Origin of the sequence: Marinobacter sp. C2H3 (assembly GCF_037080155.1) — a bacterium.
GTDB lineage: Bacteria > Pseudomonadota > Gammaproteobacteria > Pseudomonadales > Oleiphilaceae > Marinobacter.
Genome location: NZ_JBBBNZ010000001.1, coordinates 286,874 through 342,988 on the forward strand (window position 1 = coordinate 286,874; position 56,115 = coordinate 342,988).

Here is a 56,115-nt window from a genome sequence, read left to right on the forward strand (position 1 = left end):
GATGAAGAAGGCGTCGAGGGCGTCCGGGGTCTTCTGCAGGGCCCGGAGGGTGTCCAGGCACTGGACGTTGCCGCTCCCTTCCCAGATGGCGTTGACCGGGGATTCCCGGAACAGGCGCGGCAGAATGCAGTCTTCCATCACGCCGCTGCCGCCAATGCACTCCATGGCCTCGTAGGCGTGGTTGGGGGTGCGCTTGCAGATCCAGTATTTGCCCACCGGCGTGGCCAGCCGGGTCAGCAGGCGTTCGTGTTCGTCGTCCTGGTGGTCCAGGGCGCGGGCGATGCGCAAGGTGTAGGCCAGGGCGGCTTCGCTTTCCAGGGCCAGGTCCGCCAGGACGTTTTGCATCAGCGGCTGGTCGGCGAGACGAGCGCCGAAGGCGCTGCGGTGCCGGCTGTGGTGGCTGGCCTGGGCGACGGCTTGGCGCATGCCGGCGGCGCTGCCAATCATGCAGTCGAAGCGGGTCATGGCGACCATGTCGATGATGGTGGGCACGCCGCGGCCCTCTTCGCCCACCATCCAGGCCAGCGCGCCCCGCAGTTCGACCTCGCTGGAGGCGTTGGCGACGTTGCCCATCTTGTTTTTCAGGCGCTGGATCTGCCAGGGGTTCTTGGTGCCGTCCGGGCGCCAGCGGGGCATCAGGAAGCATGAGAGGCCGCCCGGGGCGTGCGCCAGAACCAGAAACGCGTCGCACATGGGGGCGGAGACAAACCATTTGTGACCCACCAGTTCGTAGGCCTGGCCGGGGCCGCCGGCGGCCATCGGGTAGGCGCGGGTGGTGTTGGCGCGGACGTCGCTGCCGCCCTGTTTCTCGGTCATGGCCATGCCGATGGTGACCGCGGCTTTTTGCCCGTCAGGCACGTTGCGGGGGTCATAGGCGTTGGCCAGGATGCGGGTTTCCCACGTCTTCGCCAGGTCTGGCTGCTGGCGAATGCTGGGTACGGCGGCAAACGTCATGGTGACCGGGCAGCAGTGGGCGGCTTCCACTTGGGAGTGCAGGTAGTACTTGGCCGCCCGGGTGACGTGGGCGCCGGCGCCGGGGTGGGTCCAGGGGCTGCTGTGCAAGCCGTTTTCCAGGGCGATGCGCATCAGCTCGTGGTAGGCCGGGTGGAAATCGATCTCATCGATGCGGTGGCCGAAGCGGTCGTGGCTATGGAACACCGGCCGGTTGGCGTTGGCCCGGAAGCCCAGGTCGATGGTGGCAGCAGCGCCCGCGAGAGCACCGAAACGGCTCAGCTCGCCGGTGGCGCTGCCGGCCCCTTCCCGGAGGGCGGCTTCCTGCAGCACGGTATCCTGCTCGTAGAGGTTGTAATCGGCCAGCGCTGGCGGCTGGTTGAGGACCTCGTGGGTGTCCGCCAGATATCGGTCGCTGGCGGGCGGGACGGGTGCGTGGGCGTTCATGGCTACCTCCTGGTGCCGGTCAGCCCCTGCATGCAAAAGATCAGGATGGCGTCGACCAGCCGGTGTTTGTCGTCCCCGGAGAGGGTGTTCTGACCCGCCAGCGTCGGTGACAGCGGGCCGACCAGGCTCTCCGAGATGGCGCCGACCAGGCAGGTGCTGCTCTGGCGGGCGTCCTGATCCGGGAGCGTGCCTTCGGCGATGCCGTCCCGGATGGCGTGTTCAAAGTGCTCGGCGTAGGCCCGGCGATACACCAGCCGTTCTTCCTCCAGCCTCGGATCCACCGGCTCGGCGATCAGCGCCCAGGCCATCATGGGGCTGCGCAGGGCCCGTTCGGCAAACTGGCGCAGCGCCGCTTCCAGCCGGCTAATGGCGTTACCGGGCTCCGCCAGCGCCTCGGCGACCTTGTCCACCTCCCGCTGGGTGGCGCTCCGGAAGATTTCCGCAAACAGCTCTTCCCGGGATTCGAAATGCCGGTAGATGGTGCCGGTGGCGACCCCCGCGAGCCCCGCGATGCGGGTAATACGGGCGCTGCGAAAGCCCCCGGAGGCCACGCATTCCTGGGTGCACTCCAGGATGTTCTGGCGCGCTCGGGCTTTGCGCTGGCGCATTTTTTCGGTTTCACGGTAGGCCATGCCCGCTCCTCTCAAGTAGTGAATCATTGTTCATTGTTTGTGTCAACGCACACGGGTGTTTTTGGTGCCTCAAAATTTCCAGGTGCATCAATGTGTTATTTTCAATTACAAAAAATTACAAAAAAGTCGTTGCCAGGAAATAGCGCGGCCTCTGAAACCGGATTATAAAGACGCCAAGACACGGCCGCTGGCGGTCCGTTCGTCGAGACAGAGCGCGCGTAGGCCAAGGGCTGGCGCACGCTCGGCGATCTGTTTTCGTTGATGGAGAAACCCGAATGAGTGAATTCGACGAAAGCAACCTGGAGCAGTCCGGTAGCTGGAGCGGCGACACCGAGGATACCCATTCCGTCGCGGGTCGGGCCCGGATTCGCGCGCAACTGGAAGCGGACATTCAGGCCTTTCTGGCCCAGGGCGGCAAGATTGAGCAAGTGGATACCACCTTTCGTTCCGATGTACCCCGCAAGGTAGACGTCGGTTTCAACAACCGGTCTCTCTGATCGGTCACCGGGGCGGTCGCAAGCGGCCGCCCTGTTTTTGTTTTCGCCAGTCTAGCGTGCTGTCATCCCAGCGTCATCGTCTGCTGACAGACTGAACCCATGCCTATACCGGTCGCTGTCGCTGCACCGGTCCGGACGGCCGTGTATGATGAAAGGCCAGGGGCGCCCGCCCGCGAGCGCCTGTCCGTCTGCCGAGGTTTCCGGAGGTGATCTGTGTTTCATGATGTGTCCCGCGCCTTTCCCCGCACCCGTCTTCGCCGCAACCGTGCCAGTGACTTCTCCCGGCGCCTTGTGCGCGAGCATAAGCTGACGCCGGACAACCTGATTTACCCGGTGTTTGTGCTGGAAGGCCAGGGCCAGCGCGAGGCCGTGGCCTCCATGCCCGGCGTCGAGCGTCTGAGCATTGATCTGCTGGTGGAGCAGGCGGCGGAATGGGTGGACCTTGGCATTCCGGCGGTGGCGCTTTTTCCGGTGGTGGCGCCGGAGAAAAAGAACCTGTCCGGCTCCGGCGCCTGGGACTCCGATGGCCTGGTGCAACGGGCGGTGCGCGCCCTGAAGAAGGCGCAGCCAGAATTGGGGGTGATCACCGACGTGGCGCTGGACCCGTTCACCAGCCACGGCCAGGACGGCATCCTGGACAACAGCGGCTATGTGCTCAACGACGTCACTGTGGAAGCCCTGGTCAACCAGGCTCTGTCCCACGCCGACGCCGGCGCCGATGTGGTGGCGCCCTCGGATATGATGGACGGCCGCATTGGCGCCATCCGGGACGCGTTGGAGAGTGCCGGTTACGTCAATACCCGCATTCTCGCCTACTCCGCCAAGTACGCGTCCGCCTACTACGGCCCGTTCCGGGACGCGGTTGGTTCCGCCGGCAACCTGGGCAAGGGTAACAAGGCCACCTACCAGATGGACCCGGCCAACAGCGACGAGGCCCTGCACGAGACCGCCATGGACCTTCAGGAAGGCGCGGACATGGTGATGGTCAAGCCCGGCATGCCCTACCTGGACATCGTCCGGCGGGTGAAGACCGAGCTGGGCGTGCCCACGTTCGTGTACCAGGTCAGCGGCGAGTACGCCATGCACATGGCGGCGGCGGAGAACGGCTGGCTTGACGGCGACGCGGTGATGATGGAAAGCCTGATGGCCATGCGCCGGGCCGGCGCCGATGGCATTCTTACGTATTTCGCGGTGCGGGCAGCGCGGCTGCTGCGCCAGCGATAAACCGTCGCTCAAGGGGGCAATGTGGAAGGAGACAGCGCCGTGGACAAGAGCGTGGCCAGCCAGGCGGCCGGGGCCGTCGCAGACCGTGACGACGCCGGCAGCGTACCGGCGCCCGTGGCGGTGCCGCCGGCCGGGGAAGAGGTCAACCTGGACGCCAGCGACAACTACTTCAACCGGGAGCTCAGCCAGCTGCAGTTCAACTACCGGGTGCTGAAGCAGGCGCTGGACCCCACCCATCCGCTGCTGAACCGGCTGATGTTCTGCTGCATTTTCAGCAGCAACATGGACGAGTTCTTCGAAATCCGCGCCGCTGGCCTGCGCCAGCAGATGAAGTACGGCCGGGAAACCGTGGGTGCCGATGGCATGATGCCGGAGCAGGTGCTGGCGGAAATCAGCCGGGTGGCCCACGAGTACATCCGCGAGCAATACGACATCCTCAACAACGTACTGATTCCGGAGATGGAGCAGCAGAACATCCACTTCGTGCGCCGGGCGGACTGGACGCCAGCCCAGGCCGATTGGGTGCGCAACTACTTTGACGAGGAAATCCTGCCGGTGGTCAGTCCGATCGGGCTGGATCCCTCGCACCCGTTCCCGCGCCTGGTGAACAAGAGCCTGAACTTCATTGTGGAACTGGACGGTAAGGATGCCTTCGGCCGGGAAACCGGCATGGCCATCGTCCCTGCGCCCCGCTCACTGCCCCGGCTGGTGCGATTACCGGACGAGATCTGCAGCGGTGGTGAAAACCTGGTATTCCTGTCTTCGATGATCCACGCCCACGCCGACGAGCTGTTCCCGGGTATGGAAGTGAAGGGCTGCTACCAGTTCCGGCTGACCCGGAACGCTGACCTGGAGCTGGAGGACGATTTGGAAGACCTGGCCTCGGCCCTGCGTGGTGAGCTGTTGAGCCGCCGGTTCGGCGACGGCGTGCGGCTAGAGGTGGCGGACAACTGTCCGCAGGAGCTGATCCAGTTCCTGCTCACCGAGTTTGGCCTGACCGACCGGGACCTGTACCAGGTGCACGGGCCGGTGAACCTGACCCGGCTGATGGCGGTGGGCGGCCTGGTGGATCGGCCGGACCTGACCTACACCGGTTTCTCGCCGGCCATTCCCCGGCAGATCCGCAGCAAGGAATCGATGTTCGACGCCATTCGCAAGCGGCCGATCCTGCTGATGCACCCTTACGAGAACTTCAGTCCGGTGGTGGACCTGCTGCGTCAGGCCGCCAAGGACCCTCACGTGCTGGCCATCCGCCAGACCCTGTACCGCACCGGCGTCGATTCCGAAATTGTTGAGGCGCTGGCGGACGCTGCCCGTCGGGGCAAGGAAGTGACTGCGGTGATCGAGCTGCGGGCCCGGTTCAGCGAGGCCGAGAACCTGGAGCTGGCCAGCCGGCTGCAGGAGGCCGGGGTGATCGTGGTGTACGGTGTGGTGGGCTACAAGACCCACGCCAAGATGATTCTGGTGGTGCGCCGGGAAGAAGGTCGCTTGCGCCGCTACGTGCACCTGGGCACCGGCAACTACCACGCCGGCAACGCCCGCCTGTACACCGATTACAGCCTGTTGACCTGCGACGAGTCCATTGGCGACGACGTCAATAAGCTGTTCCAGCAGCTGACCGGCATGGGCAAGGCGCTGAAGATCAAGAAGCTGTTCCACGCGCCATTCACCCTGCACGCCCGTCTGATCAGCCTGATCGAGCGGGAGGCGGCCCTGGGGGAGCGCGGTCACATCGTGATGAAGTTCAACGCGCTCACCGAGCGACAGGTTATCAAGGCCCTTTATCGGGCCTCACAGGCCGGCGTGCGCGTCGATCTGATCGTCCGGGGCATCTGCTGTCTGCGGCCGCAGGTGCCGGGGCTGTCCGACAACATCCGGGTGCGGTCAATCATCGGGCGCTTTCTGGAGCACACCCGGCTGTACTATTTCGGCAACGACGGCCGGCCGGACATTTTCTGCTCCAGCGCCGACGGTATGGAGCGCAACCTGCTGCACCGGATTGAAGTGGCGTTTCCGATCGATGACCCGGTGCTGGTGGCCCGGCTGCGGGAGGACCTGGACACCTACCTGGCGGATAACTGCCAGTCCTGGGAGCTGCAGGCGGACGGCAGTTATGTGCAGAATCAGCCGGCGGAGGGCGAGGAGCGTGTGGCGGCCCAGCTGGTGTTGCTGGAGCGCCTGGCGGGCAACGGCTGAGGCGGGGCGGTCAGGCCTCGCCGGTCAGCCGGCGGTATTTGTCCATCAACTGGTCCCGGGTTTCCGGGCGTTCCGGGTCCAGCGGAATGCAGTCCACCGGGCACACCTGCTGGCACTGGGGCTCGTCGAAGTGGCCCACGCACTCAGTGCATTTGTCCGGATCAATCTCGAAAATCTCCTCACCGGCGTAAATGGCGCCGTTCGGGCATTCCGGTTCGCACACGTCACAGTTGATGCATTCGTCGGTAATCATCAGCGCCATGGGTGTTCCCTCAGGCCGGGTTGAACTTGGCGGTCAGGGCGGCCACTACCGCCGGATCCACAAACTCGGACACGTCGCCGCCGAGGGAGGCAATCTCCCGGATCAGGGTCGACGAGATGTACGACAGGTGGTTGGCGGGGGTCAGGAAAATGCTCTCCACCTCCGGCGCCAGCCGGCGGTTCATGTCGGCGAGCTGGAATTCGTACTCGAAATCGGACACCGCCCGAAGCCCCCGCAGAATCACATTGCCCCCCTGTTCCCGCACGAACTCCGCCAGCAGATTGCTGAATCCGGTGACGGACACGTTGGGCATGTGGGCGGTGGCCTGGCGCACCAGGTCGCAGCGCTCGTCGAGGTTGAGCAGCGGCTGCTTCTTGGGGTTGTAGGCGACCGCCACCACCACTTCGTCAAACAGCCGGCCGGCGCGCTCAATGAGGTCGGTGTGGCCGTTGGTGATGGGGTCGAAGGTGCCGGGATAAATGACTTTGGTGGGCATGGCTGGCTCCTGTTCCGAGACCGCCATGATAGCACACTTGGCCCGGCCCTGAAGGCGTGACGGGCGGCCCGGCACCTGGGCCGAGCCGCTCGTCTGAAGGGGGCAGGAACCCCGTCGCCGTCAGCGGATGAACAGCTTGTACACCATCTTGTGCATGGCGGTGCCGTGGGGCGCGTAAACAAACTTGCCGCTGTTGAACTTCTGCTTGCTGAAGATCGCCCGCTGGTGGGAGAACGTCAGGAAGCCTTCCTGGCCGTGGTAGTGGCCCATGCCGGAATCACCGACGCCGCCGAACGGCAGGTCGTCCTGGGCCACGTGCATCAGGGTGTCGTTGATGCACATGCCGCCGGAGTGGGTCTGGGCGACCACGTGCTCCTGCTGGCGACGGTCGTAGCCGAAGAAGTACAGGGCCAGCGGGCGCGGGCGGTCGTTGATGTAGCCGATGGCCTGGTCGAGGCTGTCGTAGGTCACCACCGGCAGCAGCGGGCCGAAAATCTCGTCCTGCATCACTTTCATGTCGTCGGTCGGGTTCAATACCAGGGTCAGCGGCAGCTTGCCGCTGCCATCGGCCAGGTTCTCCCGGGCGGGGTTGACCTCGATCAGCTCGGCGCCTTTGGCCCGGGCGTCGTCCAGATAGCCCTGGAGGCGTTGGTACTGGCGCTCGTTGATGATCGCGGTGAAGTCGTCGTTGTCCCGCAGGGTGGGGTACATATCGGCAAACTGGCTGCGGAATTCATCCACAAACGCCTGCACCCGGTCGCTCGGGCACAGCACGTAATCCGGTGCCACGCAGGTCTGTCCGGCGTTGAACGCCTTGCCGAAGGCCAGGCGTTGGGCCGCGTCGGCCATGGGCACGTCCGGGGAAATGATGGCCGGGGACTTGCCGCCGAGTTCCAGGGTCACCGGCGTCAGGTTCTCGGCGGCGGCGCGCATCACCAGCTTGCCAACCGACGTGGAGCCGGTGAACAGCAGGTGGTCAAAGGGCCGGGCCGAGAAGTCCGCCGCCACATCCGCTTCACCGTTGATGACCGCTACGAGGTCTTCGGGAAAGATGTCCTCAATGAGTTCTTTGAACAGGGCGGAGGTGTGCGGGGTGAACTCGGACATCTTGATCATCACCCGGTTGCCGGCGGCGAGTGCCGCGACCAGGGGGCCCACGGCCAGGTACAGGGGATAGTTCCAGGGCACGATGATGCCGACGACGCCCTTGGGCTGGTAATGCACGCGGTTGCTGGCGGGCTGGAACAGCACGGACACATGCCGGCGGGAAGGCTTCATCCAGCCCGAAAGGTGTTTGACGGCGTAGTTGACGCCCTGCACCGAGGGCATGATCTCGGCGATCAGGGACTCATCCCGGGACCGGCAGCCGAAATCACGGTCAATGGCGTCCAGCAGGCGTTCCTGGTGGGTCAGCAGGGCGCGCTTGAGGCGCTTGAGGTTTTCCTGCCGCTCGGCCAGGGACGGCATCGGGTTGTTCCGAAACGCCTGCTTCTGGGCCTCGAACACGCGATGGGTGTGCTGGATGTGCTTCTTGCTCTCGGTGAGCTGGACAACGGTGGCGGACATGGCGTTTCCCTCCGGCAACCGGCGCGGGCCGGCAGCGTCATGAATGGCCGGCGCTGGCGCTGGCCATAAAGTGAACAGTTTGCATTGGACGGTATTATTAGAGTATATACTCTAGGGAGTCAAGCAGGGCCCGATGGCCAATCGGGCCAGCCACGCCCCGGATTCACTCAAGTGCCAACCACATCATGAAGACGCGCGACAAGATACTCCTTGCCAGCCTGGAGCTGTTCAACGAACGGGGTGAACGGAACGTCACCACCAACCACATTGCGGCGCACCTGGCGATCTCGCCGGGCAATCTGTATTACCACTTCCGCAACAAGTCCGACATCATCTACGAGATCTTTCTCGAGTATGAAAAGCTCGTGGACTTCTACCTGGATATTCCGGGCAGCCGGGCGCTGACCCTGGAGGACCTGACTTTCTACCTGGAATCGGTGTTCGACGGCCTCTGGAGCTACCGATTCTTCCACCGGGATCTGGAATACCTGCTCGACAGCGACCCGAGGTTGCGCCGGGACTACCGGGAGTTCACCAACCGCTGCCTCGGCGCCATCCGCCAGATTTTTGAGAAGATGGCCGAGGCCGGGATTATCGAGCATCAGCCGGTGGAATTGCGGGAAGCCATGTCCCTGAACGTGTGGCTGGTGATTACCAACTGGATGGCGTTCCTGAAAACCGCCCATGCTCTGGATGACGACAACAGCCTGACCCTCACCGAGCTGAAGCAGGGCATCTACCAGGTGCTGACGCTGGAGGTTCCCTATCTGACCCCGGCCTACCGTGAGCGGGTAATGGCGTTGCGGGAAAAGTACCGTCCGGTGATGATGCAAGCTGAGGCTTGATTAAAATTTGATCGATCCGGGAACTTCGGCGGACGACGTCAGTCTCAGAACTAGACGCGGGAATCCGGACATTCCTGGCGTCTCCTGAGTGAGTTCTCAGGTTTTAGCACGTCGCAAACCCTGACGTTTCACCGGCCTGTTCCATCAGGCCGGTTTTTTTGTCGGGTCGCCCGGACTTCAGGGTGTATCGATCCAATCGCTGAGGGCCTGGCGGCACTCTTCAACGCCTTGCTTGCTGGTGGCGGAAAACAGCATCAGGTGCTCCAGGCACTGGTACGCCTTCAGGGCGCGGCCAATCCCCAGCAGGGCCGTTTTGGCCTGCCCGAACTTCAGCTTGTCGGCTTTCGTGGCCAGGATCATCAGTGGCAGCTGGTTGTGCTCGCACCAGTCCACCATCATCTGGTCGAAGTCCGTCAGCGGATGCCGGATGTCCATCACCAGCACCAGCCCGCGCAGGCAGCGCCGGTCGTTCAGGTAATGGCCCAGGTGCTGCTGCCAATCGTCTTTCATGTCCCGCGATACCCGTGCGTAACCGTAGCCCGGCAGGTCCACCAGCCGGCAGCCGTCCCGGTTCAGGGAAAAGAAGTTGATCAGCCGGGTGCGCCCGGGCGTTTTTGATGTGCGGGCCAGTTTGCCGTTGGCGGTAATGGCGTTCAGGGCGCTGGACTTGCCGGCGTTGGAGCGGCCGGCAAAGGCGATTTCAACCCCGGCGTCGTCCGGGCATTCGTTCAGCCGGGAGGCGCTGATCAGAAAGCGGGCGCTATTGAACGACACCGGCTTTTCCGGGGTGTCCAGGCTGTCGGGGGTGTCTGTGTTCTCGGTGCTCACGTGCGGGAGATTCCTTGTGGCCTTTCGGGCATGGCTGGTGCGCGTGGTTGGGCAGCGGGCGGCTCGTTGCCGCATTGGGGGATCGCTGAGCGTCATCTATAATGCTACAACAAATCACGGGCAAACGCCCCGCAAGCACGGCAGGAGGCGCAGACGGTATGAAACAGCCCATGGCAGGGTACCTGTTGATGCTGCTGGCCGGGACCTCGTTGGCGGCGACCCCGGGCGGTGGCGATCCGGTGGCGGGGGAATCAAGCGCCGCGGTATGCGCCGGCTGTCACGGCCAGGGCGGTGCCGCCCCGACGATGGGCCTTTACCCGAAGCTGTCCGGCCTCGGGGAGGCCTATCTGTTCCGGCAACTGCAGGCGATCCAGTCTGGCCAGCGTGAGGTGCCCCAGATGACCGGGCTGCTCAATGGGCTGTCCGAGGCGGATCTGCGGGATCTGGCGGCGTACTTCAATGAACAGCCGATGACCGTCGGCCAGGCCAGTCCGGATACCGTGGAACGGGCTCAGGCCCTGTACCGTGGCGGCGATCTGAAACGCGGCATCCCGGCGTGCAGCGCCTGCCACTCGCCCAACGGTCAGGGTAACGGGCCGGCCGGCTTCCCCCGCCTGGGCGGGCAGAGCGCTGAGTACCTGGCGGCTCAGCTCAAGGCCTATCGCAGCGGCGAACGGGCCGGCAGCGCGCAAGCGTCCATCATGACGGACATCGCCGGCAAACTCACCGATGACGACATTGCCGCCTTGGCCAATTACCTGTCCGGCCTGCACTGATCGGTCCGCCGTGGGCAGCCCGGCGATGTGTCGCCTTACGATCCCGTAATGCGTCGATTTGGCGGGCGCATGGAACTTTGCCGCCGGCGTAGGTCATAATCGGCGCATATCCGATAACACCAGAATTCAACAAGGGGATACCCGGCATGATGAATGCAGTACGCACGGCGATTGTAATGGTCTTTGCCCTGATGCTCTCCGGCGTTGCCAGCGCCCAGGAAGCACCGTTTCAGGAAGGTAAGGACTACCTCAAGCTGAGCACGCCGGTGCAGACCCAAAGCGATAGCGGCGTCGAAGTGGCGGAAGTGTTCTGGTACGGCTGCCCCCACTGCCTGCGGTTCAAGCCCCAGGTGGAGGCCTGGGCCAAACAGGCGCCGGACTACGTGAATTTCGTGCTGCTGCCGGCGGCCCTGGGTAAATCCTGGGAACCGCATGCCCGAGCCTTTTACGCGCTGGAAGCCATGGATGCCCGTACGCAGGCCGTGCACGACGCGCTCTATGAGGCCCTGGCCGGCGAACACAAGCCCCTGAACGACGGCGAGTCCCTGGCCAAGTTCCTGGGCACCCAGGGCGTGGATGCCGAGGAATTCCTGAAGAACTACAACAGCTTCGGTGTGAACACCATGCTGCAGAAGGCCCAGGCCAAGGTGCGGGGCGCGCGGATCACCGGCACGCCGACCATGCTGGTGGCCGGCAAATACACGATTACCGCCTCCCAGGCCGGCAGTTTCGAGAAGATGCTCCAGGTGGTGGACTATCTGGTGAAAAAGGAGCACGAGGCCCAGGCGCAGTAAGCCGCTGGGCGGTGCCTGTGGGACTTCGGGAGCCGGCCTGAGCGGGCTGAGTAAGGAACCGCGCCCATGTACAAGCGTCTGCGCAAGCAGTTCAGTGACTGGAACAACCCGGAGCCGGCTGCCCGAGGGCGCTGCTCCGGGTTGGATCACGTGCCCGCGTTCGAGCCCCACCGGCACCTTCGCCTGCTGACCTTCAATATCCAGGTTGGCATCAACACGTCCTCCTATCGGCACTACCTGACCCGGAGCTGGCAGCACCTGTTGCCGCACCGCAACCGCATCGACAACCTTGATCGCATCGCCCGGCTGATCAGCGGCTACGACGTGATCGCCCTGCAGGAATGTGACGGCGGCAGCCTGCGCAGCGCCTACATCAATCAGGTGCAGTACCTGGCGGAGGCGGCGGGCATTCCTTATTGGTACCAGCAGCTCAACCGCAACCTGGGGCAGATCGCCCAGCACTCCAACGGCCTGCTCAGCCGGTTTCGTCCTCTGGACGTGACCGAGCACCGCCTGCCGGGGCTGATTCCCGGCCGGGGCGCGATCATGGCCCGCTACGGCGCCGAAGAAGACCCGCTGGTGCTGGTGCTGATGCACCTGTCCCTGAGCCGCGCGGCCCAGCAGCGCCAACTGGGGTATATCCGGGAGCTGATCGACGGCTACCGGCATGTGGTGCTGATGGGGGATATGAACAACCACGCCGAGGAACTGCTGACCAATACCCCCCTGAGGGAGACCGATCTGGTGCCCCTGCCGGACACCGCCCACAGTTTCCCGAGTTGGCGGCCAGAGAAAGCCCTGGACCACATTCTGGTCAGCCCCAGCCTGGAGATCCGCCGGTCGGAGGTGGTGAGCTACCCGGTGTCCGATCACCTGCCCATCGCCATGGACGTGGCCCTGCCCAAGGGGTATCTGGAGACCTTCTGAGTGCGCTGAACGTCGTGATCCGGTGGATTTCGGGCACAAAAAAACCTGGCCGTAGCCAGGTTTTTTTGTGGATGCCCGATCAATTACTTGATCTTGGCTTCTTTGTACGCAACGTGCTTGCGGACGACCGGATCGTACTTTTTGATCTCGATCTTTTCCGGGGTGTTACGCTTGTTCTTCTTGGTCGTGTAGAAGTGACCGGTACCGGCAGAAGAGACCAGTTTGATTTTCTCGCGCATGATGCGGCTCCTTAAACTTTCTCGCCGCGGGCACGAAGATCGGCCAGCACAGCGTCAATGCCTTTTTTGTCGATGATGCGCATGCCCTTGGTGGATACGCGCAGCTTCACGAAACGCTTCTCGGACTCAACCCAGAAACGGTGGTTCTGCAGATTCGGCAGAAAGCGACGACGGGTGTGGTTCATCGCGTGGGATACGTTGTTACCGGTGACCGGACGCTTACCGGTAACCTGACAAACTCTGGACATACTTGCCTCCGACCTGAGCAATGGTCTCTGTACTTAACGAATTCGTTTACCTGCGTCTCTGGTTGCCGGGGAACCGCCAGGTTCCTCGTCTGCGCCACATACACGGAACACCGCGCCATGCACACGGGACGCTGCTTGCCAGACGCCGCCAGAAAGGGACGCTTTTATACCAGAACACGCCCCCCAACGCAAAAAATTGTTGGGAAATTGGCCAGCCCGCTACATCAGTCCCCGTTCCGCCAGGGATATTACCTCACCGTGGCCCACCACCATATGGTCAAGAACACGGATATCCACCAGCCCCAGGGCCTCTTTGAGCCGCTTGGTGAGCGAAATGTCGGCCTGGCTGGGTTCCGCCACGCCCGATGGGTGGTTGTGGGCAAAGATCACCGCGGCGGCGTTGTCCTCCAGCGCCTGGCGCACCACCTCCCGGGGGTAGACGGCGGCGCCGTCGATGGTGCCCCGGAACAGCTCCCGGTACTGGATGACCCGGTGGCGGTTATCCAGGAACAGGCCGGCGAACACCTCGTGGGGGTAGGTGCCCAGCCGGCTGGTGAGAAACCGGCGGGTGTCTGCCGGCGAGCGCAGCGGATCGCCCTGGCGCAGCGGCTCGTCCATGACCCGTCGGGCCATTTCCAGCGCTGCCTGCACCTGAGCGTATTTGGCGGTGCCCAGGCCGTGGACGCTGCAAAACTGGCGTCGGGACGCGCTGAGCAGGCCCCGAAGCCCGCCAAACTCCGCCACCAGGCGGCGGGCCAGGGCCATCACTGGCTCGCCGGCGGTACCGGTGCGCAGGAAAATGGCCAGCAGTTCGGCGTCGCTCAAGGATTCCGGGCCATGATTCAGCAGGCGTTCACGGGGTCGCTCGTCCCTTGGCCAGGGGGAGGCGGTGCGGGCGGTGGAAGAAGTCATCGGGCGCTCCTTGCGCGGGTACCGGCGGCGCGTCCTGCGCCAGCCTTCCGTGGGTGATGGCGGGACGCCATCGTGGTTACAAAGCTTACTTTAAAAAGTAACATTCGGTAAACGATCGACCCGCACCGCCGGCTGTGCAGGCTGGCCGGCCGTGCTATCTTATAAGCCTTTCATTTTATGGAATTACGGGACCGCACTATGCGCACAACCGGTGCCAAGCGAATTCTCCTGGGCGTGACCGGCGGCATTGCCGCGTACAAGAGCGCCGAACTGGTGCGGCTGTTGAAAAAGGCCGGCTGTGAGGTGCGGGTGGTGATGACCCGGGGCGCCGAAGCGTTCGTGACCCCGCTGACCTTCCAGGCCCTCAGCGGCGAGCCGGTTCGCACCTCGCTGCTGGACCCGGAGGCCGAGGCTGGCATGGGCCACATTGAACTGGCCAAATGGGCGGACCGGGTGCTGGTGGCGCCGGCGTCCGCGGATTTTCTCGCGCGGCTTGCCCATGGCCTGGCGGATGACCTGCTGACCACGGTGTGCTGCGCCACCGAGGCGCCGATTGCGGTGGCTCCGGCGATGAACCAGGCCATGTGGCGCAATGCCCGCACCCAGCGCAATCTGGCGCTGCTGGAGGCGGATCCCCAGATAACGGTCTGGGGCCCAGACCAGGGGCAGCAAGCGTGTGGTGACACTGGCCCGGGGCGCATGCTGGAGCCTGCTGATCTGGCCACACTCGCGCTGGCAGAAGACCGTGGTACCGGCGCCAATACCTCTGCCGGCCCCCTGGCCGGACGTCGGGTCGTGATTACCGCCGGCCCGACCCAGGAACCGATCGATCCGGTGCGCTACATCAGCAACCACAGCTCCGGCAAGATGGGGTACGCCCTGGCCGACGCCGCCCGTCGGGCCGGCGCCTCGGTCGTGCTGGTGAGCGGCCCGGTGGCGCTGCCGGCGCCGGGCGGCGTGGACGTGCGCCCCGTGGTTACCGCCGAGGACATGCTGACCACCACCCTGGCCGCGATCGACGAGGGCTGTGACCTGTTTATTGCCACCGCCGCGGTCGCGGATTACCGCCCGGATGCTGTCGCCGGGCAAAAGCTCAAGAAAAGCGCTGAGGCGATGTCGCTGTCTCTGGTGCGTAATCCGGACATCCTGGCCACCGTCGCGGCCCGGCCGGACGCGCCGTTTACCGTTGGTTTCGCGGCGGAAACCCACGACGTAGCCCGCTACGCCATGGACAAACTGGCGCGCAAGAAGCTGGCGATGATTGTCGCCAATGACGTATCCCGCCCCGATATCGGCTTTGGCAGCGATCAGAACGCGGTCACGGTCTTCTGGCCGGATGGCCAGATGGCCCTGGGACCGGCCCCGAAAACCGACCTCGCGGACCAACTGGTCACGCTGATTCGTCAACGCCTGGATAACGCCTCATGACTCAGAAAACCCTTCAGGTCCGTGTGCTGGACGACCGCATCGGCACGTCGCTGCCGTTTCCCACCTACGCCACCGAAGGCTCCGCCGGCCTGGACCTGCGCGCCTGCCTGCCGGAGCCGCTGACCCTGGCGCCGGGGGAGACCGCGCTGATTCCCACGGGGTTGTCGGTGCACATTGCTGATCCGTCCCTGGCGGCGATGATCCTGCCCCGCAGCGGCCTGGGCCACAAACACGGTATTGTTCTCGGTAATCTGGTGGGGCTGATTGATTCCGATTACCAGGGCGAGCTGATGGTGTCCTGCTGGAACCGGGGCAACACCACCTTCACGGTGGAGATCGGCGAGCGCATTGCCCAGATGGTGCTGGTGCCGGTGGTGCAGGCGCAGTTCGAGATTGTCGACGCCTTCGACGCCAGCGATCGGGGCGAGGGCGGATTCGGTTCCACCGGCACCCGCTGAGCGGTGCCGTCTATACTTTTGCCAGACCCCGGGAACGGGGGCCGACACAACAACGACGGGATGGATCATGAAGCTGGGAAGAAAAAAGGCCTCGGCCGACCAGGCCGCAGACGCCGCCGAATCGGCGCCGGACCGCAAGAATAAACCGGCCAAGGGCGGCAAGCGCGGGGACGACAAGCCCTCCGGTCCCCGCCGCCGGTCCCTTGCCGCGGTGGCTACCAGTCAGGCGCTGGTGGTCCTTCTGGCGGCGGTGGTGTCGTTGGCGCTGGTCTATGTGCTGGTGGTTCAGCCCGCCGGCCGGAACGCGGCCCAGGCCCGGGCGAACCTTGAGCTGTCAGCGGCCACCCAGCGCCTGAACCAGGCCCTGGACCTGATGGTACGCGGCGTCAATGGCCTCGCGGCCCAGGCGCGGGTCCGGGACGTGCTGGTGAACGGTGATGATCCGTCACCCCTGGCCGCCGACCTCGCCGGCGTGCTGCCGGGCGCCCGGGCCGCCTACCTGTTCAGTCGGGATCGCCTGCCCCGTTCGGTCGGTAGCGAGAGCCTGCTGGGCTTCTCCGGTCTGGAGCTGGCTCGCCGGGCCGCCACGGGCCAGAAAGTGTCGCCGGAAGCGGTGCCCAGGGACGGCACCTGGTATCTGCAGATGGCCGCACCGGTGCAAGACCCATCCACCAAGGTCCTTCAGGGCAGCCTGGTGGTGGTGTTTGACGCGTCCGTGCTCAACCCTCTGCTGTCTCCGATTGAAGGCGGCCAATTGGCCCTGCTGCAATCCGCCTCCGGTACGACCCGGGTTGTTGCCGGCAAAGGCAACAACCCGGGTAGCGCCCTGACTCGCGCGCTGAGCACCCCGGACTGGTCGGTCAGCTACACCCCGGCGCCGACCACCGGAGCGTCCGTGTCATCGGTGTTGCTCGGCCTCCTCGTCGGCGTGCCCGGCCTGCTGGCGGCGGTGTTGGTTTGGCTGCTGATGAGCCGGGCCCAGAGCGGCCTGCGCCAGGACGTGACGGGCCTGACGGCCTGGTCCCACAAGGCATTTGGCGGCGAGCGAACCCGCCTGCCGGAGTTCCGTTGGGATATGGTGGCCTCCCTTGGCGAGGTGCTGTCCCGGCTGGCGCAGGTGGTCGACAAACGGGTGACCAAAGCCGCCGAAAGCGCCCGGCCCAAGCCGGGCCGGAGTGCTCCGGCCGCGCCGGCGAGCCCCGAAGAACCCCTGTTCCAGGACAAGGACCTTCCGGACATCGACATGCTTGATGGCGATGAGGACGTGCTCGGCTTCGGCGGCGGCGCCGACGGTTTTGGCGGCGATGACGTGCCTGACGTATCGGAAACCGAAGCGCCGCCGGTGTCGGTGGCGCCGGAGATTTTCCGGGCCTACGACATCCGGGGCATTGTGGGCGAGACCCTGACCGTGGACGTGGTCCGGGTGATCGGCCAGGCCATCGGCAGTGAGGCGGTGGCCCGGGGCGTGGATACCCTGTGTGTCGGATATGACGGTCGTCACTCCAGCCCGGAGCTGGCCGACGCGCTCGCCAGGGGCCTGCTGGCCACCGGCTGCAACGTGATCGACATTGGCGCCGTGCCCACGCCGGTGCTGTACTTTGCCACCCACGAGTTGGCCACCGGCTCCGGCGTCATGGTGACCGGCAGCCACAACCCGTCCAATTACAACGGCCTGAAAATCATGCTCGGCGGCGAGACGCTGTCGGGCGACGCCATCCAGAAACTGTACCAGCGCCTCCAGACCGCCGATCTGGTGCAGGGGCAGGGCGATCGTTCCGCCGAGGACGTGCGTCGCCGCTACCTGGACCGGATCGTCGGCGATGTGGCCGTGGCCGCGCCCCTGAAAGTGGTTGTCGATGCCGGTAACGGCATTGCCGGCGAGCTCGGCCCCATGCTGATTGAAGAACTGGGCTGCGATGTCACGCCGCTGTTCTGCGAGGTGGACGGTGACTTCCCCAACCACCACCCGGACCCCGGCAAGCCGGACAACCTGGCGGCGCTGATCGAGCGGGTCCAGCGGGACGGCGCGGACCTGGGCATCGCGTTTGACGGCGATGGCGACCGGGTGGGGGTGGTCACCAACACCGGCAAGATCATCTGGCCGGACCGGTTGCTGATGCTGTTCGCCAGGGACGTGGTGTCCCGCAATCCGGGGGCGGACGTGATCTACGACGTGAAGTGCAGTCGCCGCCTGGCCACCGTGATCACCGAGGCTGGCGGCCGGCCGATCCTCTGGAAAACCGGGCACTCGTTCATGAAGGCCAAGATGAAGGAAACCGGCGCGCTGCTGGCCGGCGAAATGAGCGGCCACATCTTTTTCGGCGAGCGCTGGTACGGATTTGACGACGGTCTTTACGCCGCCGCCCGCCTGCTGGAAATTCTGGGCATTGAAGACCGCCACTGCGACGAGGTGTTCGAGGACTTCCCGGAGGACATCAGCACGCCGGAGCTGAACCTGGCGGTGACTGAAGCCAGCAAGTTCACCATCATGGAGCGGCTGGCCGCCGACGGTGACTTTGGTGAGGGCAACGTCAGCACCATTGACGGCATCCGGGTGGATTACCCGGACGGCTGGGGCCTGTGCCGGGCCTCCAACACCACGCCGGTGCTGGTGCTGCGTTTTGAAGCGGAAACCGACGAGGCCCTGGCGCGCATCCAGGACGTGTTCCGCCAGCAGCTGGCCAAGGCGGCACCGAACCTGAACATCGATTTCTGATCGGCCCGGCCGGTCGTTCCACACAGCAATCGCAACGGATAGGAAACAACATGGCGCTGGATCGTGAAACAGCAATGCAGGTGGCCTCGGTATTGAGCCGAGGCCTGCCCTACATCCAACGGTTTACCGGCAAGACCGTGGTCATCAAATACGGCGGCAACGCCATGGAAAACGAAGACCTCAAGAGCAGCTTCGCCCGGGACGTGGTGCTGATGAAACTGGTGGGGATCAACCCCATCGTGGTGCACGGCGGCGGCCCCCAGATCGGCGAGCTGCTGGAGCGCCTGAACATCGAATCCCGCTTCGTTAACGGCATGCGGGTGACCGACGAGCAGACCATGGACGTGGTGGAAATGGTTCTGGGCGGGCAGGTCAACAAGGAAATTGTCTCCCTGATCAATGCCCATGGCGGCACTGCGGTGGGCCTCACCGGCAAGGACGCGAACCTGATCCGCGCCCGCAAGCTCGAGGTGGTGAGCCAGTCCGACGAATTCGCCAAGCCGGAGATCATCGACATTGGCCACGTGGGCGAGGTGGCCAGCGTGAACACCACGGTCATTGAAATGCTCACCCGCAGCAACGTGATCCCGGTGATTGCCCCCATTGGCGTGGGCCCGGACGGCGCTTCCTACAACATCAATGCCGATCTGGTGGCGGGCAAGGTGGCCGAGGCCATGAAGGCGGAAAAGCTGATCCTGCTGACCAACGTGTCCGGGCTCAAGAACAAGGAAGGCAAGGTGCTCACCGGTCTGACTGCCCAGCAGGTGAACGCGCTGATTGACGACGGCACCATCCACGGCGGCATGCTGCCGAAAATCCGCTGTGCCCTGGATGCGGTAGAGAACGGCGTGCGCACCTCCCACATCATCGACGGTCGGGTGGCCCACGCCTGCCTGCTGGAAATCTTCACCGACGAAGGTGTCGGCACGTTGATTTCCCGCAACTGATCCTGGGACGGAGCGAGGCATGAAACGGTTACTGGTCTGGCTGGTCCTGCTGGGTGTACTGGGGCTGGCCCTGTACAAGGGCGGCGTCTGGTGGCTGGCGGATCAGCGCCTGGCGCACTGGCGCACGGCCCTGCAGTCTGAAGGCGTGCTGGACCGGGGCCGTCTGGGTTCGGGCCTGGACGGCCACCTGACCCTGACCAACCCCCAATGGCAGGATTTTCGCCTGACCGAGCCGCTGACCGCCGGTCGGGTTCGCTTCAGCGCCGGCTCGCCCCAGGCCCTGGTCACCTTCCTGCTGGAAGGCCGTCTGCCTGCCAGCTGGACGCTACAGGCGGAGCAACTGGGGCTGGTGCTGGACGCCAACCTGTTGAAGGACTGGGTGACCGCACCTCCGCGCTCGGGCGAGGTGCCTGTACCACCGCTGCTGCAACTGCCCTGCGGGCCGGATCCGCGCCAGCAGCTGGGCGGCGGCGATCTGCTGCGCATGGGCGTCACCAGTCTGGCGGGGGAGGCCCAGGTCCAGCAGGATGGCAGCGGTCTGAGGGGCGAGCTGAACACCGATGGCACCGGCAGCCTGGAGTTTGACTGGCCGGGTGCGCGTCTGGCGCCGCTGGCGTGGCCGGACTGGCCGGTGGACGCCGGTGCCGCGCCGCTGACGGTCACCGTGCGGGACGCCGGGCTGATGCGCCGGGTGTCTGCGTACTGCGCCCGAGCCCGCCAGAGCTCCGTCGAAGACTGGGTTGCCCGTGCCGCGGATGCCCTCGAGGAGGGCCTGACGGCACGGGGATGGACCGCATCGCCGGCGCTGCTGTCGCTCTATCGCCGCTGGCTCCTCGAAGGTGGGGAACTGAGCCTGGAGCTGCGCCCCAATCAGCCGCTGGCGGGTCTCGCCGAGGGCTTGTCGGCACGTTACAACGGCGAGCCGGTGGCCGGCGTTTCGGTTGCCGAGGCGGAGGAGCCCGCGACGGCACCGGCCGCAGGCGCGCCCCTGGCCGGCACGGCGGCACCGGCCGTCACCACCGACGCCAACGCGGAAGGCGGCCGCCAGTGGTATGCTGAACCTCAGGACACCGCTTCGGACTGGGCGGGCTACCGGGTTCGGCTGACCCTGACCAACGGCAACCTGATTGAGGGCCGGCTGGTGCGGATCACCGAGGACGTTTTCGACGTGGCCCGGGTGGTCGCCGGCGGTGAAGTGACTTATCCCATTCAGCGCAGCGCCGTGCAGAGCGTCGAAGTCTGGCGGCGGCCGCGCACCCCCTGAAAGGCCCCGGCGTGCGCCGGGCTGAGAGGTTGAACATGTCGAACACCCCGGGCATTACCGACCGGCTGCCGGATCTGAAAACCATGCTGTCCCGGCTGATCGCCGAGCCCTCCATCAGCAGCGCCTCGCCGGACTGGGACCACAGCAACCAGGCGGTCATTCATACCCTGGCCGAGTGGCTGGAGCCGCTGGGCTTTGCCGTGGAAATCCTCCCGGTGCCGGGCATGCCCGGCAAGTTCAACCTGATTGCCACCCTGGGCCAGGGCCCCGGTGGTTTGGTGCTGTCCGGGCACACCGACACCGTGCCCTTCGACGACCAGCGCTGGAGCAGCGATCCGTTCACGCTTACCGAGCGGGACGGCCGCTGGTATGGCCTGGGCACCTGTGACATGAAGGGGTTTTTCCCGCTCGCCATCGAAGCGGCCCGGGCGTTTGCGGGCCAGCCCCTGAAGCAGCCGCTGATCATCCTGGCCACCGCCGACGAGGAAAGCTCCATGAACGGCGCCCGGGCGCTGGCGGAGGCCGGGCGTCCCAAGGCCCGGTACGCGGTGATCGGTGAGCCGACCGGTTTGCGGCCGGTGCGCATGCACAAGGGCATCATGATGGAGCGGCTGGCCTTTGAGGGCCAATCCGGCCACTCGTCCAACCCGGCGCTTGGCCGTAACGCGATGGAAGGCATGCACGAGGCCCTGACCGAGCTGCTGGCCCTGCGGCAGCAGTGGCAGGACACCTACCGGAACCCGAATTTTGAGGTGCAGGTGCCCACTCTGAACCTGGGCTGCATCCATGGGGGCGATAACCCCAATCGAATCTGCGCCCGCTGCGAGCTGCATTTCGATCTGCGTCCGCTGCCGGGCATGAACATGGATACGTTGCGCCAGGCCATTCTCAGCCGTGTCCGGCCGGTGGCGGAGCGACGGGAACTGTCCATGAGCTTCGAGCCGCTGTTTGACGGCGTGCCGCCCTTTGAGACCCCGGCGGACGCGGCGCTTGTGAAGGCCTGCGAAGCCCTGACCGGCCACACCGCCCAGGCCGTGGCCTTTGCCACCGAGGCGCCCTGGCTGCAGAAGCTGGGGCTGGAAACCCTGGTGCTCGGCCCCGGCTCCATCGATCAGGCCCACCAGCCGGACGAGTTCCTGGAACTGTCCCAGCTTGAGCCCACGGTCCGCATCCTGCGGGGCCTGATCCAGCAATTCTGCCTGTAGCGGAGACACGATTTGGAATCGACTGACTGGCTGCACGGGTTTCGTCACTCGTCGCCCTACATCAATGCCCACCGGGGCCGGACGGTGGTCCTGACCCTGCCCGGCGATGCGATCGCCGATGACAACTTCATCAATATCGTGCACGACATCGCGCTGCTCGGCAGTCTCGGCGTGCGGCTGGTGGTGGCCTTTGGCGCCCGGCCGCAGATCCAGGCCCGGCTGGACGAAGCGGGCGTGACCTCCGCTTTCGCCCGGGGCCTGCGCATCACCACCGAGGCGGACCTGCCCCGGGTCATGGAGGCCATCGGCGGGCTGCGGGCCTACCTGGAAAGCCAACTGTCCATGGGGCTGGTGAACTCCCCCATGCACAACGCCCGCATCCGGGTCAGCAGCGGCAATTACGTGACCGCGCGGCCGGCGGGGGTGCTCGACGGCACCGATTTTGGCTACACCGGCCGGGTGCGCCGCATCGACGCCTCGGGCATTGAAAAGCTGCTGGACCTGGGCCACATCGTGCTGGTGCCGCCCCTGGGGTACTCGCCCACCGGGGACACCTTCAACCTGTCCTACGAGGATGTGGGCAGCCAGGTGGCGGCGGCCCTGCAGGCCGAGAAGCTGATGATCTTTATCGACGACCCGGGCCTTCTGGATGAAGAGGGCAACCTGATCCGGGAACTCACCGCCCGCCAGGCCTCCGAGCGGCTGGCAGAGGGTGCCGTGACCGGCCACGACGCGGCCCTGCTCAAGGCCGCGTGCGATGCCTGCGTCAAGGGCGTTCGCCGGGCCCACATCATCAGTTACCTGGAAGACGGCGCCCTGCTGGAGGAACTGTTCACGCGGGACGGCGCTGGCACCCTGGTCAGCGGCGACAACTACGAGCAGATCCGCCCGGCCCGGGTGGAGGACATCGGCGGCATCCTGGGGCTGATCCAGCCGCTGGAAGAGCAGGGCATCCTGGTGCGTCGATCCCGGGAAATGATTGAGACCGAAATTGACCGCTTCGTGGTAGCCGAGCGGGACGGCACCATCGTGGGCTGCGCCGCCCTGTACCACTACCCGGACGAACAGGCGGGCGAGCTGTCCTGCTTCGCCGTGGACCCGTCCTACCGACGGGCCGGCCGGGGCGACGAGATCCTGTCGATGATCGAACGGCTGGCCCGGGCTCAGGGCATTGCCCGACTGTTCGTGCTGACCACCCAGACCGAACACTGGTTCCGGGAGCGGGGCTTCCAGCCCAGCACCGTGGATTCACTGCCCGGTCCGAAGCTGGCGACTTACAACACCCGCCGTAACTCCAAGGTGTTCGTCAAACCGCTGTGACAGGCGCTCCAGCGTCTGCTCCCTCGCATCCGCCGGTTGTTCTCCCAGGGCCCGGACGGCCCGGTAAAACGCCGGGAAGTCACCGCCCTGGTCCCGGAACAGCTGGCGGAAGCTGTTCACCCAGCCATTGTATTGCCGGAATAGCGCCAGGTTGGCGTTGTTCAGATGTACCGGCGCCGGGCCGAAGGGGCCGGGCTGGTCCCAATGGCTCGCCGCCGCCGCGTAGTCGTCGTCCAGTTTTGCCAGAATCGACTGCTTGCGTGCCCGGAGGTGTTCGGTGTCCAACTGGTCGGCGCGGTCGTAGAGGGCCTGAAGCTTTTCGGTGGCGGCGTCCACCAGCACCTGGGTCTCGCGCCGATGGTCCAGGCGGGCGAGGGCCCGGGTGAACCGCGCCGGCTCGCCCCGGTCCTGCAGCCAGGCGGCCAGGCCTTCGAGCTGAACGGCGGTGGCAAAGCTCTCGTTAAAGCCGGTATCGCCATCGATGTAGACCACACGGTGCGCCAGCTCGTGGAACATCAATGCCACCATCCGGTCGTCCGGCAGGGCGGTAAACCCGGACTGCAGCGGATCATCAAACCAGCCCAGGGTGGAGTAGGCGGTCACGCCGCCGATGAAGGTGTCATAGCCTTGTGCCCGGAAGCCGGCTTCTTCGGCCCGGGCATCGTCCAGATGGTAGTAGCCCCGATAGGCCTGACAGCCCAGCACCGGGTAACACCACTGGTGGGGCGCCAGCGAGAACTCCGGCACCGCGACCAGGTTCACGACCACCCAGGGCCGGCCCAGTTCGGCGTACGCCAGGAACGCGTCGCCCACCGGCAGCGCCAGGGTGTCCCGGGCAAACGTCCGGGCGTCCAGTGCCAGGGCCAGCTTGTGGTGCAGCGCCGGCGGTGTGGCGGAGGCCTCAAGCAGCTCATCAATGGGCTCGGCCCGCCACATCAGTGACAGATGGCCGACCACGGCTTGGCGGTAATAGTTGATCGAGGTGCAACCGCTGGTGCTGGCGATCAGTAGCAATACGAGATAGATCTGACTAAGCTTGCGCATGGGTCTGGATGTATACTGAAACGAAAGCCTGAGGGCGTTCGTCACTATAGACAGATCGGGTGTGTTCGTCACCGGCGGCCGAGATCGCCGGACCGAAGATGCCGTTGCCGCAAGCCGGCCCGCGCGTGCGATGAGTCAGGGTGTTCATGGAAGCAAGAGAACGTCGTAGCAGTCCCCGTCAGCCCATCAAACTGGCGGCCCAGCTTTCCGCCGGCGGCGACGAGATGTGGCCCTGCCAGATTGCCGATTTCTGCCCGGAAGGTCTGTTTGTCCGCTATTCGGCGGACACGTCCCGCCGTCTGGACCAGCATTTTGCCCGCCGTGGCACGCCTGCACTGACGGTCCGTTTCCGGGGTCCGGATGGCCGCACCCGGCACGAGCTGCAGGTGAATGTGGTTCGGCGGATTGCCGGCGCCATGGGCGTCAACTTTGCCGAGCCCAATCCCACCGCCGTGGCCGCGATGCTGACGTTGTGCGGTGCCCACCGTGACCAGGGGCGGGCCTCCCTGCGCCCACCTGATGAGAAAACCGGGTTTATCCTGCGTCAATGCGCCCGCGCGGTGGTGGGCTTTCTCGAGCCGCTGGTGACCACCGCCCTGGCCCAGACCGTGGCGGCGCTCAAGGCCGAAGCCCAGAAAGCGCCGAACGATCGGGTCGCCAACGAATTTATGGATGCGTCCGGCCAGTTGGAAACGCGCCAGCGTGCCTTCTGGCACGGCATGTCCCGACTGCTGGAATCGCCGCTCAAGCCCGCGCCCAGAGGCGCGCCGGGCTCGGAACTGTCCGTGGTGGACAAGAGCGAGTTTGAAGACTGGCTCGCGGTCCGGGTGATGGTCACCAAGGCCGATACCCTGTTCCGGGGTGACCTGCTTCAATTGAAATTGCGCCTGGACAAGATCGGCGTGGCCAATGCCACGGGGCACCACAACCCCCTCGGGCCGGCCCTGGTGTGCGAGGCGTTCCACACCGGGCTGCACCAGATGGCCCTGCCCCGGGAATCGGAGAAGGTCTGCCTGCGGGTCTTTGAACAGAGCGTGCTCCGGGCCCTGGGCCCGCTGTACCAGGAACTGAACAATATCCTGATCCGCCATGGCGTGCTGCCGGACCTGGATCTGAGCAAGTACCTGAGTGAGCAGGCGCCAAAGGCGGAGCGAGCCGAAAAGGCCCCGAACCCCGCGGTCCGGCCGAAGCCCAAGGCGACTGACGGTCCGGAGGGGGCCGCCTCCGAACCCGTGCCGGGGGCGTCCGGGCGTGATGGATCCGCGCCCGCCCGCCCGCAGGCGCCGCCCGGCCCGCAGAAGAGCAGCCGTTCCGGACGAGACTTCCGGGGCTACGCGATGGCGGCACAGACCGCCTTCGCCACCGTCCGCAACCTGATCTCCACCCTGACCGCCAGCCGCCAGGCCCGGGGCGATGCCGAGCCGGTGGTGTTTGCGCCGGACACCCGGCCCCTGTCCACCGGAGAACTGCAGCGGGAGTTGCAGCAACTGCAGGTACAGGCCACCGCCATGGAGCCCTCGGCGGCGCCGCTGGTGGAGCGGGTGGTTCAGCGCATTCAGGCCGGCGGCGAGCACCGGTTGGATGAGAGTCAGCAGGAAACCCTCGACGTGGTCGACCGGTTTTTCCGAAGCGTGGTCGACAGCCCCAAACTGAGCGCCGAGGCCCAGGCCCGCCTGCGTCAGCTGGAAGTGCCGGTACTCAAGGTGGTGATGCGGGATCCGGCGTTTTTCGATGATCAGCAGAGCCCGGTGCGGGGCGTGATGAACCGGTTGGCTCAACTGGGCGTTAAGGGCGGACGCCTGAACCCGGTGGTTCAGCGCCGCATTGATGAGCTGATCCAGCGCATTGTTGTGGAATTCGAGCAGGACACCGGGGTGTTCGAGCAGACCGTCCACGAGCTGGACCAGTTGATCGAACGCCAGAACCTGGTCTACCGCCGCAACGTCGAGCGGGTGACCGCCGCCGCCGAAGGGGCTCAGAAAGTGGCCGAGTCCAAGCGAGCGGTCACTGAGGTGCTGAATGAGCGACTGGCGGGTCGCCGCGTGCCCAAGGCGGTCCTTAGCCTGCTGGACGGGGGCTGGCGGGATCTGCTGTCGCTGACCTGGATTCGCCAGGGCCCGGACAGCCAGCTTTGGCAGGACTACCTCTCGGTGATCGATTCGCTGTTGACCGTGGCGGACGATCCGGACAACCGCGTCAACCTGCCGGAGCTGCTGAGGGTGATCCAGGACGGACTGTCGTCGATCTCCAGCAACCACCTGCCGTCGTCGCAGATTCGCGAGGAGCTCAAGCAGTTTCTGGTGCGCAAGCCGGACACGCCGCCGGAACTGGTGGAGGTGCCCGTGGTGGCGGCGGACACACTGCCGGCCGACGCCCGCTCCGAGCATGAGCAGCGCAGCCTGCAGCGGTGGATTGCCCGTGCCCAGCAGCTGCGCACCGGGGACTGGCTGCGGGACCAGGAAAAGCCGGACGAGCCACAGTACATTCGCCTGGTCTGGATCGCCCGTGGCTTCAGTCGCTTTGTGTTCGTCAACCACCAGGGCATGCGGGTGGTGGAACTGGAGCTGGACGCCCTGGCCCGGCAAATGCGACAGGGCCTGATCGTGCCGGATCCCCAATACGACCGCCCGCTGGTGGACGAGAGCATCGACCGGATGGTGCGCACCGTCTACGACCAACTCGCCTGGGCATCGACCCACGACGAACTGACCGGCCTACTGGGCCGCCGGGAATTCGAGCGCATGCTGGAGCAGCACCTGGCCCGGCAGGACGACGCCCGCAGCCTGCTGCGCCTGGACCTCCGGGGCTTCCGCCTGCTCAGCGACACCGCCGGCTATCAGGCCGCCGATGACGCCCTCCGGCAGGTGGCGGAACTGCTGCGGGCGCGGGTGGCCGACGGTATGCCCCTGGCCCGCCTTAACGGCAGCGAGTTTGCGTTGCTGGTGCCCTCGGAAGACGATCGGGCCGCCGCTGAGGCATTGGTTGCCGGGATCGAACAGGCGCCCTTTGCCTTCGACGGCCGCCGATACCGCCTCTCGGCGAGCGTGGGGCTGGTGCCCACTCTGCCCGGTCTGGTTAGCGCTGAACGCTGGCTACGGGCCTCGGATCAGGCGCTGGCGGAGTCCCTGAAGGCCGCGGAGGGCGGGGTGGTGGTCTATGCGCCTGACCCGGACGACCAGGCTCGTCAGGAGCAAATCGCCGCCCGGGTCGCCGGCCTGGCGAACCTGGACGAGGAGCGCATGCTGCTGCGCTGCCAGAAGATCATTCCGCTGCATCCGGCGGCGCGGATGCCGGCCCAGTACGAAATCCTGATCAGCATGTACGACGACGCCGGCAACCTGATTACCGGCCAGGACTTTGTGCGCATGGCGGAACGCTACGACCGCATGCAGGCCGTGGACCGATGGGTGGTCGGCCATATGCTGGACTGGCTGCGGGCCCATGACGCGGAGGCCGGGCGCGTGGGCGGGGTCTGCGTGAACCTGTCCGGACAGAGCCTGAACGACCCCTCTCTGCTGGAATTTATCTATGAGACGCTGAGCGAGAAGGATGCCCCCATCGAACGGGTCTGGTTCGAGCTGACCGAAGCGTCGGCGATCACCGATCTGGCCCGGGTCTCGGAATTCATGGAGGAAATGAAAGAGTTGGGCTGCCGGTTCTGCCTGGGCCATTTTGGCAGCGGCCCCAGCTCGTTCCAGTACCTGCGGTCCCTGCCGGTGGATCTGATCAAGCTGGACGGCACCTTTGTGCAATCGCTGACCGAGAACGAAGCGGACCGGGCCATGGTGCAGTCCATGGTGGACATGGCACACTACATGAAACGGGAAGTGATTGCCTGCCAGGTGGAATCCCGGGAGGTCCTCGACCAGCTTCGGCAGATGGGCGTGGATTATGCCCAGGGCTTTGCCATTGAGAAGCCGCGCTCCCTCGACAGCCTGATCTGACCGGATTCCAGCGTTCATGTCCAGACGTCACCCGATCATTGCCGTGACCGGCTCCAGCGGCGCCGGTACCACCACCACAGGGCGGATTTTCCGCCGCATGTTCGCCAGCGAAGGCCTGCGGGCCGCCATGGTCGGCGGCGACAGCTTTCATCGCTACAGCCGCGAGCAGATGGCCCGGCTGGCGGCCAAGGGCCAGTTTGGTGCCCGCAACCATTTTGCCCTTGCGGCCAACCACATCGACAAGCTCGAGGCCCTGTTCCACGATTATGGCCAGACCGGCAACGGCCACTTCCGGCGGTACGTTCACGACGAAGACAGGGACCTGATCAGCGCGGGCCATACCCCCGGCACCTTCACGCCCTGGGGCGCGCTGGCGCCGGACTCGGACCTGCTGTTCTATGAGGGGCTGCACGGCGGAGTGGTGAGCGACGCCTACGACATCGCCCAGTACGTGGACCTGCTGATCGGGGTGGTGCCCATCGTGAACCTGGAATGGATACAGAAAATCCACCGGGACACCCACCAGCGAGGGTACAGTGAGGCAGCGGTGGTGCAGACCATCATCAACCGGATGGAGGACTACGTGCAGGACATCGTGCCCCAGTTCTCCCACACCCACATCAACTTCCAGCGGGTGCCCCTGGTGGACACGTCCAACCCCTTTGTGGTGCGGGACGTGCCCACCGAGGACGAAAGCATGGTGGTGATCCGCTTCCGGGACATCAGCGAGGTCAACCTGGTGCGCCTGCTGCAGATGATCCAGGGCAGCGTGCTGTCACGGCACGATACCCTGGTGGTTCCCGGCCCGAAAATGGCCCTGGCCATGGACCTGATCCTGCGGCCCATGATTCGCCGGCTGATGTCCCGACGGGACCACGCCTGACGCGGCTCAGGCGGTCAGACGGCCGCTCTGGTAGTCCCGCAGCGCCTGCTCGATTTCCTCACGGGTGTTCATCACGAACGGCCCGTACTGCACCACCGGCTCGCCGATGGGCCGGCCGGCCAGCAGCATCACCCTCGCGCCTTCCGGTCCGGCGGTCAACGAGATCCGGTCGCCGTCGCTGAGGACGCTGGCGGTGCTGCGCTCCAGCGCCTGGTTACCCAGGGCCGCGGTACCGTCGTAGACGTACAGCATCGCGTTATGGCCTGCCGGCACCGGCAGCGCCAGTGTGCCGTTGCCGCCAAGGTGCAGGTCCGCGATCAGCGGCTGGGTGCTGCGGCCGGTGACGGCGCCCTGGTACTCGGTGCCCGCGACGGTCACCGTGCCGGCGATCAGGATCACCCGGTTGCCGTCGGCGTCAATCACCGTCAGGTCCTCCGGCTGGAGGTCCCGGTAGCCGGCGTCCGTCATTTTTTCCGCCGCCGGCAGGTTCAGCCAGAGCTGGAAGCCACGCATGGTGCCGTGCTCCTGCTGGGGCATCTCCGAGTGGATGATGCCGCGGCCGGCGGTCATCCACTGCACGCCGCCGTTGCGCAGGTTGCCCCGGTTGCCCAGGTGGTCTTCATGCAGCATGTGGCCTTCAATCATGTAGGTGACCGTCTCAAAGCCCCGGTGCGGGTGGGACGGAAAGCCGGCGATGTAGTCCGCCGCGTCCGCCGAGCCGAACTCGTCCAGCATCAGGAACGGGTCCAGTCGTATGGACGGATGCTGCCCCAGGGAGCGCTTGATGCGCACACCGGCGCCATCGGAGGTTTCCAGGGCACGAATGGGCTGTTTGAGGGTGCGTTCGGTCATGACGGTTCTCCTGTCAGTTCATGCTTCTATTGAAGCGCGTCCGGGGCGACGGGAAAACCGGAGAATCCTGCGGGCTTTGTTCAGAAAAACTGATAAAGAGTCGGGCGCCCTGGCACGGGCACCCGGCGGGCGCTGCGGTCTGGCCTACTCCACGTTCCGGGAGTAGAAGATTTCCAGCATCTCGCGGCGCAGGCGCTCCTCGATGGACTGGGCTTCCTTGGGGTCCAGATCGTTGGCGTTCACCCCGAACACGTAGTTGTCCAGGTTGAACTCCTTGAGCATCATCTTGGTGTGAAACAGATTCTCCTGATACACGTTCACGTCGATCATCTGATAGGCGTTCTGGGTGTCTTCAGTCAGGTAGTTCTGGATCGAGTTGATGTCGTGGTCGATGTAGTGCTTGGTGCCGTCCACATCGCGGGTAAAGCCGCGTACCCGGTAGTCCACGGTGACCACGTCGGAATCGAAGCTGTGGATCAGGTAGTTCAGTACTTTCAGCGGTGAAATCAGGCCGCAGGTGGACACGTCGATGTCCGCCCGGAAGGTACTGACGCCGTCGTGGGGGTGGCTTTCCGGGTAGGTATGGACGGTGACATGGCTCTTGTCGAGGTGCGCCACAATGGTGTCCGGAAGCGGCCCGGGCGATTCCTCGTTATTGGCGTCGGCGCTGCCGATCTCGTGCTCGGCGATGAGCATGGTGACGGAGGCCCCGTGGGGCTCGTAGTCCTGCCGGGCAATGTTGAGGATGTTGGCGCCGATGATCTTGACCACGTCGGTGAGGATCTGGGTCAGCCGTTCGGCGTTGTACATCTCATCGATATAATCGATGTAAGCTTCCCGCTGTTCTTCGGTCTGCGCGTAACAGATGTCGTAGATGTTGAAGCTCAGGGATTTGGTCAGGTTGTTGAAACCGTGAAGCTGCAGCTTGGTTTCCATGTTCAGCCCCTCCGGACACTGGAGATGAATGACGGCAGGAAGTGGAGAACCCGAACCCCCTGCTGAGGCCGCCACCGGCGACTGACCGAGTGAAACGGTTGTTCACCTTTTGCGCAGACCGGCGGAAGAAGGCGCGTATTATGCACACGCGCCCCGCCGATGAACAGTGCCCGAGGCGACATTTTAGCGCCCGTGCCACACCCTGCGCAGGCCGCCGCCAGGGAGGATTATTCCGCGCTGTGGATCTCGTGGCTGTGGGTGATCTCCACACCCCCTGCCGCCAGCATGATGGATGCCGAGCAGTACTTCTCCGCGGACAGGCTGACCGCCCGTGCCACCTGCTTTTCTTTCAGATCGTTACCGGTGACCACAAAATGCAGGTGGATTTTGGTGAACACCGCCGGGACGGCGTCGGCGCGCTCGGCGGTCAGCTCGGTGTGGCAGGCGGTGACGTCCTGGCGGCTCTTGCGCAGGATGGACATCACGTCAAAGGAGGAACAGCCGCCCAGGCCCATCAACACCATTTCCATGGGCCGCGGGCCGAGGTTCTGGCCGCCCTGGTCCGGCGGACCGTCGATCTGCACGGAGTGGCCGGTGCCGCTGGTGGCCCGGAAGCTGACGTCGCCTGTCCAGTCGATGGTGGCTTTCATGGTGCGCGGATCTCCCTAGAGCGTGAAACGATGAGCCGGGATGCTAGCACAGTCGGCCGGCGCCGGCAGCCAGCCGCATTCCCCGTGGCAACGCCATGTGCCCCGGCGGTTGCCCATGCCGGGCCTTCTTGCTATAAGTTGGCGTGATTTACCGTGATCCCGCAAGGAAAGCCGGGTAAATAATAAGCATCGGAATTTGCCAGTATCTGAGGAGGCGTGACTCGCACTATGGCCACTATCGTCAAGCCGGTCGAGCAGAAGACCAAGCATCTGGATTACTTCCTGTCCCAGTGTCACCGCCGGCGCTATCCGGCCAAAAGCACCATCATCTACGCCGGCGACAAAAGCGACTCGCTGTTCTACATCGTCAAGGGCTCGGTCACCGTCATCATCGAGGACGACGACGGCCGTGAGATGATCATGGCCTACCTGAACTCCGGGGACTTTTTCGGCGAGATGGGCCTGTTCGACAACATGGATTCCCGCAGCGCCTGGGTGAAAGCCAAGACCGAGTGCGAGGTGGCGGAAATCAGCTACACCAAGTTCCGGGAAATCGCCCAGCAGGACCCCCGGGTGCTGTACTTCATCGGCGAGCAGATGGCCTCCCGCCTGCGCCAGACCACCCGCAAAGTGGGCGACCTGGCGTTCCTGGACGTGACCGGCCGGGTGGCCCGCACCCTGCTGGACCTGTGCAAGGAGCCGGACGCCATGACCCATCCGGACGGCATGCAGATCAAAATCACCCGCCAGGAAATCGGCCGCATCGTCGGCTGTTCCCGGGAAATGGTCGGCCGGGTGCTGAAGACCCTGGAAGACCAGGGCCTGGTGCGGGTCAAAGGCAAGACCATGGTGGTCTACGGCACCCGCTAACCCTTTCTTCGGGCCGGTTCAGGCCGCCGCCGGCACCTCCGGGTGCTGGCGGGCAAATTGCCCGATGGCGCCCGCCATCGCTTCCGGAGCGGTCAGCGGTGCCCAGTGGGGCGCGTCCAGCTCCGTCCGAGTCAGTTTCCCTGTCCAGCGCACCATCGTCTCTGCCAGCTGCGGCCCGACGTAGCGGTCGTGCCGTGGAATGACCACCTGTACCGGGCATTGGCTGTAGCGGGCCGAGGGCTTCAGGGTGCGCGGCAGCATGTTGGCCCGGTACAGCTTTACGCCGTAGCGGCCGTCGGCTTTCTGCAATGGGCTGAAGCCTGCGTCCTCAACCCCTTCGTGGCGTTTCAGGTGCCCCGGCCAGAGGCGGTCCAGGCCGGCGGTCCAGAGGGCCTCCGGCAGTATCGGCAGTTGGAACAGGAACACATACCAGGAACTGGCCAACTGACGCAGCACCTTGGCCGTCCCACCGGTTTGCAGCGACCCGATCTGGCTGCGCAGCCAGTACCCGACGTGATCCAGGCAGGGGCCGGAGACGCTGGTGTAGGAGAGCAGCCGACGGTTCAAGGGGGCGGAGGTCACGGACTCCCAGCTTTGGATGGAGCCCCAGTCATGGGCGGCCAGGTGAAAAGGCTGGCCCGGAACCCAGGCGTCCACCACCGCCGCCAGATCCTGGCTGAGCAGCGGCAGCCGGTAATCCCGGGTACGCCGGGGTTTGTCCGAAAGGCCCGCGCCACGAACGTCGTAGCGGATAACGAAAAACTCCCGGGCCAGGAGTGGCACCAGCCGGTCCCAGACCCGGTGGTTATCCGGGTAGCCGTGCACCAGCACCAGGGCGGGGTTTCGCGGGTTACCGTCGGCAACCGAATGAAGGTAAAGGTCGCCACTGGCGATCCGGCGTTCGGTGGCGGTCATGATCAGCTCCTGTGATAAAACGGCTGATCAGTAGGCTACCCCGTTCGCCGGCGGGGCCGCAGCGCCAACAGGGCCAGAATCCGTGCTGTTCGGGCGGGCCTGGCACAGGCCGGCCAGGTACTGCCATACGTCCAGGGCGTTGGTTTCGTTGAGCATCTCGTGGCGTCCGCCATCAAACAGCCGCAGGGTGACCGACTGAACGCCCGCATCCCGGATAGCCTGGAAATGCGCACGCAGGCCGCGGCCCATTTCGCCCACCGGGTCTCGGCTGCCGCCGAACAGGTGAACCGGCAGGTCCCGTCGCCACCACTCGGGCCGGATGGCCAGCATGCCGCCAAGGAAGTCGTACCAGAGCCCCGCCGTGCAGAGAAAACCGCAGTGTGGGTCGGCCAGGTAGCGGTCCACCTGGTCCGGGTCCCGGCTCAGCCAGTCATGATCGGTGCGGGCGGGGGCAAAAGCCCGGTTGAACTTGCCGAAGGTGAGCGATGCGATCAGCGGACTGCGGTAGCGGCGGCCACGGAACGCGCGGATCAGCCCGACCAAAAGGCGGGACGGCACCAGTTCCGGGCGGTGGATGCGGTTGGTGGCGCTGAGGATCAGCGCGTCCAGGCTGTCCGGATACTGCTGGGCGACGCTCTGGGCGATGAACGAGCCCATGCTGTGGCCGAGCAGCCGGACCGGACGCTCCGGATAGAGCCGGCGGGCGTGCTGCAGCACCTGGTGCAGGTCGTCGGTGACTTTCTGCCAGCCGTTGTGGTCGTCGTAGTGGCCAAGGGTGTCGATGGGCCCCTCAGGGCCATGGCCCCGGTGATTGCAGGCGATCACCGCCACGCCCCGTGCAGCCAGCCACTGGGCCAGGGGCTGGTAACGCCCGGCGTGTTCGGCCATGCCGTGGGCGATCACCAGCACGGAGTCCGGGTGTTCGGGGGCGATCAGAAAACCATGGAGCAGGGTGCCGTCGGCGGCGTCAAGGCTGAGGGTGTGGGTGATCATGATGGTCGTCTGGGTGTCCTGGAGCCGGCCGTTGCCACTCCGGCGGTTGCCACAAATGGTTGAGCCGACACCATAAACTGCCCGGCCGGGCCATGTCGCGGAACAGGTCCACGTATTCGTGCGTCCACAGCACCAGGAGGTGGTTGGAAGGCGCCGGCCGGGTAATGCCGTAGACGGGCGGCGCGCCGGCCTGTTCGTCCACAAAGGTACCGAACAGGCGGTCCCACAGGATCAGGGTGCCGCCGTAGTTGCGGTCGATGTAGCCGGGGTTGCGGCCGTGGTGAACCCGGTGATGGCTGGGGGTGTTAAACAGCCACTCTACCGGTCGGGGCAGACGCCCCACCAGGGTGGTGTGGATGAAGAACTGGTAGACCAGGGACAGCGCGTAGGCGACGCCGATCCACACCGGATTCAGGCCAATCAGCGCCAGCGGCAGGTAGAACACCCAGTTGCCGTTGAAAATATTGGTGGCGTTCTGGCGCATGGCGGTGGAAAAGTTCATCCGCTCGGAGGAGTGATGCACTACGTGGGCGGCCCAGAACCACCGCACGCGGTGGCTGGCCCGGTGCATCCAGTAGAAGCAGAAATCCACGCCCATGAAGGTGGCCAGGGCGGTGGTCGGTGACAGGTCCAGGTCCAGCAGCCGGTAGTGGTAGCACAGGGCATACAGGGGGAACGCCAACAGACCGGCGAACAACAGTTCTGTGAGCTGGTAGCCGGCGCCAAGCGCAAAATTGCGGACCGCTTCCCGACGGTCCATCAACGCCGGATCGTAGCGAATTTTACGGTATTCCCAGAGGGTCACGGCGATGAACACCGGCGTTGCCAGCATGAAGATCAACTGGCGTTCATCCAGGGCGAGCCAGCCCTGCAGCCAGTGCCAGAGGGGCAGCAGGCCGCTGTCTTCCAGCGTTGGGCGCCACAGGTCGGTCAGGGTCATGGCGAGGCACTCCGCAATCGGGTTCGTGTGCCGCCATCATGGCACAGCGCAGCCCGCCAACCGTTGTTGCTTTACGCCAGCCCCGGTGGCGCTTTGCGACAGGCTCAGCCGCCGCGATTGGCCTGGTACATATCCGCTACCGGCGCCAGGTCTTCTTCAACACTGGCCAGCCAGGCCGACATGGGTGGCAGGAGGTGCCGAGGGGCTGGCCAGGGCACCGGGTACTGGGCCGGCTGGAACAGAGGGGCAAACAGCGCGCCGGCGGCCAGGTCGGCCCGGGAAAGGCGGTTTCCCACCAGGAAGGGCCGGTCGCGGTAGGCCTCTGCCAGTTCCGCCAGCAGGCCGGCCATCACCGGCTCGGCTGCGTCGGCGGTCTTCTGGTTGATCTTCATCCATTTGCGCATGGTCTCATCGACCCGGCTGAAGGCCAGGCTCAGGAGAATCCGGTTGTAGAACGGGGTGCCGGCGGTCAACATCGGGATCACCCGTTTGGGCCGCTGCAGCAGGTAGTGGTAGCACCAGATCCGGACCGCCGGGCCAGCCTCCTCATCGAGCCGGTGCTCCCAGGCCAGGGCCTCGTCCCGTTCCACCGGACTCCGGGGCGTTAGCGGGTTTTCCGGAAAGTGTTCGTCCAGATGGTCGATGATGGCCGCCGAGCCCTGTACGATCACCCCGTTGTCGTCCAGAACCGGCACCGACGAGCCAGCGCCGGTGAGCTTTCGGACCGGCCCGATGTGCTGCCCTGGTAGCAGGTTTACCGTCTGGTAGTGCACGGCCTTATGGTCCAGTGCCCAGCGGATTTTCTCGCAGTAGTGGGAAATGGCGAACTGGTAGAGCCTGACGGTCATGGGGTGTCTCCGGGGAAGCGTGGGCTAACGATACCGTCGAACGCGCCGCGGGAGAAGCCCCGGCCTCCGCGCTGCTCATGCCGGGCCGTGTTATTGTCGCCGGTTCGCTTTAGAATGCCCGATCACACGCACACACTAGATGACGCCCACGAAACGAGATAAGGATATCTTCCATGACACACCTGCGTGCACTCACGCGCCTCCTCCTGGCGTTCCCCGTTCTGGCCTTTCTGCTCGTGGCCGGTTGCAGCGCCCTGAGCCAGCCGACCGAAACGGGCCCTGTAACCTTCGCCTGCGGGCAACTGGACATCCGGGTGGACGAGGCTGGTGACGGTGTTCTCGGTATTTCCTACCCCGGTGGACGCTGGCTGTTCCGGCCGGCGGTGAGTGCCTCCGGGGCCCGCTACGAGGCGCCGGGTGATCCGGACACCCAGTTCTGGCGCAAGGGCGACCGGGCTTTGCTGGTGGTGAACGGTGACCGGTTGCCAGAGTGCCTGCCCCCGGGCGCGCTCGAACGGCCCTTTCAGGGTGGCGGCAACGAACCGTTCTGGCACCTGACCCTGGACGACAACGGGCTGAGCCTGAAGCGCCCCCTGTCGCCGGCGCCGGCAGAGCCCCTGGCCGTGGTGAGCCGACAGCAAGACCGGTTTGGTCAGCGCGTCGTGGCAGGGCCGGTGGATGACCGCGTGACGGTGACGGTGGCCCGCCAGCTTTGCCGGGACGACATGTCCGGGCAGGTGTTCCCGGCCCAGGTGCGATTGTCGGTGGGCGGCGCCGATTACCGGGGTTGCGGCGGCGAGCCGGACCGACTGCTGCGGGGTGTGGAATGGCGCTTGGTTCGTCTGGGCGACGAAACCCTGCCGGAGCGTCCGGCCCTGACCCTGCGTTTTGCCAGCGACCGGCGGCTGTCAGGGCAATCGGCCTGCAATCGGATAGCCGGCGGCTACCGGTTGACCGGCGAGGGGCTGACGCTGAGCAATCTCGCCTCAACCCGCATGGCCTGCGATGCCGATCGCATGGCCCTGGAGGCCCGGTATCTGGCGCTTCTGGGTAAGGTGGCCCGGTTTGATCTGGACCCGCAGAACCACCTGCAGCTGATCACCGGCGATGGTACCGTTTTGCTGGCGGAGCCCGAGCCGGGCCGCTGACGCTGCCAGCGGGCGCTGGCGGTTACAGCCGCTCGGCCGGCGCGCTGGCGGCGTTGGTGGGCACCAGCGCCCGGGTCAGATCGGTCATGGCCAGCTCGCCCACGGTGTCGTCCCCACGGACCACGCGATAGACCAGCCGGGTATCCCCGCCGGAGCGGGCCAGCACGGATTCCAGGTTGTCCCGCTCGTTCAGGTCGCCGGCGTAGTCGCCGGCCGCTCCGCCGTTCATCTTGCGCATCACTGAACGCACCCTCAGCACCCGCGCCCGGTTGATGTCGGCGATGAAGTCGACAATGTACGGGTCGCCGGGGTTCAGCAGGATGTGCTGGGGATCACCCTGCTGCACCACCTCGCCGTCCTTCAGGATAACCAGGTGGTCTGCCAGCTTCAGGGCCTCGTCCAGGTCGTGGGTGATGAACACGATGGTCTTCTTCAGCTCCGCCTGCAGCTCCAGCAGCAGGTCCTGCATGTCAGAGCGGATCAGCGGGTCGAGGGCGGAGAAGGCCTCATCCATCAGCATGATCGGTGAGTTGGACACCAGCGCCCGGGCAATGCCCACCCGCTGTTGCATGCCCCCGGAGAGTTGGTGCGGGTACTGGTTTTCATTGCCTTCCAGCCCCACGCGAGTCAGCCACTTGCGGGCCGCGGCCTCGAATTCCCGCACCCGCTTGCCGCGCACGTCCATGGCCATGCCGGCGTTCTCCAGCACGGTTCGGTGGGGCAGCAGGGCAAATTTCTGGAACACCATGGACATCTGGGTGCGACGCAGCTCCCGTAGCTGGTCCTCGTTGAACGCCAGCACGTCCTGGTCGTCCACCCGCACCTCACCGGCGGTGGGTTCAATCAGCCGATTCAGGTGGCGGATCAGGGTGGACTTGCCGGAGCCTGACAGGCCCATGATCACGGTGATCTCACCGTGGCGAATGTCCACGTTGATGTCCTTCAGGCCCAGAACGTGGCCGTGTTTTTCCAGCAAGTCGGCCTTGCCGACGCCGCGCTTGACATACTCCAGCGCCACCTCGGGTTCCGGTCCGAAGATCTTGTACAGGTTGCGGATGGCAATCTTGGGTTCGGCGGTCATGGTGCGCTCCTCAGGCTTTCTGGGCGGCGTTGATGCGGGCCAGCGAGGCCTTGGTTACTCGGTCCAGGATCACCGCAAGAATCACGATGCCGAGGCCGGATACCAGGCCAACCCCGAGTTCCAGGTTGCGGATGCCTTTCAGAACCAGTACGCCCAGCCCGGGCGCCGAGACCAGGGACGCGATGACCACCATGGCCAGGCTCATCATGATGGTCTGGTTCACGCCCGCCATGATGTTGGGCAGCGCCAGGGGAATCTGAACCTTGTACAGTTTTTGCCGCTCGGTCATGCCGAAGGCGTCCGCCGCCTCGATCACTTCCTTGTCCACCAGCCGGATGCCCAGATTGGTGAGCCGCACCACGGGTACGATGGCGTACAGGATGATGGCGATGCCGTAGAGCTTGGATTCGGTCACGCTGAACAGGAAGATCAGCGGGATCAGGTACACGAACGGCGGCAGGGTCTGGAGCATGTCCAACACCGGAATCAGCAGCCGTTGCAGCAGGTCGCTGCGGGCCATGGCAATGCCGATGGGTACCCCCAGCAACACGCACAGGAAGGCACACACAAAAATGATGGCCAGGGTCTGCATGGCGTAGGTGTAGTAGTCGATGAACGCCAGCAACAGGATGCTCGCCGCCACCAGGCCCACCAGCTTCCAGGATTTGGTGACCAGGAACACCACCGCCATCAGCACCGGGATCACAATCCACCAGGGCGTGTTCTGCATGACGTACAGGGCGCCGTCCAGGCACCAGCTTAATGGCTGGGTGATGGGGTCCAGTACCAGGCTGAGGCTGTCCTTCACGTTCAGGAACGCGTGTTCCAGCCCTTTGGTCAGTTCCCGGGACTGGGGCCAGGCCGGGCAGGCCTTGTGCAGCGCGTCCAGGGAGGGAAACGGCAAGTCCCAGAGGGAGGTGTCAGCCACTTTGTCGCCGCTGTTCTTGGCCAACAGTTGCGCCATGGACATCGGGGCGTTGCCGCCGCCGTCCCCGGCGCACCAGTCTTTCAGCCCGAGGGCGTTAAACGCAGATTGGTAGGTTGCCATGGGTAGGAGTTCCGATGATCCGCCGCGGAATCCGCGGCGGATCGGGTCAGGTCATGAAACGGCGGCCCGGACCCTGCATCCTTGCACCGAGCGTGCCTCTTGGCACGGGGACGCCGGAGTGGTTACTGGTTGAGCAGGCCGGAGAGCTTCTCGCGGGCGGCATCGTTCAGCCAGCCGGACCAGACGTCCGGGTTCTCGGTCAGGTAGTGCACCGTGGCCTCCTCGGCGGAGGCGTTGTTCTGGCTCTTCCAGGCCAGCAGGCTGCTCATGGTGGCCGTCTTGATGGTCATCTTGCTGAGCATGTCGGCCACTGCCGGCTCGCGATCCTGGAAGTCCGTGGTCACGGCGGTCAGGATCGGCGCGGCCGGGAATTCGGAAACGCCCGGGTTCGGGGTGTCCGGATTCTGGTTGGCCTCGTGCACTTTTTTCTTGTACTCACCCAGGCTGACACGGGTCATGTCGTACTTGCCCAGCGGGATGGTCGGGCCCCAGTAATAGCCGAACCAGGGCTCCTGATTCTCAATGGCGGAGGCCATGGATGTGGCCAGGGTCTCGCCGGAACCGTGGTTGAAGACCTTGATGCCGGAGGATTCGAGATCCAGGGCGCGGATGAGATTGTCATTGACCACGCGGCAGCCCCAGCCGTCCGGGCAGTTGTTGAAGCGGCCACCAACCCAGTCCGGGTGCGCCATGACACCTTCAATGGTTTTCAGCTCCGGGTGCTCTGTGGCCAGGTAGGTGGGAATCCACCAGCCTTCCACGCCGCCCGGGTCCAGTACCTTGCCCAGGCGCACCACCTTGCCCTGTTTCTCCAGCCGGGTGTAGGCCTCGCCGGCGGAGTTCAGCCACAGCTCGGTGACGATGTCCGGCTCGCCGTTCTCGGCCACGGAGGTGACGGCCGGCACGGTGTCCGAAGGCACCACGGTGACGTCGCAGCCATAGCCCTGCTCCATGATGAATTTGGCCACGTTGGTGACGATGGACGCGGACGCCCAGTTCATTTCGGTGATGGATACTTCGCCACAGTCAGCTTGAGCCAGGCCGGGCAAAGTGGCCGCGCACAGCAGCGCAGCGGAGGCAAGCTTTTTCATCTTACGTCTCCCGTTCGGTGGGTAAGGTGCTGAAATGTTTCGAGTACGTAATAAGGGATCGCGGCCGGGAAGGCCGGAAAGAGGCAGAACGACCAAGGCTTTACTGAAGTTTTTCAAACGTTCGACTTCCAAAAGCATTGACCTCTAAGGATAAGGGAAATGAACAAATGTTCAAGGTCCTATCCAAAATCCGTCGCAGGTATGGGCAGGTGAGAGGTGATTGGGGCCCGGAGATGGGGCTGTCATACCAGTGTCGTAAACCGGCTTCACAGTGACAGAACCCTTGTCCGGAGCCTGCCATGACCGAGTTACGCGACCTCACGCCCCACGCTGCCATACCCGCCGAGCAGGCCGGCCGTGACGCCCGCCAGCGCCGGCAGCTTCGGGCCAACCTGCCAGAGCTGGTGACATTGGAACGGCTGCTGGCGGAGGCGCCGGAGAGCGCAACGGTGAGCGTTGCCGAGCGGGTGAGCACCGATGGCCTGACCCTGCCGGTCTATCAGGTAACCCTGGGGGCCGCCGAGCCGTCGGCGCCGCTGGTACTGCTGGTGGGCGGGGTGCACGGGCTGGAGCGGATCGGTACCCAGGTGGTCACCGCCTGGCTGTCCATGGTGCTGCACCGGATGCGCTGGGACCGGGCCCTGCAGCATTTGCTGGGGCAGGTTCGGGTGGTGGTGCTGCCGCTTCTCAACCCCGGCGGCATGTACCGCAACCAGCGCAGTAACCCCAACGGCGTCGACCTGATGCGCAACGCGCCCATCCGGGCCCAGTCCGGCAGCACCTTTATGCTCGGCGGCCAGCGCTGGTCCCGGCACCTGCCCTGGTACATCGGCACCCCGGAGCAGGCGATGGAACCGGAGAACCAGGCCCTTGCCCGGGTGATTGAAGAGGAGGTCATCGGTCGGCCGTTCAGCGTGGCCCTGGACTGCCACAGCGGTTTTGGCTGGCGCGACCAGATCTGGTTCCCTTACGCCTACCGGCGCCGGCCCATGCGCCGCATCGCCTCGGTGCTGGCGCTCAAGCTGCTCTGGGAACAGGCCTACCCGAACCACGAATACCGGTTCGAGCCGCAGTCGACCCATTACCTCACCCACGGTGACCTGTGGGACCACTTTTACAAACGCATCAACCGGGGCACCCAGGGCGCCTTCCTGCCGCTGACCCTGGAAATGGGTTCCTGGCGCTGGGTGCGCAAACGCCCGGGGCAGTTGCTCCGGCTGGACGGCCTGTTCAATCCCCTGGTACCCCACCGCACCCGCCGGGCCCTGCGCAGCCACCTGAACTGGATCGACTTCCTGCTGCACGCCGCCGCCAGCCACGATCAGTGGCTGCCCGGCCAGGATCAGGAACCCCTGCTGCGGCAGGCGGCGCTTCAGCTTTGGTACCGGGACAACGCCTGAAATGGATTGGCTGCTGCTGCGGGGGCTCACCCGCGAATCCGCCCACTGGGGCGCCTTCCCCGAGCGGCTGAAGGCGGCTCTGCCCGAACACCGGTTCTGGCCGGTGGATCTGCCCGGCGCCGGCGACCGATACCGGGATCCCAGCCCAGATACCATCCCCGGGATTCGGCGAGCCGTGGCCGAAGCGACTCGCGCGCTGCCGCGCCCCCTGGGGTTACTGGCCCTGTCCCTCGGCGGCATGGTGGCGCTGGATTGGGCCCAGGCCGAGCCGGAGGTGATCGCCCGTGTGGTGCTGATCAACAGCAGCAGCCGCCTGAGCCCGCCCTGGCAGCGGCTGCGGCCGGGCCGCTGGCCGGCCGTGTTGCGCCTGCTGGCGGCGCCGGTGGACGAGCGGGAGCGGGGCATCCTGGCGATGTCGTCCAACCATCGGCCACTGCCGGCGGGCACGCTGGCGGCCTGGCAGGAAATCCAGCGGCAGCGCCCCGTCAGCCGCCCGAACGCCCTGCGCCAACTGGGCGCTGCCCTGCGCTACCGGCCCTCGACAACCCGCCCGCTGGCGGACGCGCTGGTGCTGGCCAGTCGCGCCGACCGCCTGGTGGACTGGCGCTGCAGCTGGGCCCTGGCCAACCGCTACGATTGGCCCCTGATGCTCCACGACCGGGCCGGCCACGACCTGCCCCTGGACGATCCGGACTGGACGGTAGAGCGCATCCGGCGCTGGCTGGCGGCTCCGGAGGTTGCTTGACGCAACCGTTTTTTCGGGTCAGTCTTGCCCTGATTGACGGTTACGCCACCCACCGATGGTCCGCAAGGGAGCCGATAACAATGAAAATTTTCGAAACCAAGACCGCCCCCAACCCCCGCCGCGTGCGCATGTTCATGGCCGAGAAAGGGCTGCTCGACAAGGCTGAATTCGTCCAGATCGATTTGCAGAAAGGCGAGAACCTGACGCCGGAATTCGCCGCCCGCAACCCCATGAAAAAGGTGCCGGTGATGGAGCTGGACGACGGCACCTGCGTGGCCGAAACCATGGCGATCTGCCGCTATTTCGAGGAAAGCTATCCGGACACCCCCAAACTGCTGGGCGACACGCCCATGGAAAAGACCCAGATTGAGCAGTGGCTGCGCTGGATTGAACTGAACTTCTTCCTGCCCACCGGCATGTGCTTCCAGCACACCACCGGCTACTTCAAGGACCGGATGAACCCGGTGAAGGAGTGGGGCGAGGAGTGCGGCAAGGCCGTCGAGAAGTTCATGGATTTCCTCAATCAGCACCTGGAAGGCAAAACCTACATCTGCTGCGACACGTTCACCGCCGCCGACATCAACGCGTTTACCACCATCGCCTTCGCCCGGGTGGTGAACATCCGCATCAAGCCGGAGCAGACCCACCTGCAGGCCTGGTTCGACCGCATCAAGGCACGGCCGTCGGCCTCGGTTTAACGCCAACACAGGAAAGCCCCATGCCCGACGCCGACCGCCTGCACTGCGCCCTGGCCGCCATCGACGCGGCCAACCGCGCCGACCCCAACGTGGAAACGGTGGACGGCGAGGCGCTGCCCCGGGAATACGCCTACAGCCTGCACATGACCCGCTGGCTGCACGCCCTGGAGCCCGATCCGTCCGAGCGCCTGCAGATTGCCTGCCGGGCCCAGCACATCGAGCGCTGGACCATGCCCCGCAGCGATTACGGCGAGGGCCGGCGCCACTATTACGAATGGCGCCAGGCCTGCGGCCGCATGCATGGCCGCCGGGCGGCGGAGATCTTGGCGGGCTGCGGGTATCCGGCGGACGAATGCACGCGGGTAGAGACCATCCTCACCAAGCGGGAACTGCGCCAGGATGCGGACACCCAACGATTGGAAGACGTGGCCTGCCTGGTGTTCCTGGAGCGGTATTTTGCCGATTTCTACGCCCAGAAGGCCGACTACGACCGGGAAAAATGGCTGCGGATTGTGCGCCGCACCTGGGGCAAGATGACGCCCCGCGGGCACGAGGCGGCCCTGGCGCTTGCGGCCGGGATGCCGGAGGAACTGCAGGCGTTGCTTCAGGAGGCGCTGTCTGAGGCCTGAGGTCTATCTTGACCTCGGTGCACAGGCCAGTGGGTGGGCCGGGCCGGGATACGCTGTGAATACGTCCCTGTACGCTCGGCTCCGCCATCCCTGGCTCCGCACGATCCCGGCCCGGCCCACCCACCGGCCTGTTTCAGGCTTCGGTGCTTGTTGCCTCGAGACGAAAGGTCAGCCGAAAAACATATTCTTGAGCTTCTCACCGGGCTCGTCAGCCCGCATGAACGATTCCCCCACCAGAAACCCGTAGATGCCCCGGTCGGTCATGGCCGTGACATCCTCACGGGTCATGATGCCGCTCTCGGTGACGGTCAGGCGGTCCTCGGCAATCCGGTGGTGCAGGTCAAACGTGGTATCCAGGGACACCTCGAAGGTGTGCAGGTTGCGGTTGTTGATGCCCACCAGCGGCGTGCGCAGGGTCAGCGCGTCGTCCAGCTCTTCGTCATCGTGCACTTCCACCAACACATCCAGCCCGATCTCATGGGCGATGCCCTCCAGTTCCTGCATCTGGTCCCGGGGCAGGCAGGCGGCGATCAGCAGGATGCAGTCCGCGCCGATGGCCCGGCTTTCGTACACCTGATAGGGCGCCACCATGAAGTCCTTACGGATCACCGGCAGGCTGCAGGCCGCGCGGGCCGCCTTGAGGTAGTCCTCGTGGCCCTGGAAAAAGTCCCGGTCCGTGAGCACGGACAAACAGGCGGCGCCGCCGTTTTCGTAGCTCTCGGCGATCACGGGTGGTTCGAACGGATCCCGCAGGACGCCCTTGCTGGGGGAGGCTTTCTTGATCTCGGCAATGACGGCCGGCGTCTGTCGCTCAATCCGCTGGCGCAGGGCATTGGCAAAGCCTCGGGCGGGCGGTTGGTCCCCGGCCTGGGCTTTCAGGTCAGCGAGGGACACGGAGCGCTTGCGCTCGTCGATCTCTTCCCATTTCCGGTCCACGATCGTGCGAAGGATGGTCGGCGTTTTATCAAGGTGTCGGTCAGTCATTGAGGGCCTGCACTCTGGTTGCGAGAGCCGATGGAGCGCCCTTGCCCAAAACTGTCTGCAGCCATGGATGGCTGCAGCCAAGCCCTACAGGGACGTATTCACGGGCGTGTTTTGGGCAAGGGCGCTCCAGCGGATCGTCCTGCCGATGTGTCAGCAGCGATGTTGAGTTAAAAACACTGGGAAAAATCCGCCAGCTCGGACATCTTGCCGGCCGCCAGTCCGGAGCCCATGGCGTCCAGGGCCATCTCCACGCCGTCTTTGGCGGTGGCGGCCAGGCCAGCCACATAGATGGCCGCGCCGGCGTTCAGAGCGATCAGATCCCGGGCCTTCTCGGCCATCTCATCGTGGCCGCGCCCGAACGCCGCCTTGATCAGCTTCAGGGACTCATCCGCCGTCTCCACCGTCAGGCCCACCAGCGTCTGGCTCTTGATACCCAGGTCCTCCGGCGTCACGTCGTACTCGGTGATCTGGCCATCCTTCAGCTCCGCCACATGGGTGGCGCTGGCCAGGCTGATCTCATCCAGGCCGTCCTTCGAGCACACCACCATGATGTGCTCCGCCCCCAGGCGATGCAGCACCTCCGCCATCGGACGGCACAGCTCCCGGTTGAACACCCCCACCAGCTGGCGCTTCACGCCCGCCGGATTGGTCATGGGCCCCAGAATGTTGAACAGCGTCCGGCAGCCCAGCTCCTTGCGGGGGCCGATAGCGTGCTTCATGGCGCCGTGGTGGGCCGGCGCAAACATGAAGCCGACACCGATCTGCTCCACGCAGCGGGCCACTTCCTCCGGCTTCATGGACAGGTTCACGCCCACCTTCTCCAGCAGGTCCGCGCTGCCGCTGCGGGACGACACCGCCCGGTTGCCGTGCTTGGCCACGTAGCCACCGGCCGCGGCGACCACAAACGAGGCAGCCGACGACACGTTGAACAGATTGGCGCCATCGCCGCCCGTGCCCACGATATCCACCAGCGGCTCCGCCTTCACCGTGACGGTGGTGGCCAGCTCCCGCATCACCTCGGTGGCGCCGGTGATCTCATCAATGGTCTCGCTCTTGAGGCGCAGACCCATCAGGAATGCGCCGATCTGCGCGTCCGTGGCCTCGCCGTTCATAACGATGCGCATCACATCCTTCATCTCCTCCCGGGACAGGTCCAGGTTGGATGCGATGCGGTTCAGGGCTTGCTTCATGTCCATGGCTCGGCCTCTTGTTATGTTCTCAGGAAGTTGCGCAGCAGTTCGTGGCCCTGCTCGGTCATGATCGACTCAGGGTGGAACTGCACGCCTTCAATGGGCAGGGTCTTGTGGCGGACCCCCATGATCTCCTCCACGGAGCCGTCCTCGTTGCGGGTCCAGGCGGTGACCTCCAGGCATTCGGGCAGGGTCGCCTTGTCAATCACCAGGCTGTGGTAGCGGGTGGCCTGCACCGGATTGCTGAGGCCCCGGAACACCCCCACATCGTTGTGGTACACCGCCGAGACCTTGCCGTGCATCACCCGGCCGGCACGAATGATATCGCCGCCGAACACCTGGCCGATGGACTGGTGCCCCAGGCAGATGCCCAGGATCGGCAGCTTGCCGGCAAAATGGCGGATCGCCGCCATGGAAATGCCCGCCTCGTTCGGGGTGCAGGGGCCCGGGGAAATCACCAGCCGCTCGGGCTTGAGGGCCTCGATCTGCTCTACCGTGATCTCATCGTTGCGATACACCTGCACGTCCGCACCCAGCTCCGCCAGGTACTGCACCACGTTGTAGGTGAAGGAGTCGTAGTTGTCGATCATCAGCAACATAATCCGTGCCTCCGCCTCAGTGATCGTAGTCGTTGTAGGTCATGGCGACGGCCCGGAAAATGGCGCGGCCCTTGTTCATGGTCTCTTTCCACTCGAGGCGGGGTACGGAATCGGCCACCACGCCGGCGCCGGCCTGGATGTGCAGGGTGTTGTCCTTGATCACCGCGGTGCGGATGGCGATGGCCGTGTCCATGTTGCCGTTGAACGAGAGATAGCCGACCGCGCCGCCATAGACGCCGCGCTTGACCGGCTCCAGCTCGTCGATGATCTCCATGGCCCGGATCTTCGGGGCGCCGCTCAGGGTGCCGGCGGGCAGGGTGGCCCGCAGCACGTCCAGGCAACTGGTGCCGGGCTTCAGGCGGCCGGTGACGTTGGAGACAATGTGCATCACGTGGGAGTAGCGCTCCACGATCATCTTGTCGGTCAGCTTCACGGTGCCGGTTTCCGAGACCCGGCCGGCGTCGTTGCGGCCCAGGTCGATCAGCATCAGGTGCTCGGCGATCTCCTTCGGGTCCGCCAGCAGTTCCTTTTCCAGAGCGTTGTCTTCCGCATCGGTGGCGCCGCGCTTGCGGGTGCCGGCGATGGGCCGTACGGTCACTTCCTCGTCTTCCACCCGGGCCAGGATCTCCGGCGAGGAACCCACGATGTGGAAATCGCCGAGATCCAGAAAATACATGTAAGGCGACGGGTTGAGCACCCGCAGCGAGCGGTACAGGTTCAGGGGCGGCGCCTCGAACGGAATCGACATGCGCTGGGAGATCACCGTCTGCATCACGTCGCCATCGAGCACGTAGCCCTTGATGCGCTCGACGGCGGCCTCGAACTTGTCCTGGGTGAAACCGGAGATGAAATCGCTCTCGTCCACGGTTTTGCCCCGCAGATGCGCCGGGGTGCGGGGAGCATTGGCGGTCTGCCGGTGCAGTTGGCTTTCCAGCGCGTCGATGCGCGCCTGGGCCTGCTCATAGGCATCGGGCACCGACGGGTCGACGTGCACGATCAGGTGCAGCTTGCCGCGGAGGTTGTCGAACACCACGATTTCATCGGACACCATCAGCAGGATGTCCGGGGTGCCGATCTTGTCCGGCGGGCAGCTCTTGCGCAGGCGCTTTTCGATGTAGCGGACGGTGTCGTAGCCGAAGTAGCCCACCAGGCCGCCGTTGAATCGGGGCAGCTCGGGCAGGTCCGGGGCGTGGAAACGCTGCTGGTAGGCGTCCACGAACGCCAGGGGATCGTCCACCTCGGCCTGCTCGACCACCTCGCCGTCCCGGCGCACCTCCACCCGGTGGTCGAACACCATCAGCCTTTCCCGGCTGGGCAGGCCGATGATGGAGTAGCGGCCCCACTTCTCGCCACCCTGAACGGATTCGAACAGGTAGGAGTAGGGGCCACTGGCCAGTTTCAGGTAGGTGCTCAGGGGCGTATCCAGGTCGGCAAGGACTTCCCGGTAGACAGGGATACGGTTATAGCCGGCCTGGGCGAGCTCGGCAAAGTGCTCGGGGGTCATGATTCGGTTCCTGATATCTGTTCTGCGTTCGCGTCACGGCCGGGGTCTCCGGGCCGTTCGCCGGGTGGTGCGGGCTCAACGGGCATGCGCCAGTCAGCCGCCGGGCTTGCTCAGCCGGTGCGCCATCGCCACCATCGCGTTGCGCGGGTTGTGAGGATGCCTCGCGCTGCAGTCAGATTCAGTCCCTGCACGGCAGGAATCTCCCGATCAGAAAGGTCTGTTCATTGAGGGCTGAGATTACAAAAGCTCGGCCAGTGAATCAACAACTGCGTCCGCACCCAGGGCATCCACGGGGGTACCGAAGTTATACCCGTAGCGCACCGCCACGCAGGGAATGCCAGCGGCCTGGGCCGCGCCCACGTCGGCGGCGGAGTCGCCGATCATAACGGTGGTGCTCCGGCGGCCGCCCAGTTCGGTCATGGCATGCAGCAGCGGCGTCGGGTCCGGTTTACGTACCGGCAGGGTGTCGCCGCCAATGCACAGCTCAAAGCGGTTGGCCAGCCCGACCTTTTCCAGCAGGGGCGCCACGAAGCGCTCCGGCTTGTTGGTGACCACCGCCAGCCGGCAGCCGTTATCCTGCAGGCGGCTGAGGCACGCTTCCACGCCGGGGTACAGCCGGGCGTGCTCGCCGTTCACCTCGCCGTAGTAGTGGTAGAACATCGCCAGGGCGTCCTCGAACAACGCCTCGTCCGCGGGCCGGGCCGGCTCCCAGTCAATCCGGCCGGCCAGCGCCCGGCGCACCAGCACGGCGGCGCCGTTGCCCACCCAGTTGCGCACCTGATCGATACCGGCGGGTTTCCGGCCCAGGTAGATCAGCATGCGGTCCACGCCGGCGGCCAGGTCCGGCGCGCTGTCCACCAGGGTGCCGTCCAGATCGAACAGGGCAACCCCAGGCCAGCGGGCGTTGAACAGTCCGCCCAGGCTCATTCGCCGATGACCGCGCGGGCCTGCTCCAGCTCGGCGCGCATGGCGTCGATGGTGGCCTTGTAATCGTCGGTGTTGAAAATGGCAGAACCCGCCACGAAGGTGTCGGCACCGGCCTCGGCGATGGCCCGGATGTTGTCGGTCTTGACGCCGCCGTCGATTTCCAGGCGGATGTTATAGTTGGTGGCGTCGATGCGCTGGCGGGCTTCCCGCAGCTTGTCCAGGGTGCCGGGGATGAACTTCTGGCCGCCAAATCCCGGGTTGACGGACATCAGCAGTACCATGTCCAGCTTGTCCATCACGTAATCCATATAGCTCAGCGGCGTCGCCGGGTTGAACACCAGCCCGGCCTTGCAGCCGCCGTCCCGGATCAGTTGCAGGGAGCGGTCGATGTGCTTGCTGGCTTCGGGGTGGAAGGTGATGTAGCTGGCACCGGCGTCGATGAACATGCGGATCAGGTCGTCCACGGGGGATACCATCAGGTGTACGTCGATGGGCGCGGTGACGCCATGCTTGCGCAGGGCCTCGCACACCATGGGGCCGATGGTCAGGTTCGGGACGTAGTGGTTGTCCATGACGTCAAAGTGCACCACGTCGGCGCCGGCGGCGAGGACGTTGTCGACTTCCTCGCCCAGTCGGGCAAAATCGGCGGACAGAATGGACGGCGCAATCAGGTACGGATTCATGGACGGTCTCTCGCAGCGTGTCGATGTCGGTGGTCGAAAGCGATGCTAGTCTACCAGTTTGATCACGGGTTTTCCCGGTGGGTAAACCCGAAATACGGGGTTGTGAGCGTGATGGGAAGCGTACGAATGACGGTGTTGGTTCTGTCGATGGGGGCGCTGGCCGCCGGCGCGCCGGCGTGGGGCCAGCAGCCAGCGGCGGATGCCGCCGGCACCCAGGGTAGCGGTGCGGCCCCGTCGACGGGTGTGGCCACCTCCGATACGAAGGCGCTGAAGCGTGATCGGGCGATGGTCCGGGTGGGGCCGGGGGATGCGGGGCTGTTCACGGAGTTTCCGGATCACGCCCGCGCCCTGACGTTGGAGGATGGCGCCACCGTGCCGGCGCTGTTCTACCCGGACCAGACCGGTGATGCCCGGGGCGCCCTGATCCTGCTGTCGGAGGCGGGCGCCGGCGCCGGTAACGCCCTGGCCCGGGGGCTGGCGGAGGCGGTGACCGCCGCCGGATGGGGGCTGGTGTCGGTTGGGCTGCCATCGCCGCCGCCGGGGTTGACCGCACTCTGGTCCCAGCCTGGAAGCGACGGCGCGAAAGCGCCGGCGGCCAGCAACGGCACCCGTGCCGACTCGGGCGCCGACAAGGCAGCCGATACCGAAGGCAAAGGCTCAGGCACGGCTGGGGGCGGGCAGGACCCGGCCGCCGTGATGATTGATGTGATGAAAGCCGAGGCGCCCTCGGATGCGGGAGCCGGCTACCAGGCGCGCGTGGCGCAGACCCTGAAGGCGGCCGGCCAGTTGGCGGCGGACCAGGGCTACAGTACCCGTGTTCTGGTGGCCGTGGGCCATGGCGCCGGCCCGGTGCTGGCGGCGGCCGATGGCGATATCCAGAAGCTGGTGTGGATTGCGCCCCGATTTTATCCGGCCCAGAAGGCCGGGCTGATGGACCAGTTGGCAACCCGATCGGAGTTGTCGATGCTGGAATTGGCGCCGGCCGGCGCCGCGGACGAGGCCCGTGCCCGGGGCGGTGCCCTCAAGCGGGCGGGATTTTCCGGGTATGAATGGCAGCCGGTGTCGCTACCGGTATCGCTGCTGAACCTGACGCCGGGCGACGCCCTGGCGCTCGCCCACCGGGTGACCGGCTGGCTAAGATAGTGGCCGGCTGCGCTGTTTGATCAGTTCCCAGGCCTGCTGGTAACGCAGCAGCCGCTCCTTGGCCAGTGCCAGCTCCCGGGGCGAGAGGCCCTGCTGGGCGAGTTTGTCCGGGTGGCATTCGGAGACCCGCTTGCGGTAGGTCCGCTTCATCTGCTCCAGCGAATCCCGGCGGGTTACCCCCAAAAGCCGGCAGGCCTGTTCGAAGGTGGCGGGCTTGTCGGGCAGTTCCTCTGGTGCCCAGCGCCGCCGAAGAAATCCCTCCAGAAGATCCTCTCCAACACTCATCGGCAGGCCCAGGCGGTCAATGGCGTCCTCGCACCGATGGCGGCGGGCCTTGGTGGGCGGGCCGCTGAGCTGCGCCGCCTCGCACAGGCAGGCGGCGACGGCGACGGCCGTTCCCGGCATCAGCGACCAGCCGAGGGGCAGGCGGATGCCCAGGGGGGGTGATAGGTCATCGGCCTGCTTGCCTCGCTGGAACCGGGCGATGGCCCGCCGGCGCTGGCCGGATGAGAGGCGGCACGCGGTGATAACCCGCTCGGTGAACGCAATGTCGGCCTCGGTGACGCGGCCGTCCGCCTTGGCCAGATAGCCCAGGGCATGAAACAGGGTGCGCAGTGCCCAGGCCGGCGGCGCGGCCTCGGTCAGCACCTCGGGAGAGCGGAAGCCGGCACGTTCAAGCCGGTCCAGGGTCCGGTTCAGGGCGCGCTCGAGGTGGGTCGGCAGGGGGGCAGAGGCCGTGGGTCGGTCGGCGGTTTTGGCCATTGGGTCAGGCTCCGGACAGCCGCAGGTCCAGCTGGTGCAGGCGCTCCGGCGTGCCCACATCAACCCAGCCGCCCAGATGGTGGTAGCCCCGCACCCGGCCGGCGGCGATGGCCCGGTGCAGCACCGGCGCGAGCCTGCCTGCGGAGTCGTCCAGGCCATTGAACAGGCGGCGGTGGAGCAGGCTGATGCCGGCGAAGGTAAGCCGGCTGGCGGTGCCTGAGGGGCTCGCGGTCTCCGCCGGCCGATCGGTGATGATCCCGTCCGCGCCCAGCCGGAAATCCCCTGCGGGGTGGTGGTCGGGGTTGTCCACCAGCACCAGCAAGGCATCGGCGTCGGCCGGCGGCTGCAAGGCCTGCAGGGGCAGGTCGCACCAGACGTCACCATTGATCACCAGGAACCAGTCATCACCGTCCCGGGTCAGCAAGGGCAGGGCCCGCACAATGCCGCCGGCGGTTTCCAGCGGTTCCTGCTCCCGGGAGTAGCGCAGGGCCAGGCCAAATCGGTCTCCGTTGCCCAGGCGCTGTTCAATCTGCTCCCCGAGCCAGGCGTGATTGATCACCGCCCGGTCGATGCCGGCCCGGTGCAGGGCTTCGAGGTGGTACTCGATCAGCGGCCGGCCGCCAGCACGGAGCAACGGCTTGGGGGTGGTCAGGGTGAGTGGGCGCATGCGCTCGCCCTTGCCGGCGGCCAGGATCATCGCAATCACGATGGCGTTTGCTCCGGGAGCGGGCCGATGACCTCGGCAATCCGCGGCACCGCAGCGTCCACGAGCCACTCGTGGAAATGCCGCAGGGCCGGCTGACGGGCACTGGCGTCCACCAGGTAAGAGACGGTCCTGGGGATGTCGGCCAGATAGCCGGTCTTGCCGTCCCGCCGTGCCAGGCGGGCAAAGATGCCGGCGGCCTTGAGGTGGCGCTGCATGCCCATCAGCTCAAACCACTGCCGGAAGGTGTCGGCGTCGGCGTGGTGCTGTCCGGCGGCCTGGCTGGCCAGGCGGAAATGCTCGAGCCATTCGGCCACCTGCGCCTCGGGCCAGCGGATGTAGCAGTCTTTCAATAACGAAACCGCGTCATAGGTAACCGGTCCGCGCACCGCGTCCTGGAAGTCGATCACGCCGGGGCGATCGGTGCCGTGGCGCACGAGCAGGTTTCGCGAATGATAGTCCCGGTGGACGGTGACCTCCGGCTGCGCCAAGGCGCTTTCCCGCAGGAAGGCGAAGGTGGTGTCCAGCAGGCAGCGTGTGCCGTTGTCCAGGGGCAGGCCCAGGTGCTGTTCCAGCAACCAGTCCGGGAACAGCGCCATTTCCCGATCCAGCAGGGCGGCGTCGTAAGGCGGCAGCGGGTAGTCGGGCGGGTTGTCGAGCCCCTGGATGACCACCAGCTCGTCCAGGGCCGCTCGGTAATGCTGATCGGCCTCGGCCGGATCGTCCAGGGCGCCGCGCATCAGCCGGTCGCCAAAATCCTCGAGCAGCAAAAACCCGTCTGCCAGATTCTCGGCCGCGATGGCCGGTACCGCCACGCCGTTGCTGTGCCAGTGCCGGGCAATGGCCAGGAAAGGGCCGCAATCTTCGTGTTCCGGCGGTGCGTCCATGACGATCCACGGGGTGCGCCCGGTTGCGCCGTCACCGGGTTCGCGCCAGACCCGGAAATAACGCCGGAAGCTGGCATCGCCGGAAACCGGTTCGGGGGTGGCCGCGGCAAAGCCGGGCAGGGTGCGGACCCAGCGGGTCAGGGCGTGCAGGCGAGTGTCCATAACGTGCGGGTTCGTTGCGGTTGGGAGCCAGTGATCAGCGAAGCGTAGCAGAGGAGCTCGAGCGGGTGAAACGGCTTTTACCGGCGGCCGGCGTTAACAAGGTCCGGGGGCACGTGTAAACTAGGCGGCTCACGCTCATACCCCGTTGATCGCAAACCGGAACAGGAAACCTGCCACCGTGTCATCCGCCCGCCGCCACGCTGCCCTGCCGGCCTCATCGCCGATTCTGTTTCCGGCCGCAGGGGCAATGGCGTCGGCAGGCGTCCGCCGTCTGGTGCTGCTCTCGTTGGCGGCGGTGACACCGGCCTGGCTGATGGCGCAGCCAGCCCGGGCCGACGACGGCGGCGCGCCCACGGCGGCGGAGATCGACTGGCGGCCACGGGACCAGCTTCCCGAGGCGGTGCGGGCTAAGCTCCCGGTATTCTGCGAAGGCGGTTATCTGCCTTCCCGGGGGGGCACCGACGACGGCCTGGCCCTGCCGGGAGGCGCAACCTCGGACACCGAGGCGCCGATCCAGGCCAGCGGCCTGAACGCCCGCTACGAGATTGATAACCAGCTTCGGCTGGAAGGCGACGTGCGCATTCGCCAGGGCCGGCTGCTGGTGACCGGCCAGGAGGCGCTCTACGACCAGAACCTGGGGCAGATGTCCGTTAAGGGCCCGATGGTCAGCCGGGGCGAGGGCTTTCTGCTCACCGGCCGTGCCGCCGACTACGACGCCAACACCGGCCTGCTCGATATCGACGACGCCACCTACCTGCTCAACGGCCCGGGTATCCGCGGCAACGCCGCCCAGTTGTCACGGCCCAGCGACACCGAAGTCGATATCAAGGAAGGGCTGATCACCACCTGCGGCCCCGCCCGTAACGATTGGGCCGTGGTGGCGTCCGACATCCACCTGGATCGGGCCGAGGGGGTGGGCACCGCCAAGCACGTTCGCCTGGAAGTGCTGGATACGCCGATTTTTTACTGGCCCTACATTAGCTTCCCCATCGACGACCGGCGCAAGACCGGTTTCCTGTACCCGCAGTTCGGCACCTCCAACACCGGCACCGGCGGCTTCCTGTCGGTGCCCTACTACTTCAACCTGGCGCCCGAGTACGACGCCACCCTGACGCCCCAGTTCATCAGTGGCCGGGGGCTCTTTACCGAGGCGGAAGGCCGCTACCTGAGCCGGTTCGGGGAAACCGATCTGCAGGTGGGGTACATCGACAACGACGGCTATTACGCGGACGAGAATCCGGGTGAAAGCGGCCGTCGCTGGGGCCTCGACGCCACCACCCGCGCCAGTTTCGGTGGCGGCTGGACCGGCTACGGCGATTTCTCGGCGGTCAGCGATAACGATTACCTGAGCGACCTGAACCGCAGCCTGAACATCAACCGGGAAACCCACCTGCTGCGCCAGGGCGGTTTCCGCTACCGGGACGCCAGCCAGTACTTTGACGGCTACCTGAGCGATTACCAGACGATTTCGGACTACATCCCCGATCGCAACAAGCCCTACGCCCAGTTGCCCAACATCACCTACGGTGCCACCGCTGACGTGGGCGCGTTCGAGGCCAATCTGGACAGCCAGTACACCAATTTCTACCGGGACAACAGCAACCTCTCCGGCCTGGACCGGGCCAACGGCCAGCGCCTGCGGGCGGTGCCGGAGCTGGCCCTGCCCATGCGGGCGCTGTGGGGATTCAGCCGGCCGTCGGTGAGCGTCGATTACACCCGCTATGCCCTGGAGGACTACACCCTCGGGGACGGCAACATCGATCGCACCGTGCCGGTGGTGGAATGGGACAACGGCCTGTACTTTGACCGCCGCTCCGAGTTGTTCGACATTCCCTACAACCAGAGCCTCGAACCCCGGCTTTACTACGCGTGGGCCAACGCGCCGGCGGACCAGAACGACATCCCGGATTTCGACACCTCCTTGCGCAGCTTCCGGTTTGACCAGCTGTTTGAACCCAACCGCTTCAGCGGCGGCGACCGGGTCGGGGACACCAATCAGGTAACGGTGGCACTGACCAGCCGAATCAACGATCTGGTCACCGGCGCCGAGCGCGCCCGGGTCAGCGTCGGGCAGGTACATTATCTGGAAGAACAGGATGTCACGCTGTTCGGCCAGGGCGGCAACCGGGAGCCGAACTCGCCGCTGGCGGGGGAAGTGGTACTCAATCCCCTTGATACCCTGGAAATCCGCTCGTCCGGCCTCTGGGACCCGGACACGGGCCAGACCCAGGAAGGCCGGAGCGAGCTGACGTTTCATTCCGAGGACTACCGGTACCTGGCCACTCTCGGCCACACCTACCGCCGGGATTCGCTTGAGCAAAGCGACATCGCGACGGTGTTCCCGATCACCGACCGTGTCAGCGTGATTGGCCGTTGGGTGTACGATTCCCAACTGGACCGGACCGTGGGTACGCTGGCTGGTCTGGAATACACGAACTGCTGCTGGAGCGTCCAGGTCATACAGCAAAGCTACCTCACCAGCGATCGACAGCTGGATAACCAGATCCTGTTTCAGATTCAGCTGAAGGGACTGGGGGGCAGCGGCGGTGTCTCGACCGACATATCCGACGCCATTTATGGCTACGAAGAGCGTGAGAAGCGCCGTTTTGGAACGCCATCCGGAACTCCCTGACACCGGGCCGGACAAACCAATCCCGGACGCACAGGGTCCGCAAACA

General features: G+C 65.5%; 53 protein-coding genes (1 of these 53 running past the window's edge). 24 read left to right on the top strand and 29 right to left on the bottom strand.

The window, feature by feature from the left end; translation table 11 throughout:
- On the bottom strand, window positions 1–1,398 hold the 5' portion of the coding sequence (locus tag V3388_RS01215) for an isovaleryl-CoA dehydrogenase (RefSeq protein ID WP_336365696.1). It extends 288 nt beyond the left edge of the window; only the first 1,398 of its 1,686 coding nucleotides appear in the window; it begins with the start codon at window positions 1,396–1,398; its stop codon lies beyond the left edge, outside the window.
- A gap of 2 nt (window positions 1,399–1,400) precedes the next feature.
- Window positions 1,401–2,030: a TetR/AcrR family transcriptional regulator gene (locus tag V3388_RS01220; protein ID WP_336365697.1), complete on the bottom strand. Its 630-nt coding sequence runs from the start codon at window positions 2,028–2,030 to the stop codon at window positions 1,401–1,403.
- Window positions 2,031–2,305: 275 nt separating this feature from the next.
- Between V3388_RS01220 and V3388_RS01225 the strand changes: the two genes are divergently transcribed.
- The 3 genes from V3388_RS01225 (at window position 2,306) to ppk1 (ending at window position 5,947) form a co-directional block, all read left to right on the top strand.
- On the top strand, window positions 2,306–2,527 hold the full coding sequence (locus tag V3388_RS01225) for a hypothetical protein (RefSeq protein WP_336365698.1): 222 nt from the start codon (window positions 2,306–2,308) through the stop codon (window positions 2,525–2,527).
- A gap of 213 nt (window positions 2,528–2,740) precedes the next feature.
- Entirely contained in the window at window positions 2,741–3,751 is a 1,011-nt protein-coding gene (hemB, locus tag V3388_RS01230) for a porphobilinogen synthase (RefSeq protein ID WP_336365699.1), read from the top strand.
- Window positions 3,752–3,790: 39 nt separating this feature from the next.
- Complete coding sequence (gene ppk1, locus V3388_RS01235; protein WP_442915594.1) at window positions 3,791–5,947, top strand: polyphosphate kinase 1; 2,157 nt, start codon at window positions 3,791–3,793, stop codon at window positions 5,945–5,947.
- A 10-nt stretch (window positions 5,948–5,957) separates the two neighbouring features.
- Here the strand turns inward: ppk1 and V3388_RS01240 are convergent, their stop codons facing one another.
- From V3388_RS01240 to V3388_RS01250, 3 genes are all read right to left on the bottom strand, one after another.
- Window positions 5,958–6,209, bottom strand: coding sequence for a YfhL family 4Fe-4S dicluster ferredoxin (locus V3388_RS01240; RefSeq protein WP_336365700.1), 252 nt, complete (start codon window positions 6,207–6,209; stop codon window positions 5,958–5,960).
- 10 nt (window positions 6,210–6,219) lie between these two features.
- Window positions 6,220–6,705, bottom strand: coding sequence for a pantetheine-phosphate adenylyltransferase (gene coaD / locus V3388_RS01245; RefSeq protein ID WP_336365701.1), 486 nt, complete (start codon window positions 6,703–6,705; stop codon window positions 6,220–6,222).
- 120 nt (window positions 6,706–6,825) lie between these two features.
- Complete coding sequence (locus V3388_RS01250; protein WP_336365702.1) at window positions 6,826–8,271, bottom strand: coniferyl aldehyde dehydrogenase; 1,446 nt, start codon at window positions 8,269–8,271, stop codon at window positions 6,826–6,828.
- Window positions 8,272–8,456: 185 nt separating this feature from the next.
- Here V3388_RS01250 and V3388_RS01255 point away from each other — a divergent pair, with 185 nt between their 5' ends.
- Window positions 8,457–9,116 (top strand): TetR/AcrR family transcriptional regulator, encoded by a 660-nt coding sequence (locus V3388_RS01255; protein ID WP_336365703.1) that lies wholly within the window; start codon window positions 8,457–8,459, stop codon window positions 9,114–9,116.
- A 177-nt stretch (window positions 9,117–9,293) separates the two neighbouring features.
- On the opposite strand, the gene yihA is transcribed toward V3388_RS01255, so the two are convergent.
- Window positions 9,294–9,944 carry a ribosome biogenesis GTP-binding protein YihA/YsxC gene (yihA, locus tag V3388_RS01260; RefSeq protein ID WP_336365704.1) on the bottom strand — a complete coding sequence of 217 codons (651 nt, stop codon included), beginning with the start codon at window positions 9,942–9,944 and terminating at the stop codon, window positions 9,294–9,296.
- Window positions 9,945–10,102: 158 nt separating this feature from the next.
- Between yihA and V3388_RS01265 the strand changes: the two genes are divergently transcribed.
- The 3 genes from V3388_RS01265 (at window position 10,103) to V3388_RS01275 (ending at window position 12,441) form a co-directional block, all read left to right on the top strand.
- Complete coding sequence (locus tag V3388_RS01265; protein WP_336365705.1) at window positions 10,103–10,720, top strand: c-type cytochrome; 618 nt, start codon at window positions 10,103–10,105, stop codon at window positions 10,718–10,720.
- A gap of 146 nt (window positions 10,721–10,866) precedes the next feature.
- A complete protein-coding gene (locus V3388_RS01270; RefSeq protein ID WP_336365706.1) occupies window positions 10,867–11,514 on the top strand; it encodes a thiol:disulfide interchange protein DsbA/DsbL in 648 nt (215 codons plus the stop codon).
- 66 nt (window positions 11,515–11,580) lie between these two features.
- Window positions 11,581–12,441 carry an endonuclease/exonuclease/phosphatase family protein gene (locus tag V3388_RS01275; protein ID WP_336365707.1) on the top strand — a complete coding sequence of 287 codons (861 nt, stop codon included), beginning with the start codon at window positions 11,581–11,583 and terminating at the stop codon, window positions 12,439–12,441.
- A gap of 83 nt (window positions 12,442–12,524) precedes the next feature.
- Here the strand turns inward: V3388_RS01275 and rpmG are convergent, their stop codons facing one another.
- The 3 genes from rpmG to radC form a co-directional block, all read right to left on the bottom strand.
- Entirely contained in the window at window positions 12,525–12,680 is a 156-nt protein-coding gene (gene rpmG / locus V3388_RS01280; protein WP_008173465.1) for a 50S ribosomal protein L33, read from the bottom strand.
- An 11-nt stretch (window positions 12,681–12,691) separates the two neighbouring features.
- A complete protein-coding gene (rpmB, locus tag V3388_RS01285; protein ID WP_011786975.1) occupies window positions 12,692–12,928 on the bottom strand; it encodes a 50S ribosomal protein L28 in 237 nt (78 codons plus the stop codon).
- Between the two features lie 219 nt (window positions 12,929–13,147).
- On the bottom strand, window positions 13,148–13,840 hold the full coding sequence (gene radC / locus V3388_RS01290) for a RadC family protein (protein WP_336365708.1): 693 nt from the start codon (window positions 13,838–13,840) through the stop codon (window positions 13,148–13,150).
- A 198-nt stretch (window positions 13,841–14,038) separates the two neighbouring features.
- Here radC and coaBC point away from each other — a divergent pair, with 198 nt between their 5' ends.
- The 7 genes from coaBC to argA all read left to right on the top strand — a co-directional run bounded on the left by coaBC (window position 14,039) and on the right by argA (window position 23,178).
- The gene (gene coaBC / locus V3388_RS01295) at window positions 14,039–15,268 is read left to right on the top strand and encodes a bifunctional phosphopantothenoylcysteine decarboxylase/phosphopantothenate--cysteine ligase CoaBC (RefSeq protein ID WP_336365709.1); all 1,230 of its coding nucleotides are present in this window, start codon (window positions 14,039–14,041) and stop codon (window positions 15,266–15,268) included.
- Window positions 15,265–15,726 carry a dUTP diphosphatase gene (gene dut, locus V3388_RS01300; protein ID WP_336365710.1) on the top strand — a complete coding sequence of 154 codons (462 nt, stop codon included), beginning with the start codon at window positions 15,265–15,267 and terminating at the stop codon, window positions 15,724–15,726. The genes coaBC and dut overlap by 4 nt, the downstream gene beginning before the upstream one ends.
- A gap of 67 nt (window positions 15,727–15,793) precedes the next feature.
- A complete protein-coding gene (locus V3388_RS01305; RefSeq protein WP_336365711.1) occupies window positions 15,794–18,442 on the top strand; it encodes a phosphomannomutase/phosphoglucomutase in 2,649 nt (882 codons plus the stop codon).
- Between the two features lie 50 nt (window positions 18,443–18,492).
- Window positions 18,493–19,389 (top strand): acetylglutamate kinase, encoded by an 897-nt coding sequence (gene argB / locus V3388_RS01310; protein WP_336365712.1) that lies wholly within the window; start codon window positions 18,493–18,495, stop codon window positions 19,387–19,389.
- Between the two features lie 19 nt (window positions 19,390–19,408).
- Complete coding sequence (locus V3388_RS01315) at window positions 19,409–20,653, top strand: acetylornithine deacetylase (protein WP_336365713.1); 1,245 nt, start codon at window positions 19,409–19,411, stop codon at window positions 20,651–20,653.
- 35 nt (window positions 20,654–20,688) lie between these two features.
- Window positions 20,689–21,858 carry an acetylornithine deacetylase gene (gene argE, locus V3388_RS01320; protein WP_336365714.1) on the top strand — a complete coding sequence of 390 codons (1,170 nt, stop codon included), beginning with the start codon at window positions 20,689–20,691 and terminating at the stop codon, window positions 21,856–21,858.
- A gap of 12 nt (window positions 21,859–21,870) precedes the next feature.
- The gene (argA, locus tag V3388_RS01325; RefSeq protein ID WP_336365715.1) at window positions 21,871–23,178 is read left to right on the top strand and encodes an amino-acid N-acetyltransferase; all 1,308 of its coding nucleotides are present in this window, start codon (window positions 21,871–21,873) and stop codon (window positions 23,176–23,178) included.
- Here the strand turns inward: argA and V3388_RS01330 are convergent.
- A complete protein-coding gene (locus tag V3388_RS01330; protein ID WP_336365716.1) occupies window positions 23,107–24,222 on the bottom strand; it encodes an aminopeptidase in 1,116 nt (371 codons plus the stop codon). The genes argA and V3388_RS01330 overlap by 72 nt on opposite strands.
- 146 nt (window positions 24,223–24,368) lie before the next feature.
- Between V3388_RS01330 and V3388_RS01335 the strand changes: the two genes are divergently transcribed.
- Together V3388_RS01335 and V3388_RS01340 are read left to right on the top strand one after the other, a co-directional pair.
- Complete coding sequence (locus V3388_RS01335; RefSeq protein ID WP_336365717.1) at window positions 24,369–28,166, top strand: DUF1631 family protein; 3,798 nt, start codon at window positions 24,369–24,371, stop codon at window positions 28,164–28,166.
- 16 nt (window positions 28,167–28,182) lie between these two features.
- On the top strand, window positions 28,183–29,049 hold the full coding sequence (locus V3388_RS01340) for a phosphoribulokinase (RefSeq protein WP_336365718.1): 867 nt from the start codon (window positions 28,183–28,185) through the stop codon (window positions 29,047–29,049).
- A gap of 6 nt (window positions 29,050–29,055) precedes the next feature.
- On the opposite strand, the gene V3388_RS01345 is transcribed toward V3388_RS01340, so the two are convergent.
- The 3 genes from V3388_RS01345 to V3388_RS01355 all read right to left on the bottom strand — a co-directional run bounded on the left by V3388_RS01345 (window position 29,056) and on the right by V3388_RS01355 (window position 31,487).
- Window positions 29,056–29,901, bottom strand: coding sequence for a pirin family protein (locus V3388_RS01345; RefSeq protein ID WP_336365719.1), 846 nt, complete (start codon window positions 29,899–29,901; stop codon window positions 29,056–29,058).
- Between the two features lie 144 nt (window positions 29,902–30,045).
- Window positions 30,046–30,837 carry an adenosylmethionine decarboxylase gene (speD, locus tag V3388_RS01350; protein WP_336365720.1) on the bottom strand — a complete coding sequence of 264 codons (792 nt, stop codon included), beginning with the start codon at window positions 30,835–30,837 and terminating at the stop codon, window positions 30,046–30,048.
- A 227-nt stretch (window positions 30,838–31,064) separates the two neighbouring features.
- On the bottom strand, window positions 31,065–31,487 hold the full coding sequence (locus tag V3388_RS01355; RefSeq protein ID WP_336365721.1) for an OsmC family protein: 423 nt from the start codon (window positions 31,485–31,487) through the stop codon (window positions 31,065–31,067).
- A gap of 228 nt (window positions 31,488–31,715) precedes the next feature.
- Between V3388_RS01355 and crp the strand changes: the two genes are divergently transcribed.
- Entirely contained in the window at window positions 31,716–32,357 is a 642-nt protein-coding gene (crp, locus tag V3388_RS01360) for a cAMP-activated global transcriptional regulator CRP (protein ID WP_336365722.1), read from the top strand.
- A gap of 18 nt (window positions 32,358–32,375) precedes the next feature.
- Here crp and V3388_RS01365 read toward each other — a convergent pair whose 3' ends face one another.
- The 4 genes from V3388_RS01365 to V3388_RS01380 form a co-directional block, all read right to left on the bottom strand.
- Window positions 32,376–33,272: an alpha/beta fold hydrolase gene (locus V3388_RS01365; RefSeq protein ID WP_336365723.1), complete on the bottom strand. Its 897-nt coding sequence runs from the start codon at window positions 33,270–33,272 to the stop codon at window positions 32,376–32,378.
- A 27-nt stretch (window positions 33,273–33,299) separates the two neighbouring features.
- On the bottom strand, window positions 33,300–34,265 hold the full coding sequence (locus V3388_RS01370; RefSeq protein WP_336365724.1) for an alpha/beta hydrolase: 966 nt from the start codon (window positions 34,263–34,265) through the stop codon (window positions 33,300–33,302).
- Entirely contained in the window at window positions 34,240–35,205 is a 966-nt protein-coding gene (locus V3388_RS01375; RefSeq protein ID WP_336365725.1) for a sterol desaturase family protein, read from the bottom strand. The genes V3388_RS01370 and V3388_RS01375 overlap by 26 nt, the downstream gene beginning before the upstream one ends.
- A gap of 104 nt (window positions 35,206–35,309) precedes the next feature.
- Window positions 35,310–36,053: a glutathione S-transferase family protein gene (locus tag V3388_RS01380; protein ID WP_336365726.1), complete on the bottom strand. Its 744-nt coding sequence runs from the start codon at window positions 36,051–36,053 to the stop codon at window positions 35,310–35,312.
- Window positions 36,054–36,226: 173 nt separating this feature from the next.
- Between V3388_RS01380 and V3388_RS01385 the strand changes: the two genes are divergently transcribed.
- Window positions 36,227–37,201 carry an META domain-containing protein gene (locus V3388_RS01385; RefSeq protein WP_336365727.1) on the top strand — a complete coding sequence of 325 codons (975 nt, stop codon included), beginning with the start codon at window positions 36,227–36,229 and terminating at the stop codon, window positions 37,199–37,201.
- Window positions 37,202–37,223: 22 nt separating this feature from the next.
- Here V3388_RS01385 and V3388_RS01390 read toward each other — a convergent pair whose 3' ends face one another.
- From V3388_RS01390 to V3388_RS01400, 3 genes are all read right to left on the bottom strand, one after another.
- Entirely contained in the window at window positions 37,224–38,282 is a 1,059-nt protein-coding gene (locus V3388_RS01390) for a quaternary amine ABC transporter ATP-binding protein (protein ID WP_336365728.1), read from the bottom strand.
- Between the two features lie 10 nt (window positions 38,283–38,292).
- A complete protein-coding gene (locus V3388_RS01395) occupies window positions 38,293–39,330 on the bottom strand; it encodes an ABC transporter permease (protein WP_336365729.1) in 1,038 nt (345 codons plus the stop codon).
- Window positions 39,331–39,452: 122 nt separating this feature from the next.
- Complete coding sequence (locus V3388_RS01400) at window positions 39,453–40,421, bottom strand: ABC transporter substrate-binding protein (RefSeq protein WP_336365730.1); 969 nt, start codon at window positions 40,419–40,421, stop codon at window positions 39,453–39,455.
- A 299-nt stretch (window positions 40,422–40,720) separates the two neighbouring features.
- On the opposite strand from V3388_RS01400, the gene V3388_RS01405 reads away from it, so the two are divergent.
- The 4 genes from V3388_RS01405 to V3388_RS01420 all read left to right on the top strand — a co-directional run bounded on the left by V3388_RS01405 (window position 40,721) and on the right by V3388_RS01420 (window position 43,893).
- Entirely contained in the window at window positions 40,721–41,821 is a 1,101-nt protein-coding gene (locus V3388_RS01405) for a M14 family zinc carboxypeptidase (RefSeq protein WP_336365731.1), read from the top strand.
- A gap of 1 nt (window position 41,822) precedes the next feature.
- Complete coding sequence (locus V3388_RS01410; protein WP_336365732.1) at window positions 41,823–42,566, top strand: alpha/beta fold hydrolase; 744 nt, start codon at window positions 41,823–41,825, stop codon at window positions 42,564–42,566.
- A gap of 80 nt (window positions 42,567–42,646) precedes the next feature.
- Window positions 42,647–43,264 carry a glutathione S-transferase family protein gene (locus V3388_RS01415; protein WP_336365733.1) on the top strand — a complete coding sequence of 206 codons (618 nt, stop codon included), beginning with the start codon at window positions 42,647–42,649 and terminating at the stop codon, window positions 43,262–43,264.
- 20 nt (window positions 43,265–43,284) lie between these two features.
- Window positions 43,285–43,893 carry a DUF4202 domain-containing protein gene (locus V3388_RS01420; RefSeq protein WP_336365734.1) on the top strand — a complete coding sequence of 203 codons (609 nt, stop codon included), beginning with the start codon at window positions 43,285–43,287 and terminating at the stop codon, window positions 43,891–43,893.
- A 168-nt stretch (window positions 43,894–44,061) separates the two neighbouring features.
- Here V3388_RS01420 and trpC read toward each other — a convergent pair whose 3' ends face one another.
- The 6 genes from trpC to rpe form a co-directional block, all read right to left on the bottom strand.
- Entirely contained in the window at window positions 44,062–44,877 is an 816-nt protein-coding gene (trpC, locus tag V3388_RS01425) for an indole-3-glycerol phosphate synthase TrpC (protein ID WP_336365735.1), read from the bottom strand.
- A gap of 167 nt (window positions 44,878–45,044) precedes the next feature.
- A complete protein-coding gene (gene trpD, locus V3388_RS01430) occupies window positions 45,045–46,073 on the bottom strand; it encodes an anthranilate phosphoribosyltransferase (protein WP_336365736.1) in 1,029 nt (342 codons plus the stop codon).
- Between the two features lie 14 nt (window positions 46,074–46,087).
- Window positions 46,088–46,666, bottom strand: coding sequence for an aminodeoxychorismate/anthranilate synthase component II (locus V3388_RS01435; RefSeq protein ID WP_336365737.1), 579 nt, complete (start codon window positions 46,664–46,666; stop codon window positions 46,088–46,090).
- Between the two features lie 16 nt (window positions 46,667–46,682).
- Window positions 46,683–48,170, bottom strand: a complete 1,488-nt coding sequence (gene trpE, locus V3388_RS01440; RefSeq protein ID WP_336365738.1) for an anthranilate synthase component I — start codon at window positions 48,168–48,170, stop codon at window positions 46,683–46,685.
- 237 nt (window positions 48,171–48,407) lie between these two features.
- Window positions 48,408–49,097 (bottom strand): phosphoglycolate phosphatase, encoded by a 690-nt coding sequence (locus tag V3388_RS01445; RefSeq protein ID WP_336365739.1) that lies wholly within the window; start codon window positions 49,095–49,097, stop codon window positions 48,408–48,410.
- Window positions 49,094–49,780, bottom strand: coding sequence for a ribulose-phosphate 3-epimerase (gene rpe / locus V3388_RS01450; protein WP_336365740.1), 687 nt, complete (start codon window positions 49,778–49,780; stop codon window positions 49,094–49,096). Before rpe ends, V3388_RS01445 begins: the two co-directional genes overlap by 4 nt.
- A 126-nt stretch (window positions 49,781–49,906) precedes the next feature.
- Between rpe and V3388_RS01455 the strand changes: the two genes are divergently transcribed.
- On the top strand, window positions 49,907–50,923 hold the full coding sequence (locus V3388_RS01455) for a DUF3530 family protein (RefSeq protein ID WP_336365741.1): 1,017 nt from the start codon (window positions 49,907–49,909) through the stop codon (window positions 50,921–50,923).
- Here V3388_RS01455 and V3388_RS01460 read toward each other — a convergent pair.
- The 3 genes from V3388_RS01460 to V3388_RS01470 are packed head-to-tail and all read right to left on the bottom strand — an operon-like array spanning window position 50,915 to window position 53,437.
- Window positions 50,915–51,685, bottom strand: coding sequence for a molecular chaperone DjlA (locus V3388_RS01460; protein WP_336365742.1), 771 nt, complete (start codon window positions 51,683–51,685; stop codon window positions 50,915–50,917). The genes V3388_RS01455 and V3388_RS01460 overlap by 9 nt on opposite strands.
- A 4-nt stretch (window positions 51,686–51,689) precedes the next feature.
- Complete coding sequence (murU, locus tag V3388_RS01465) at window positions 51,690–52,391, bottom strand: N-acetylmuramate alpha-1-phosphate uridylyltransferase MurU (RefSeq protein WP_336365743.1); 702 nt, start codon at window positions 52,389–52,391, stop codon at window positions 51,690–51,692.
- The gene (locus V3388_RS01470; protein WP_336365744.1) at window positions 52,388–53,437 is read right to left on the bottom strand and encodes an aminoglycoside phosphotransferase family protein; all 1,050 of its coding nucleotides are present in this window, start codon (window positions 53,435–53,437) and stop codon (window positions 52,388–52,390) included. The genes murU and V3388_RS01470 overlap by 4 nt, the downstream gene beginning before the upstream one ends.
- A 178-nt stretch (window positions 53,438–53,615) precedes the next feature.
- Between V3388_RS01470 and V3388_RS01475 the strand changes: the two genes are divergently transcribed.
- On the top strand, window positions 53,616–56,069 hold the full coding sequence (locus V3388_RS01475) for an LPS-assembly protein LptD (protein WP_442915595.1): 2,454 nt from the start codon (window positions 53,616–53,618) through the stop codon (window positions 56,067–56,069).
- The last annotated feature ends 46 nt before the right edge of the window (window positions 56,070–56,115 follow it).

Coding starts and splice junctions, on each gene's coding strand:
- V3388_RS01220 (WP_336365697.1), bottom strand. CDS start 2,030: ATGGCCTACCGTGAAACCGAAAAAATGCGCCAGCGCAAAGCCCGAGCG.
- V3388_RS01225 (WP_336365698.1), top strand. CDS start 2,306: ATGAGTGAATTCGACGAAAGCAACCTGGAGCAGTCCGGTAGCTGGAGC.
- V3388_RS01240 (WP_336365700.1), bottom strand. CDS start 6,209: ATGGCGCTGATGATTACCGACGAATGCATCAACTGTGACGTGTGCGAA.
- coaD (WP_336365701.1), bottom strand. CDS start 6,705: ATGCCCACCAAAGTCATTTATCCCGGCACCTTCGACCCCATCACCAAC.
- V3388_RS01250 (WP_336365702.1), bottom strand. CDS start 8,271: ATGTCCGCCACCGTTGTCCAGCTCACCGAGAGCAAGAAGCACATCCAG.
- V3388_RS01255 (WP_336365703.1), top strand. CDS start 8,457: ATGAAGACGCGCGACAAGATACTCCTTGCCAGCCTGGAGCTGTTCAAC.
- V3388_RS01265 (WP_336365705.1), top strand. CDS start 10,103: ATGAAACAGCCCATGGCAGGGTACCTGTTGATGCTGCTGGCCGGGACC.
- V3388_RS01270 (WP_336365706.1), top strand. CDS start 10,867: ATGATGAATGCAGTACGCACGGCGATTGTAATGGTCTTTGCCCTGATG.
- V3388_RS01275 (WP_336365707.1), top strand. CDS start 11,581: ATGTACAAGCGTCTGCGCAAGCAGTTCAGTGACTGGAACAACCCGGAG.
- rpmG (WP_008173465.1), bottom strand. CDS start 12,680: ATGCGCGAGAAAATCAAACTGGTCTCTTCTGCCGGTACCGGTCACTTC.
- rpmB (WP_011786975.1), bottom strand. CDS start 12,928: ATGTCCAGAGTTTGTCAGGTTACCGGTAAGCGTCCGGTCACCGGTAAC.
- radC (WP_336365708.1), bottom strand. CDS start 13,840: ATGACTTCTTCCACCGCCCGCACCGCCTCCCCCTGGCCAAGGGACGAG.
- coaBC (WP_336365709.1), top strand. CDS start 14,039: ATGCGCACAACCGGTGCCAAGCGAATTCTCCTGGGCGTGACCGGCGGC.
- dut (WP_336365710.1), top strand. CDS start 15,265: ATGACTCAGAAAACCCTTCAGGTCCGTGTGCTGGACGACCGCATCGGC.
- V3388_RS01305 (WP_336365711.1), top strand. CDS start 15,794: ATGAAGCTGGGAAGAAAAAAGGCCTCGGCCGACCAGGCCGCAGACGCC.
- argB (WP_336365712.1), top strand. CDS start 18,493: ATGGCGCTGGATCGTGAAACAGCAATGCAGGTGGCCTCGGTATTGAGC.
- V3388_RS01315 (WP_336365713.1), top strand. CDS start 19,409: ATGAAACGGTTACTGGTCTGGCTGGTCCTGCTGGGTGTACTGGGGCTG.
- argE (WP_336365714.1), top strand. CDS start 20,689: ATGTCGAACACCCCGGGCATTACCGACCGGCTGCCGGATCTGAAAACC.
- V3388_RS01330 (WP_336365716.1), bottom strand. CDS start 24,222: ATGCGCAAGCTTAGTCAGATCTATCTCGTATTGCTACTGATCGCCAGC.
- V3388_RS01335 (WP_336365717.1), top strand. CDS start 24,369: ATGGAAGCAAGAGAACGTCGTAGCAGTCCCCGTCAGCCCATCAAACTG.
- V3388_RS01340 (WP_336365718.1), top strand. CDS start 28,183: ATGTCCAGACGTCACCCGATCATTGCCGTGACCGGCTCCAGCGGCGCC.
- V3388_RS01345 (WP_336365719.1), bottom strand. CDS start 29,901: ATGACCGAACGCACCCTCAAACAGCCCATTCGTGCCCTGGAAACCTCC.
- speD (WP_336365720.1), bottom strand. CDS start 30,837: ATGGAAACCAAGCTGCAGCTTCACGGTTTCAACAACCTGACCAAATCC.
- V3388_RS01355 (WP_336365721.1), bottom strand. CDS start 31,487: ATGAAAGCCACCATCGACTGGACAGGCGACGTCAGCTTCCGGGCCACC.
- crp (WP_336365722.1), top strand. CDS start 31,716: ATGGCCACTATCGTCAAGCCGGTCGAGCAGAAGACCAAGCATCTGGAT.
- V3388_RS01365 (WP_336365723.1), bottom strand. CDS start 33,272: ATGACCGCCACCGAACGCCGGATCGCCAGTGGCGACCTTTACCTTCAT.
- V3388_RS01370 (WP_336365724.1), bottom strand. CDS start 34,265: ATGATCACCCACACCCTCAGCCTTGACGCCGCCGACGGCACCCTGCTC.
- V3388_RS01375 (WP_336365725.1), bottom strand. CDS start 35,205: ATGACCCTGACCGACCTGTGGCGCCCAACGCTGGAAGACAGCGGCCTG.
- V3388_RS01380 (WP_336365726.1), bottom strand. CDS start 36,053: ATGACCGTCAGGCTCTACCAGTTCGCCATTTCCCACTACTGCGAGAAA.
- V3388_RS01385 (WP_336365727.1), top strand. CDS start 36,227: ATGACACACCTGCGTGCACTCACGCGCCTCCTCCTGGCGTTCCCCGTT.
- V3388_RS01390 (WP_336365728.1), bottom strand. CDS start 38,282: ATGACCGCCGAACCCAAGATTGCCATCCGCAACCTGTACAAGATCTTC.
- V3388_RS01395 (WP_336365729.1), bottom strand. CDS start 39,330: ATGGCAACCTACCAATCTGCGTTTAACGCCCTCGGGCTGAAAGACTGG.
- V3388_RS01400 (WP_336365730.1), bottom strand. CDS start 40,421: ATGAAAAAGCTTGCCTCCGCTGCGCTGCTGTGCGCGGCCACTTTGCCC.
- V3388_RS01405 (WP_336365731.1), top strand. CDS start 40,721: ATGACCGAGTTACGCGACCTCACGCCCCACGCTGCCATACCCGCCGAG.
- V3388_RS01410 (WP_336365732.1), top strand. CDS start 41,823: ATGGATTGGCTGCTGCTGCGGGGGCTCACCCGCGAATCCGCCCACTGG.
- V3388_RS01415 (WP_336365733.1), top strand. CDS start 42,647: ATGAAAATTTTCGAAACCAAGACCGCCCCCAACCCCCGCCGCGTGCGC.
- V3388_RS01420 (WP_336365734.1), top strand. CDS start 43,285: ATGCCCGACGCCGACCGCCTGCACTGCGCCCTGGCCGCCATCGACGCG.
- trpC (WP_336365735.1), bottom strand. CDS start 44,877: ATGACTGACCGACACCTTGATAAAACGCCGACCATCCTTCGCACGATC.
- trpD (WP_336365736.1), bottom strand. CDS start 46,073: ATGGACATGAAGCAAGCCCTGAACCGCATCGCATCCAACCTGGACCTG.
- V3388_RS01435 (WP_336365737.1), bottom strand. CDS start 46,666: ATGTTGCTGATGATCGACAACTACGACTCCTTCACCTACAACGTGGTG.
- trpE (WP_336365738.1), bottom strand. CDS start 48,170: ATGACCCCCGAGCACTTTGCCGAGCTCGCCCAGGCCGGCTATAACCGT.
- V3388_RS01445 (WP_336365739.1), bottom strand. CDS start 49,097: ATGAGCCTGGGCGGACTGTTCAACGCCCGCTGGCCTGGGGTTGCCCTG.
- rpe (WP_336365740.1), bottom strand. CDS start 49,780: ATGAATCCGTACCTGATTGCGCCGTCCATTCTGTCCGCCGATTTTGCC.
- V3388_RS01455 (WP_336365741.1), top strand. CDS start 49,907: ATGACGGTGTTGGTTCTGTCGATGGGGGCGCTGGCCGCCGGCGCGCCG.
- V3388_RS01460 (WP_336365742.1), bottom strand. CDS start 51,685: ATGGCCAAAACCGCCGACCGACCCACGGCCTCTGCCCCCCTGCCGACC.
- V3388_RS01470 (WP_336365744.1), bottom strand. CDS start 53,437: ATGGACACTCGCCTGCACGCCCTGACCCGCTGGGTCCGCACCCTGCCC.